34 protein-coding genes (1 of these 34 running past the window's edge) are annotated in these 57,671 nt (G+C 40.8%); 15 read left to right on the top strand and 19 right to left on the bottom strand.

The genetic code is table 11. The features are described 5' to 3' along the window. From IQ274_RS11630 to IQ274_RS11575, 12 genes are all read left to right on the top strand, one after another. Positions 1–4,465 carry the end of a non-ribosomal peptide synthetase gene (locus IQ274_RS11630; RefSeq protein WP_194142362.1) on the top strand. The gene continues 5,408 nt to the left of window position 1, outside the view, so only the last 4,465 of its 9,873 coding nucleotides appear in the window; its start codon lies beyond the left edge, outside the window; it ends in the stop codon at positions 4,463–4,465. Further along, positions 4,462–11,862 (top strand): non-ribosomal peptide synthetase, encoded by a 7,401-nt coding sequence (locus tag IQ274_RS11625; protein ID WP_194142361.1) that lies wholly within the window; start codon positions 4,462–4,464, stop codon positions 11,860–11,862. Before IQ274_RS11630 ends, IQ274_RS11625 begins: the two co-directional genes overlap by 4 nt. Positions 11,863–11,901: 39 nt before the next feature. After that, the gene (locus IQ274_RS11620) at positions 11,902–12,699 is read left to right on the top strand and encodes a hypothetical protein (protein ID WP_194142360.1); all 798 of its coding nucleotides are present in this window, start codon (positions 11,902–11,904) and stop codon (positions 12,697–12,699) included. Positions 12,700–12,746: 47 nt separating this feature from the next. Further along, positions 12,747–13,853: a zinc-binding dehydrogenase gene (locus tag IQ274_RS11615; protein ID WP_194142359.1), complete on the top strand. Its 1,107-nt coding sequence runs from the start codon at positions 12,747–12,749 to the stop codon at positions 13,851–13,853. A 39-nt stretch (positions 13,854–13,892) separates the two neighbouring features. Continuing rightward, positions 13,893–14,714, top strand: a complete 822-nt coding sequence (gene proC, locus IQ274_RS11610; protein ID WP_194142358.1) for a pyrroline-5-carboxylate reductase — start codon at positions 13,893–13,895, stop codon at positions 14,712–14,714. Between the two features lie 101 nt (positions 14,715–14,815). Further along, positions 14,816–16,807: an ABC transporter ATP-binding protein/permease gene (locus IQ274_RS11605; protein WP_194142357.1), complete on the top strand. Its 1,992-nt coding sequence runs from the start codon at positions 14,816–14,818 to the stop codon at positions 16,805–16,807. Between the two features lie 487 nt (positions 16,808–17,294). Further along, on the top strand, positions 17,295–17,429 hold the full coding sequence (locus IQ274_RS11600) for a microviridin/marinostatin family tricyclic proteinase inhibitor (protein ID WP_163927629.1): 135 nt from the start codon (positions 17,295–17,297) through the stop codon (positions 17,427–17,429). 292 nt (positions 17,430–17,721) lie between these two features. After that, entirely contained in the window at positions 17,722–18,711 is a 990-nt protein-coding gene (locus tag IQ274_RS11595) for an MvdC family ATP-grasp ribosomal peptide maturase (protein WP_163927630.1), read from the top strand. An 82-nt stretch (positions 18,712–18,793) separates the two neighbouring features. Continuing rightward, positions 18,794–19,771: an MvdD family ATP-grasp ribosomal peptide maturase gene (locus tag IQ274_RS11590; RefSeq protein ID WP_163927631.1), complete on the top strand. Its 978-nt coding sequence runs from the start codon at positions 18,794–18,796 to the stop codon at positions 19,769–19,771. 131 nt (positions 19,772–19,902) lie between these two features. Then, a complete protein-coding gene (locus tag IQ274_RS11585; RefSeq protein ID WP_194142356.1) occupies positions 19,903–21,999 on the top strand; it encodes a patatin-like phospholipase family protein in 2,097 nt (698 codons plus the stop codon). A gap of 128 nt (positions 22,000–22,127) precedes the next feature. Continuing rightward, on the top strand, positions 22,128–22,532 hold the full coding sequence (locus IQ274_RS11580; RefSeq protein WP_163927633.1) for a hypothetical protein: 405 nt from the start codon (positions 22,128–22,130) through the stop codon (positions 22,530–22,532). Between the two features lie 420 nt (positions 22,533–22,952). Continuing rightward, positions 22,953–24,980, top strand: a complete 2,028-nt coding sequence (locus IQ274_RS11575) for an ABC transporter ATP-binding protein/permease (protein ID WP_194142355.1) — start codon at positions 22,953–22,955, stop codon at positions 24,978–24,980. Positions 24,981–25,146: 166 nt separating this feature from the next. Here IQ274_RS11575 and IQ274_RS11570 read toward each other — a convergent pair whose 3' ends face one another. From IQ274_RS11570 to IQ274_RS11505, 14 genes are all read right to left on the bottom strand, one after another. Beyond that, positions 25,147–26,268: an ABC transporter permease gene (locus tag IQ274_RS11570; protein WP_163927635.1), complete on the bottom strand. Its 1,122-nt coding sequence runs from the start codon at positions 26,266–26,268 to the stop codon at positions 25,147–25,149. Positions 26,269–26,414: 146 nt separating this feature from the next. After that, on the bottom strand, positions 26,415–27,521 hold the full coding sequence (locus IQ274_RS11565) for an ABC transporter permease (protein WP_194142354.1): 1,107 nt from the start codon (positions 27,519–27,521) through the stop codon (positions 26,415–26,417). Between the two features lie 64 nt (positions 27,522–27,585). Next, entirely contained in the window at positions 27,586–29,553 is a 1,968-nt protein-coding gene (locus IQ274_RS11560) for an ATP-binding cassette domain-containing protein (protein ID WP_194142353.1), read from the bottom strand. 33 nt (positions 29,554–29,586) lie between these two features. After that, positions 29,587–30,960: an HlyD family secretion protein gene (locus IQ274_RS11555; RefSeq protein WP_194142352.1), complete on the bottom strand. Its 1,374-nt coding sequence runs from the start codon at positions 30,958–30,960 to the stop codon at positions 29,587–29,589. A gap of 259 nt (positions 30,961–31,219) precedes the next feature. After that, a complete protein-coding gene (locus tag IQ274_RS11550) occupies positions 31,220–31,630 on the bottom strand; it encodes a hypothetical protein (protein WP_194142351.1) in 411 nt (136 codons plus the stop codon). Between the two features lie 176 nt (positions 31,631–31,806). Continuing rightward, positions 31,807–32,796 carry a fatty acid desaturase family protein gene (locus IQ274_RS11545; RefSeq protein ID WP_194142350.1) on the bottom strand — a complete coding sequence of 330 codons (990 nt, stop codon included), beginning with the start codon at positions 32,794–32,796 and terminating at the stop codon, positions 31,807–31,809. Positions 32,797–32,886: 90 nt separating this feature from the next. Next, a complete protein-coding gene (gene fabD, locus IQ274_RS11540; protein ID WP_163927641.1) occupies positions 32,887–33,831 on the bottom strand; it encodes an ACP S-malonyltransferase in 945 nt (314 codons plus the stop codon). Then, entirely contained in the window at positions 33,828–34,862 is a 1,035-nt protein-coding gene (locus IQ274_RS11535; RefSeq protein WP_163927642.1) for a fatty acid desaturase family protein, read from the bottom strand. The genes fabD and IQ274_RS11535 overlap by 4 nt, the downstream gene beginning before the upstream one ends. A 12-nt stretch (positions 34,863–34,874) precedes the next feature. Next, entirely contained in the window at positions 34,875–40,073 is a 5,199-nt protein-coding gene (locus IQ274_RS11530; protein ID WP_194142349.1) for an SDR family NAD(P)-dependent oxidoreductase, read from the bottom strand. 242 nt (positions 40,074–40,315) lie between these two features. Next, the gene (locus tag IQ274_RS11525) at positions 40,316–45,970 is read right to left on the bottom strand and encodes a type I polyketide synthase (protein WP_194142348.1); all 5,655 of its coding nucleotides are present in this window, start codon (positions 45,968–45,970) and stop codon (positions 40,316–40,318) included. A 126-nt stretch (positions 45,971–46,096) separates the two neighbouring features. Beyond that, entirely contained in the window at positions 46,097–47,848 is a 1,752-nt protein-coding gene (locus IQ274_RS11520; RefSeq protein WP_194142347.1) for a fatty acyl-AMP ligase, read from the bottom strand. Positions 47,849–48,636: 788 nt separating this feature from the next. Further along, positions 48,637–48,801, bottom strand: coding sequence for a hypothetical protein (locus IQ274_RS11515; protein WP_194142346.1), 165 nt, complete (start codon positions 48,799–48,801; stop codon positions 48,637–48,639). A 300-nt stretch (positions 48,802–49,101) separates the two neighbouring features. Continuing rightward, positions 49,102–49,383, bottom strand: a complete 282-nt coding sequence (locus IQ274_RS11510; protein WP_163927647.1) for a pentapeptide repeat-containing protein — start codon at positions 49,381–49,383, stop codon at positions 49,102–49,104. A gap of 110 nt (positions 49,384–49,493) precedes the next feature. Next, the gene (locus IQ274_RS11505) at positions 49,494–49,721 is read right to left on the bottom strand and encodes a hypothetical protein (protein ID WP_194142345.1); all 228 of its coding nucleotides are present in this window, start codon (positions 49,719–49,721) and stop codon (positions 49,494–49,496) included. 61 nt (positions 49,722–49,782) lie between these two features. Here IQ274_RS11505 and IQ274_RS36465 point away from each other — a divergent pair, with 61 nt between their 5' ends. Then, entirely contained in the window at positions 49,783–49,938 is a 156-nt protein-coding gene (locus IQ274_RS36465) for a Uma2 family endonuclease (RefSeq protein WP_265578534.1), read from the top strand. A 245-nt stretch (positions 49,939–50,183) separates the two neighbouring features. Here the strand turns inward: IQ274_RS36465 and IQ274_RS11495 are convergent, their stop codons facing one another. From IQ274_RS11495 to IQ274_RS11485, 3 genes are all read right to left on the bottom strand, one after another. After that, entirely contained in the window at positions 50,184–50,897 is a 714-nt protein-coding gene (locus IQ274_RS11495; RefSeq protein ID WP_194142344.1) for a Crp/Fnr family transcriptional regulator, read from the bottom strand. Between the two features lie 378 nt (positions 50,898–51,275). After that, complete coding sequence (locus IQ274_RS11490) at positions 51,276–51,500, bottom strand: hypothetical protein (RefSeq protein ID WP_194142343.1); 225 nt, start codon at positions 51,498–51,500, stop codon at positions 51,276–51,278. A 160-nt stretch (positions 51,501–51,660) separates the two neighbouring features. Further along, on the bottom strand, positions 51,661–52,464 hold the full coding sequence (locus IQ274_RS11485; protein ID WP_322745225.1) for a chemotaxis protein CheB: 804 nt from the start codon (positions 52,462–52,464) through the stop codon (positions 51,661–51,663). A 399-nt stretch (positions 52,465–52,863) separates the two neighbouring features. On the opposite strand from IQ274_RS11485, the gene IQ274_RS11480 reads away from it, so the two are divergent. Together IQ274_RS11480 and IQ274_RS11475 are read left to right on the top strand one after the other, a co-directional pair. After that, positions 52,864–53,172, top strand: coding sequence for a hypothetical protein (locus IQ274_RS11480; protein ID WP_163927619.1), 309 nt, complete (start codon positions 52,864–52,866; stop codon positions 53,170–53,172). Positions 53,173–53,262: 90 nt separating this feature from the next. Beyond that, positions 53,263–53,568 carry a hypothetical protein gene (locus IQ274_RS11475; protein ID WP_194142429.1) on the top strand — a complete coding sequence of 102 codons (306 nt, stop codon included), beginning with the start codon at positions 53,263–53,265 and terminating at the stop codon, positions 53,566–53,568. Positions 53,569–53,830: 262 nt separating this feature from the next. Here IQ274_RS11475 and cysC read toward each other — a convergent pair whose 3' ends face one another. Both cysC and IQ274_RS11465 read right to left on the bottom strand, forming a co-directional pair. Beyond that, complete coding sequence (gene cysC / locus IQ274_RS11470) at positions 53,831–54,406, bottom strand: adenylyl-sulfate kinase (RefSeq protein WP_194142342.1); 576 nt, start codon at positions 54,404–54,406, stop codon at positions 53,831–53,833. Positions 54,407–54,632: 226 nt separating this feature from the next. Continuing rightward, the coding region (locus IQ274_RS11465; RefSeq protein WP_322745224.1) for a beta strand repeat-containing protein at positions 54,633–57,671 on the bottom strand (3,039 nt) is incomplete at its 5' end.

The raw sequence follows: 57,671 nt of genomic DNA, 5'->3' as shown, positions 1-57,671 counted from the left end.
AGTAGTAGTTAGGCGTGAAGTCGCCAGTGATGGCGCTAGGCTGTTACTAGAATTACAGCACTCAAGCACAACGGTGATGCAAGCGACTCCAGCGACTTGGCAAATGCTGGTAGCTTCCGGCTTATCTACTCAACGGTTGGGAATGAAACTCTTGTGTGGAGGAGAAGCCTTACCACCTCAATTAGCCCATCAATTACTAGAAACTGGTGCTCAGGTATGGAATCTCTATGGGCCGACAGAAACAACAATCTGGTCGAGTATTTGCCAACTTAGGAATGAGTCAACGCAACTAGAAACTAGAAGTGCGATCGCCTCTGGCGCTGCGCTCCGCGCAATCGCACCTATTGGTCGTCCCATAGCCAACACTCAATTTTACATTTTAGATTCACACTTACAACCAGTTCCTGTAGGCGTAGCCGGAGAATTGCATATCGGTGGTTTAGGTTTAGCAAAAGGCTACCTTAACCGCCCCCAATTGACACAAGAGAAATTTATCTCTAACCCCTTCAAAAGAAGCAGAGGAGCAGGGGAGCAGAGGAGCAGAGGGGAAACCTTTAATTCTGATCGCCTCTACAAAACAGGGGATTTAGCCCGCTATTTACCAGATGGCACAATTGAATACCTGGGACGAATTGACAATCAAGTAAAAATACGTGGTTTCCGCATTGAGTTGGGAGAAATAGAAGCAGTCCTGAGCCAACATGAGGATGTGCAAGTATCTTGTGTTATTGCTCGTCAAGATAATCCTGGTGATAAACGTTTAGTCGCCTACGTGGTAGTACATCAGGACTGTAAACCCGCAATCAGCGAACTACGGCAATTCCTCAAAACAAAGCTGCCAGAGTACATGGTGCCAAGTGCTTTTGTAATCTTAGAATCCTTACCCCTGACTCCTAACGGCAAAGTTGACCGCCGCGCTTTACCAAAACCAGACTTAGACACCACACTGCTAGAAAAATATGTCGCCCCGCGCACACCCATTGAGGAGATGCTGGCACTCCTTTGGGCACAAGTGCTGAAACTAGAGCTTGTAGGCATATATGATAACTTCTTTGAACTTGGAGGGCACTCACTACTAGCAACGCAACTGGTTTCACGTATCCGCACCTGGTTCAAAGTGGAACTACCATTGCGTGAATTGTTTACCTCAGCAACAGTTTTTGAATTGGCGCGTTCGATTGAGCAATTGCAGCAACAAGACCTAGAATTGGTTTCTCCACCCATCTTACCAAGGGCAGAGAATGCAGAATTACCACTTTCTTATGCTCAACAGCGTCTGTGGTTTTTAGACCAGTTCGAGCCGAACAATGCCATATACAACATTCCTATGGCTTTGCGTCTAGTCGGAACACTTAATCAAGTTGCCTTAGAACAAAGCTTGTATGAAATTATTAATCGCCATGAAGCTTTACGCACCAATTTTGTAACCGTTAATGGAAAACCTTCTCAAATTATTCAAACACAAACGAATTGGACAGTTTCAGTTGTTGGCTTGAAGCATTTATCAACAACTGAACAAGAAATCGCTATGCAGCAATTAGCGCGACAACAAGCTATTGAGCCTTTTGACTTGGCAAATCAAGAATTAGTTAGGACGACATTACTAGTGCTGTCCGAGACAGAACACATATTGTTAGTGTGTATGCACCATATTGTCTCTGATGGCTGGTCAATGGGTGTGTTTATTCAAGAACTAGCAGCACTGTACAACGCTTATTCTCAAGCTCAACCGTCACCTTTAGTACCACTGCCGATTCAGTATGCAGATTTTGCACTGTGGCAAAGACAATGGTTGCAAGGAGACGTACTGCAAAGCCAACTGAGTTACTGGCAACAGCAACTCAAAGATGCACCAGCCTTGTTGTGCCTACCCACAGACCGACCCAGAGGATCTGTGCAGACTTTCGCTGGTGGACATCAAGAGTTTGCACTCTCAGTTGAGTTAAGCAATAAGCTGACAAAACTGAGCCAGGAGCAAGGTTGTACTCTCTTTATGACGTTGTTGGCAGCGTTTGATACGCTACTTTACCGCTACACAGGTACGGAAGATATTTTGGTGGGTTCGCCAATTGCTAACCGCGATCGCAGTGAAATAGAAGGGTTAATTGGCTTTTTTGTCAACACCTTAGTTATGCGTACTAACTTGGCAGGTAATCCGAGCTTTAGTGAATTACTGGGTCGCGTTCGAGAAATGGCAATGGAGGCATACACTTATCAGAATTTGCCTTTTGAAATGCTGGTGGAAGCATTGCAACCACACAGAGACCTCAGTCATACACCATTGTTCCAAGTGATGTTTGCCCTCCAGAATGTGCCTTTGTCTGAAGTAGAGTTGCCTGGATTGAGTGTCACTCCATTGATGGCAGAAAGCATAACTGCCAAGTTTGATCTTACCTTACTAATGCAGAACACTGGTAATGGACTGGTGGGTGTATGGGAATATAACACTGACTTATTTGATGCCAGCACAATTGAGCGGATGAGTGGGCATTTTGTGACATTGCTCGAAGGAATTGTTGCTAACCCAGAACAGCAAATCTCACAATTGCCCCTGCTGACAGAAGTCGAACAGCATCAATTATTAGTGGAATGGAACGATACTCAGGCAGATTATCCCCTTGATAAGTGCATCCATCAGTTGTTTGAGGAGCAGGTTGATAGCACACCCGATGCAGTAGCAGTTATATTTGAAAATCAACAACTCACTTACCAGCAGTTGAATAGTCGCGCTAACCAGTTGGCGCACTACCTCAAGTCTTTGGGAGTATCCGCAGACGTGCTTGTGGGTATTTGTGTGGAACGCTCAATAGAAATGGTGGTGGGATTGTTAGGCATTCTTAAGGCGGGTGGGGCTTATGTGCCAATTGACCCGAACTACCCACAAGAGCGGATTCGTTTCATACTGCAAGATTGTGGGGCAAAGGTTTTGCTCACCCATAGTCAACTTAAATTGGGGGCTGGGGATTGGGGATCAGGGACTGGGAATAAAGAAACTTTTCCGCAATCCCCTTCGATACTGTATTTAGATCGCGATAACTTTGCCAACCAATCTACAGAGAACCCCAGTCGGCAAAGTCAACCTGATGATTTAGCTTATGTAATCTACACATCAGGCTCTACAGGGAAACCCAAAGGGGTACAACTACCGCACCGAGGTTTAAGTAATTATTTACATTGGGCTAAAGACTACTACGCAGTAGCACAAGGACAAGGTACACCTGTGCAGTCTTCTCTTAGCTTTGATGCAACCATTACATCACTCTACCTGCCGCTAATTTGTGGGCGTACCACCATCTTGGTAAGAGAAAAACAAGAATTGCAGCTTCTAGCAGACATTGTTAAACAAAACAATCATCTATCCCTGGTCAAAATCACACCTTCCCATCTGGAAATACTCAATCAGCAAATTGAGCCTGATACCATGCCGAATCGGGTCAATGCCTTTGTTTTAGGCGGTGAGGCATTACACGCTAACCAAATAATTCCCTGGTTGACTCATGCTCCTGATACCCGCTTGATTAACGAATATGGGCCGACAGAAGCGGTTGTCGGGTGTTGTGTCTACGAAGCAACTGGAAAAAGGGATCTGGCGAGTGATTTATTAATCGGACAGCCAATTGCCAATGTACGTATTTACATTTTAGACAACCAAAACCAACTCCTACCTGTCGGCATTCCTGGGGAACTTTGTATTGCAGGTGCTGGTTTAGCCCGTGGCTATCTCAACCGTCCCGAACTCACAGCTGAAAAATTCATCGAACTCGATTTATTTGGTAAAAAAGAACGAATCTACAAAACTGGCGATTTAGCCAGATGGTTGCCTGATGGTAATCTTGAATACCTGGGACGCATTGACAACCAAATAAAAATTCGCGGTTTCCGCATCGAGTTGGGAGAAATTGAGGCATTACTCAACCAACATGATGATGTGCAGGCATCTGTAGTCACTGCCCGTGAAGATACCCCAGGTGATAAACGCTTAGTTGCCTACGTGGTTCTGCATCAGCACTGTACACCTACAATCAATGAACTACGGCAATTTCTGAAAGCAAAGCTACCAGACTACATGGTGCCAAACGCTTTTGTGATGTTGGAATCAATGCCACTCACTCCCAACGGCAAAGTAGACCGTCGCGCCCTACCTGCACCAGATTTACATAGTGAAGGCACAGAAAAATATGTAGCCCCGCGCACTCCGATTGAAGAAATACTGGCACAAATTTGGTCACAAGTGCTGAAAGTAGAGCAAGTAGGCATACACGATAACTTCTTTGAACTTGGGGGACACTCGCTACTAGCAACACAAGTACTTTCACGCATCCGCGATCGCTTTAAAGTCCAACTCCCTTTACACGAATTGTTTAATGCCCCGACCATCGTTGAATTAGCGCCATTAATCGGCAAGTTACAGCAACAAAACTTAGACCTAACTGTTCCACGCATTCTACCAAGGAGCAAAAGATGATGACTGAAGAATTACCCCTATCTTATGCTCAACAGCGTTTGTGGTTTTTAGACCAGTTAGAGCCGAACAGTGCTATATACAACATCCCTTTAGCTTTGCGTCTAGTGGGAAATCTCAATCGGGCTGCCTTAGAACAAAGCTTTCAAGAAATTATCGATCGCCATGAAGCGTTACGCACTAATTTCATTACGGTTGATGGAAAACCTTCTCAAATCATTCAAACACAAATTAATTGGACAGTTTCAGTTGTTGAGTGCGAATATCTGCCACCAAGCGAACAAGAAATCGCTACACAGCAATTAGCGCAACAACAAGCGATTCAGCCTTTTGACTTGGCAGAGGGAGCATTAATCAGGGCGACATTAATTGTGCTGTCTAAGACAGAACACATATTGTTACTGTGTATGCACCATATTGTCTCTGATGCCTGGTCATTGGGTGTATTTGTCCAAGAACTAGCAGCACTATACAATGCTTATTCTCAAGGTGAGCCGTCACCTTTAACACCACTACCGATTCAGTACGTAGATTTTGGCATTTGGCAAAGAGAGTGGTTGCAAGGGGAGGTACTACAAAATCAAATCTCGTACTGGCAACAACAACTAAAAGATGCACCAGCCTTGTTGTCCCTACCTACAGACCGACCAAGACCTGCTGTACAGACTTTCGCTGGCGCAATTCAAGAGTTTGCCCTCTCAGTTGAGTTAAGTAATCAGCTGACACAACTGAGCCAGAAACAAGGGGTGACTTTGTTCATGACGTTATTGGCAGCCTTTGATACCCTACTTTACCGCTACACAGGACAATTAGACATTTTGGTAGGGTCTGCGATCGCAAACCGCGAACACAGTGAAATTGAAGGGTTAATTGGCTTTTTTGTCAATACTTTAGTATTGCGTACTGACTTATCAGGCAACCCCAGTTTTAGCGAATTACTTTCTCGCGTTCGGCAAGTAGCTTTAGGAGCATACTCTCATCAAGAGTTGCCATTTGAAATGCTAGTTGAGGCATTACAACCAGAACGGGATCTCAGCCATCCGCCACTATTCCAGGTGATGTTTGTCCTTCAGAATACGCCCATGTCTGGAGTAGAACTTGCTGGCTTAACTATCAGTTCATTGAGCGCCCACAGCACAATTGCTAAGTTTGATTTAACTTTATCAATGCACAACTCAGCTGCTGGACTAGTGGGGATATGGGAATATAACACTGACTTATTTGATGCCAGCACAATTGAGCGGATGAGTGGGCATTTTGTGACATTGCTCTCAGGTATTATTGCTAACCCAGAGGAACGGATTTCGCAATTGCCTTTGCTGTCACAGACAGAGCAACAGCAGTTATTAGTTGAATGGAACGATACTCAAGCAGATTATCCTGTTGATAAGTGTATTCATCAGTTGTTTGAGGAGCAGGTAGAGCTTACACCTGATGCTATAGCTGTAGTATTTGAAAATCAACAACTGACTTACCGCCAATTGAATTGTTGCGCTAATCATTTAGCTCATTACTTGCAGTCTTTGGGTATAAAACCAGATACGCTGGTGGGTATTTGTGTGGAACGCTCAATAGATATGGTCGTGGGACTGTTAGGGATTCTCAAGGCAGGCGGAGCATACCTACCACTTGATCCAGAGTATCCTACTGAGCGTTTGGCTTTCATGTTAGAAGATGCTCAAGTTTCTATACTGTTGACTCAACAGCGACTTATTGACAGACTTCCTGAGCATCAAGCAAAACTTATCTGTTTAGATGAAGCTTGGGAACAAATTCCCCAAAAGAATCAAGATAATCCAACAACTGAAGTCAAAGCTTTTCATCTAGCTAATCTGATTTACACTTCTGGTTCAACAGGTAAACCTAAAGGTGTCATGGTTGAGCATAAGGGATTATGTAACTTAGCTCAAGCTCAGATTCAAACTTTTGGCTTGACTTCGGATAGTCGCGTTCTCCAGTTTGCCTCCTTCAGTTTTGATGCTTCCATCTCAGAAATTTTGATGGCTTTGGGTTCAGGTGCAACGCTGTATCTGGGAACAAAAGACTCTCTACTACCAGGGAAGCCATTAATTGAGCAATTGAGCGATCGCAGCATTACCCATATCACCCTACCACCATCGGCGTTAGCAGTTATGCCTGGGTCGGAACTGTTGGCACTGCAAACAATAATTGTAGCGGGAGAAGCAAGTTCATCTGAATTAATCAGACAATGGTCTGCTGGCAGAAACTTCTTCAATGCCTACGGACCAACAGAAGCTAGTGTCTGTGCCACAATCGCAAAATGCACTGAAGATGACAATAAAATATCTATTGGTAAGGCGATCGCCAACCTCCAAGTTTATATTTTAGATGAATATCTGCAACCAGTACCGATTGGTGTACCAGGTGAATTGCATATTGGTGGTTTGGGGTTGGCACGAGGCTACCTTAATCGTCCAGAGTTGACAAAAGAAAAATTTATTCCCAACCCTTTTAAGGGAGCAGGAGAGCAGGGGGGCAGAGGAGCAGAAATTCTTCCTAATTCCCAATCCCCAGTCCCCAGTCCCCGACTTTATAAAACCGGAGATTTAGCACGCTATTTACCAGATGGAAACATTGAATACCTGGGACGCATCGACAATCAGGTAAAAATCCGCGGCTTCCGTATCGAGTTAGGAGAAATTGAAGAATTACTGAACCAACATAGCGATGTGCAGACAGCTTGTGTTATTGCTCGTCAAGATAATCCTGGTGATAAACGCTTAGTCGCCTACGTGGTAGGACATAAACAGCATCCACCTACAATCAGCCAGTTGCGATCGTTTCTTTCTAGTCAACTGCCACAATATATGATACCTCATGCTTTTGTGATGCTAGAGTCTTTACCTCTGACTCCCAACGGCAAGGTAGACCGTCGCGCATTGAGAGCGCCAGACTCTCGTGAGGGACTGGAAATAAGTTTTGTCGCCCCGCGCACTCCGATTGAAGAAATGCTGACGCAAATTTGGACACAAGCGCTGAAAGTAGACCAAGTAGGCATATATGATAACTTCTTTGAACTTGGGGGACACTCACTACTAGCAACGCAACTAGTTTCACGTATCCGCAACATTTTCAAAGTGGAACTACCATTGCGTGAGTTCTTTGCCAGAAAAACAGTTGCCGAATTGGCGCGTTCGATTGAGCAATTGCAGCAACAAGACTTAGAATTGGTTTCTCCACCCATCTTACCAAGGGTAAAGAATGCAGAATTACCACTGTCTTATGCTCAACAGCGTCTTTGGTTTTTAGACCAGTTCGAGCCGAACAGCGCCATATACAACATTCCTATGGCTTTGCATCTAGTCGGAACTCTTAATCAAGTTGCCTTAGAACAAAGCTTGTATGAAATCATTAATCGCCACGAAGCCTTACGCACCAACTTTGTGATAGTTGATGGCAAACCTTCTCAACTTATTCAAACACAAACGAATTGGACAGTTTCAGTTGTTGACTTGAAGCATTTATCAACAACTGAACAAGAAATTGCTACACAGCAATTAGCGCAACAACAAGCTAATCAACCGTTTGACTTAGCAAACCAAGCATTAGTTAGGGCAACATTAATTGTGCTGTCCGAGACAGAACACGTTTTGAGTGTATGTATGCACCATATTGTCTCTGATGCCTGGTCAATGGGTGTGTTTATCCAAGAACTAGCAGCACTATACAACGCTTACTCTCAAGGTGAGCCGTCGCCTTTAACACCACTGTCGATTCAGTACGCAGATTTTGCTATCTGGCAAAGAAATTGGTTGCAAGGCTTGGTACTGCAAACTCAACTAAGTTACTGGCAACAACAACTAAAAGCTGCACCAGCCTTGTTGTCCCTACCAACAGACCGACCCAGAGGATCTGTGCAGACTTTCGCTGGTGGACATCAAGAGTTTGCACTCTCAGTTGAGTTAAGCAATAAGCTGACAAAACTGAGCCAGGAGCAAGGTTGTACTCTCTTTATGACGTTGTTGGCAGCGTTTGACACCCTGCTTTACCGCTACACAGGTACGGAAGATATTTTGGTGGGTTCGCCAATTGCAAACCGTAATCGTAATGAAATTGAAGGGTTAATTGGCTTTTTTGTCAATACTTTAGTGTTACGTGCTGACTTATCAGGCGATCGCAGCTTTAACGAATTACTTGGTCGCGTTCGATTGATGGCAATGGATGCTTATGCTCATCAAGACTTACCTTTTGAAATGCTGGTAGAAGTATTGCAGCCAGATCGGGATCTCAGTCATACACCACTTTTCCAAGTCATGTTTACCCTCCAGAATGTGCCTATGTCTGAGATAGAGCTTGCTGATTTAACTATCAGTTCTTTGCCAGTAGAAAGCGCAACTGCCAAGTTTGATTTGTTTTTATCAATACAAAACACTGGTAATGGACTGGCGGGTGTATGGGAATATAACACTGACTTATTTGATGCCAGCACAATTGAACGGATGACTGGACATTTTGTGACATTGCTCTCTGGAATTGTTGCTAACCCAGAGGAGCGGATTTCACAATTGCCTCTGCTATCACAGACAGAGCAACAGCAGTTATTAGTTGAATGGAACAATACTCTGACGGATTATCCCCGTGATCAATCTATCCATCAGTTGTTTGAGGAACAAGTAGAGCGTACACCCAATGCAGTGGCGGTGGAGTTTGTAGACGAGCGCAGCGAGGCTTCTCGGAGAGTAAATCAACAACTCACTTACCAGCAGTTAAACTGCCGTGCTAACCAGTTGGCGCACTACCTGAAGTCTTTAGGAGTAACCGCAGATGTGCTAGTAGGCATTTGTGTAGAGCGATCGCTACAGATGGTAGTAGGACTACTTGGCATTCTCAAAGCTGGTGGAGCTTATGTGCCACTCGATCCAAACTACCCTCAAGAGCGTTTGGCTTTCATGTTAGAAGATGCTCAAGTTTCAGTGTTGCTAACCCAACATTCACTCCTCGACAGATTACCTCAGCATCAAGCAAGCCAAGTCTTTTTGGATACTGACTGGCAGATGATTTCTCAGTTGAGTCAGGACAATCTTATCTCTGGTGTACAAACTAATAACTTAGCTTATGTAATTTATACCTCTGGTTCTACAGGTAAGCCTAAAGGTGTAGCCTTGAATCAGCTTGCTCTTTGCAATCTGATTCTGTGGCAACTGCAAAATAATACAATTTCCACTGGAGCAAAAACGCTGCAATTTGCTCCTATTAGCTTTGATGTCTCCTTCCAAGAAATGTTTTCTACCTGGTTTTCGGGAGGCACATTGTTCTTAATTACGGAGGAATTGCGCCGAGATACCTCAGCTTTGTTAGGTTTTCTCCAAGAAAAAGCTGTTGAGAGACTGTTTGTTCCCTTTGTTGCCTTACAGCAACTAGCTGAAGTCGCTGTTGGTAGTGAATTAGTTAATAGTCATCTGCGGGAAATCATTACTGCTGGGGAACAGTTGCAGATGACTCCGGCGATTTCTCAATGGTTAAGCAAATTAAATGATTGTACTTTGCACAATCATTACGGGCCATCGGAGAGCCATGTAATCATCACTTTTACTCTGAATAACTCAGTAAAGGCTTGGCCGCTACTGCCTCCGATTGGTCGTCCCATTGCTAACACGCAAATTTACATCCTGGATAAGTACCTACAGCCTGTACCCGTGGGTGTAGCAGGAGAATTGCACATTGGTGGTGTCTCTTTGGCGCGAGGCTATCTCAACCGGCCAGAGTTAACACAAGAGAGATTTATCTCCAATCCCTTCAAAAGAAGCAGAGGAGCAGGGGAGCAGGGGAGCAGAGGGGAAACCTTTAATTCTGATCGCCTCTACAAAACAGGGGATTTAGCCCGCTATTTACCAGATGGCAACATCGAATACCTGGGGCGCATTGACAATCAGGTTAAGGTGCGAGGTTTCCGCATTGAATTAGGAGAAGTTGAAGCAGTACTGAGCCAGCATGGAGATGTGGAGGGATGTTGTATCATTGCCCGCGAAGATACTCCGGGTGATAAACGCCTAGTTGCCTACGTGGTAGCACATCAGAACTGTACACCCACAATCAATGAACTGCGGCAATTCCTGAAAGCAAAGCTACCAGACTACATGGTGCCAAGCGCTTTTGTAATGTTGGAATCAATGCCACTAACTCCTAGCGGCAAAGTAGACCGCCGTGCATTGCCTGCACCAGATTTACACAGCAGTAATTCAGACAAATATGTTGCTCCACGCAACCAAGTAGAACTGGAACTAACGCAAATCTGGTCAAGAATTTTGAAAGTTGACAAAGTGGGAGTAAAAGATAACTTTTTTGACCTCGGTGGTCACTCTCTTTTAACTCCTTACTTAATGGCTCAAATTAAACAGCAGTTTGGTAAAGATATTGCGATCGCCAGCCTTTACCAAAATCCGACTATTGAACAATTGGCAACTATTGTACCATTCGATTCAGATTCTAAGAGTGGATCTCCCTTGGTAATACTTCAGCCGCACGGTTCTAAGCCACCTTTGTTTTGTCTTCCAGGGGCTGCGGGCTATCCCTTTTACTTGTATGATTTAGCCCGTTGTCTGGGTTCAGACCAACCATTTTACAGTTTCCAAGCAATTGCTCCTGGTGAAGGAGAAGAACTAATTACCCAAGTTGAGGATGTAGCCGCCCGTTATATTCAAGAACTCTTAGTTGTTCAACCAAAGGGGCCGTATTTTTTAGCAGGGCATTCTTTTGGCGGTAAATTAGCCTTTGAAATGGCGCAGCAGTTACTTCGTAAAGGTCATAAGGTTGCTTTAGTTGCCATTCTTGATACTACAGCACCATTTCATCAGAAAAATCCATCAGCTTTTGATTTGGATAACACTAAATGGTTGGCTGAATTAGCAGACACAATCGAAGTTGTTTACGGCAAAAACATGGATTGTTCTGTCGAGACTCTTCAATCTATGGTTTGGGAAGATCAGTTGAAATACGTTCTAGAAAGGTTAAAAAATGCTGATATCTTACCTCCTGATGATGAAATTACGCAGCTTAATAATATGGTGCAACTGCTCAAAGCTAACGCTGTAGTTAATTATGTACCACAAGAGATTTATCCAACCAAAATTACTCTCTTACGCGCCAAGGAGAATGTCGTCAAGGTTGATGAATCTAATAGTGAAGTACTTTCTGAGATTTTGCAGGATTTGCACTGGGGCTGGAGCAAATTTTCTGCCGAACCAGTGAATGTCCATTTTGTCCCAGGTAATCATGTGACGATGATGAATCTGCCCAACGTTCAGGTATTAGCAGAACAGTTGAAAGCTTGCATTGAGCAAGCGCAAGAAGTTATAGGTGATGAATATAAACCTGATTTTGATAATCAGATTCGGCCTATCAAGTTCTTATCTAACCCGCATCCTGTAGATATTAAGTGAGTTCATTTGAGTTAAAATTTAAATGTAAGGAATTGTATTATGACTGCTACTTCTAACCAGATTAAATCCAAGGTTTGGGACAAAAAGAAAGAGTATCCCTTAACTACAGAGTCTTTAAGAATGCTGTTGGAAAACCGAATTCCTTTAATTCGGCTAAAAGAATTTGCTACACCCCAAGAGTGTGAGATGTTAGTCAATCAAGCTGAATTATTAAACTTTGATTGCTATCAAAATGTGAATCCCAAGATTGAGCGAATTGGTATCACAGTGTTTGAATATAATCGCATTAGTAAAGCAGCTTATTTTCAAGCAGTAGAACGCACAACTAAATTAAGAAACTGCATTATGGCAGCCTCTTTTAATCCATTAGAACGCTTAATGGTGAAAATTCGAGAGTGTACAGGTGCGACTGTACGAATTGCTTCGGAACCACTCTATGGTAGTTATTATGCAGGACTGATCAGAAAAATAGAGCAGGGTACTCAACTTCATATTGATTATGCTCCGTTAGAACAATCAAAATGGGAAATTGGTACAGTTATTTATCAACTTTCTTGGAATTTGTACTTGAAATTTTCTCCAAGCAATCATGGTCAAACACGCATTTACGATCGCCAGTGGCAACCAGGAGATGAGCAATATAAACTCGATTCCTACGGCTATGGTGATACAGTAATTGCAGATGCAGACGCGATCGCCTTCCAACCTTATGTAGGAGATGTGTTCATTTTCAATACACGCAACTATCACACTGTTGAACCAATGGATGGACAACGTGTGACTTTCACCTCTGCGATCGGATTACTACCTAACGGTGAAATTATTTTGTGGTCTTGAATGTGAGCAGCAGGAAGCAATTTGGTAAATATAGTGAGGAGTAATTCATGCCCTTAGCAGCTGTAATGACTGCACCTAATCAACCAGTTGAAGTCCAACAATTACCAGAGCCGATTCTGGAAAAGGGTGGAATCATTCTTGAAACCTTATATTCTGAGGTTTGTGGAACTGATGTACATTTACTACATGGGCGTTTAGAGGGAGTACCGTATCCCATCATCCCTGGACACTTCTCAGTTGGTCGTGTGGTGGAAACAGGTGGAGCAGTTAGTGATGTCAATGGTAAATTAATTCAGCCTGGAGCGATCGCTACTTTTTTAGATGTCCATGAAACCTGTTACAACTGCTGGTATTGTCTAGTAGCCAAAGCATCCACTCGCTGTCCCCAACGCAAAGTTTATGGTGTCACCTACTCAGCCAAAGATGGGTTGCTGGGTGGTTGGTCTGAATTAATTTACCTCAAACCAGGAGTTAAAGTTCTCACTTTACCCGAAGAAGTCTCACCAAAGCAATTCATTGCTGGCGGATGCGCTTTGCCAACTGCATTACACGCTATTGACCGAGCGCAGATTCAAATTGGTGATGTCGTCGTGGTGCAGGGTTGCGGGCCTGTGGGTTTGAGTGCGGCAATTCTAGCTTTGCTCTCAGGTGCAGGCAAAGTAATTGTAATTGATAAATTTGAGAGCCGATTAGTAGTTGCAAAATCCTTCGGTGTAGATGAAACCCTTGCAATTAGGGCTGATGATCCACGACAACATATTGAGCGAGTTTTGGAATTAACTAACGGACACGGTGCTGATGTCACTATTGAAGCCACAGGCATTCCTATTGCTGTCAAAGAGGGCTTAAATATGACCAGAAATGGAGGTCGCTATGTTATTGTCGGGCATTACACAAACACGGGTGAAATTCTCATCAATCCACACTTAGAGATTAATCTAAAACATATTGATATTCGCGGGACTTGGGGAATTGATTTCAGCCATTTTTATAGAATGATTGAATTACTAAAACGTCATAGTGATTCCAGTAAAAATATTGCTTGGTCAAGCATAATTAGTCGTTCATATACACTACAAGAAATTAATCAAGCGCTGGCAGATGTAGAGCAAGGCTCTGTATTAAAAGCTGTGATTCAACCTAATCTATCTTAATGCCAATATATCAAACGACTTAGATAATAGGGAGAAGATATGCTCGAAGATTTACAAATTGCCTTTATCGGTGGTGGCACGATGGGCGAAATGATAATTAGTAGATTGTTATCAACGAAAATTGTTCCAAAAGCCGATCTAATTATAGTCAGCGATCCAGTTTCTGCACGATGTCTTCATTTAGAAAGGGAATATGGAGTACGTACTACAACCTCCAATATAGAAGCGGTTCTTGGCGCATTTATTGTGATATTGGCGGTTAAGCCGCAGGTTTTGGCAGAGGTTCTAGGTATGCTTAAGGATAAAATTCCACCTAATGCTTTAGTAATTAGTATTGTGAGTGGAGCGAATATTTCATCTCTGTGCCAAGGGTTGAATCATCCTGCTGTTGTCCGTACAATGCCCAATATTGCAGTACAAGTTGGTCATGGGACTACAGTGTGGAGTGCATCATCAAGTGTGACAGAGATACAGCGATCGCATACCCAAATAATTTTACAAGCATTAGGTAAGGAATTTGCTACCCAAAATGAACATTACCTTGATATGGCAACGGCGTTGAGTAGCGCTGGGACTGGATTTGTGTTTCTGTACATCGAAGCGATGATTGATGCTGGTGTTCAGATGGGTTTAACTCGGACACAAGCTCAAGAACTAACATTGCATACGATTGCTGGTAGTGTAGAACTGATGTTTCAGACTCATGAACATCCAGCAGTTTTACGAAACAAGGTAACAAGTCCTGGGGGAGTGACTGCTGCTGGTCTTTACGAGTTAGAAAAAGGTGGTATGCGAACTGTTATTTCTAATGCAGTGCTTGCCGCTTTGAGCCGCACTCAACAATTAGGTAATATCAGTTAAAAATTAGCGCTGATTGGGGTTACTCATTCGGTACTTATGACTGATTATTCAACACTAAAAAGTATTAAAGTTGATAAAAGATTTTAATTTATTTCTCAAATATGCCAACCCAAGTTGTTCAAGCTCAACCCTCAAAGAATGTTTTTTCAGATTTTATCCAATTCTGGGAAAATGCCAAAGCGATCGCTGGGCCTTACTGGTATCCAACAAAGCCAGGACAAAGAGCATTCTCAGACGTAATTCGCGCATGGGGAATGCTTATTCTCCTAATATTACTAATCATCGCATTTGTAGGTGTAACTGCTTTTAATAGTTTTATTAATCGCTACATAGTTGATATCATACTTCAAGAAAAAGATTATTCTAAATTTATTAATATTATATACTTTTATGCTGCTGGACTTGTCTTGGTAACGCTTTTATTAGGATTTTCTAGATTTGTTAGAAAACAAATCGCTCTTGATTGGTACAAATGGCTTAATAATCAAATTTTAGATAAATATTTAAGCAATCGTGCTTATTATAAAATTAATTTTAAAACTGATATTGATAACCCAGATCAACGCTTATCCCAAGAAATTGAACCAATTACCAGTAACGCCCTCAATTTTTCAGCTACTTTCCTAGAAAAAGTACTGGAAATGATAACTTTTGCAATAATTATCTGGTCAATTTCCCAACAGATTGCTATTGCTCTGATTATTTATACGATTATGGGTAATTTTATAGCTGTCTACTTAAATCAAGAATTAAATAGTATTAATCAAGCGGAAATTGAATCTAAAGCTGACTACAATTACTGCCTAACTCATGTTCGCAATCACGCAGAATCGATAGCTTTTTTTAGAGGAGAAAAACAAGAATTAAATATAATTGAGCGTCGATTTAGTAAGTTGATAGCCAACATTAAACGCAAGATTGATTGGGAGAGAAATAGAGACATTTTTAACAGAGCATATCAGGTTGCTATCGAACTTTTTATGCTATTCATACTTGCGCCTTTATATATTAAAGGTGAAATTGATTTCGGACAAGTTGGACAAGCTAGTGTAGCTAGCTTTATGTTTGCTACTGCTTTGGGAGAACTAATAACTGCATTTGGCAGTTCTGGAAATTTTTCGAGTTACGTTGAGCGTTTAGCTGAGTTTTCAAGTGCGTTAGAAGATGTTACCAAACAACCGGAGAATGTAAGCACCCTTAAAATAGCAGAAGAAAACCATCTTGCTTTTGAGAATGTTACCTTACAAACGCCTAACTATGAACAGGTAATCGTTGAAGACTTGTCCTTGTCTGTTCAACCGGGAGAAGGTTTATTGATTGTTGGGCCAAGTGGTCGAGGTAAAAGTTCTTTATTGCGGGCGATCGCTGGTTTGTGGAATGCGGGAACTGGCCGTTTAGTGCGACCTCCGTTAGAAGAAGTTTTATTTTTACCCCAACGTCCTTACATAATTTTGGGAACTTTGCGCGAACAATTGCTCTATCCTAATACCAGTCGTCAAATGACTGATGCAGAACTCAAAGAAGTTTTGCAACAGGTCAACCTACAAAACTTACTGAGTCGAGTCGATGGCTTTGATACAGAAGTTCCTTGGGAGAATATATTATCGATAGGAGAACAACAACGCTTGGCTTTTGCACGACTATTAATTACTCATCCTAGCTTTACTATATTGGATGAAGCAACGAGTGCTTTAGATTTGCAAAATGAAGGAAGTTTATATCAAAAGTTACAATCGACGAAAACAACATTTATCAGTGTTGGGCATCGGGAAAGCCTGTTTGATTATCATCAATGGGTTTTGGAACTTTCACAAGATTCCAGTTGGCAACTTGTGACTGTGCAGGATTATCGAAATCAAAAAGCAATAAATATCCAAAGCGCGCCTAATAATGAGTCGCAAAATCAATCTCAAATATTGACAGAAACAATCACAAGTGAAAAGCTCACTCATAAGGAAATAAGTGAATTAACTAACTATTCCATTAGCACTATTAGAAGTAAGGCAAGCAAAGGAGATTCTATTACTACTAGAGATGGCTTGACGTACCGCTATGACAAGAACTCAAGTGTGTTGAAATGGCTGAGAGTTTAGCGGTTAGACAATTTGCTCAGTCTGTTGAATTATCACCTGTGAAAGAATAGTTTTCTATTTTGATTTGTAAAAATCGTCCTTGCTCAGAACCCCGACTTTTTAAAAATTGGGGTTTTTGTTGTTCACTAATGACTTATGACTGGTGTGTATAGGAATCTGGTTTATTATTAAATATAATTATGTATGAAAGAAGTTAACAGCAAAGGAAATAGCCAAGAGTAGGAGCGGGTTTAAAAATGCTATTAATTACTAATTATGATCTCGGCGAATCCATCCCTACTTGTTCAATAATCAAATAAAATTACTATGATATTGATTACTTAACTTGATAATTATTAAATAATTTTTTCTTAACTTTCGTAACTTTCTTAACTTTCCTAACTACCTTAGAGCAATTACTTCTTAACTGTCTTAACTGACCTTGAAATTATATTTAATTAATGATATATTTTTACTTGAAAAGGCAATTTACTTTAAGGGAAATTCTATGCCTACAAACACAGTCAAAACAGTGGATGTCGTAGCAATACCATTTTTTGCGCGTTTCTTGGAAGAGCAAGCTACTGAAGGAACAGAGGTTCCTTGGACTTACAAGTATCCTTCAGATTTGGAAGATAGATAATTTATTTACTCTTCTACATCTGAAAGTACCTTTTTGATCGGAAAGATGCCTTGTAACTGGCTTCATCATAGTTTAATGGAATAGCAGTTATCAAATAACTGAAAACTATTCTTAGAGATGCGATGGCGCAAAGCGCCCGCCGCAGGCGATCGCTCTTATGTTACCTTATCCATAACATGGAGGTAATTGCTTTTTTTAGCTCCTAAATTTTTAAAAACTTTTGGGTTATAGAAAGCATTTTTTTGCTATTCCTCAATAGCTACCTCCTAAAATTATCAAAACAATATATTTTATGCACCTGTCTCGTGATGTTGTTTTATTAATCACCCACAGTGGTGATTTCTTCACAATAGATAGAGTGGCAGAAGCCTTATCAAAAAAAGGGGTGCAACCATTTCGTCTAGATACTGATAAATTTCCTCTAGAAGTGCAATTAACCGCACATTTTGATAAGTCTAAAAGCCACCACACTATAGAATTTAACAACCACTCTATCAGCACAGAGCAGGTGCGGGCTGTATGGATGCGCCGTATTTGGGAACCAGAACTGAGTCAAGAATTAGCGCCAAAGTTCCGAGAAGCTTGCGTTAGAGAATCACAAGCAACTTTAGATGGTTTTTGGGACAGTCTCAAGGGAGCTTGTTGGGTAGATAATTTAGAGCAGATAAATTATGCAAGTAACAAGCTGCGTCAACTACGGATTGCGTCTGAAGTAGGTTTTGTTATTCCCCAGACTCTTGTTACCAACAAAGCCCAAGCAGCACGAGAGTTTTTCGGGCAAGTCAACGGCAAAATGGTAAGCAAGCTTTTAACTGCTCTTTCCCGCAGTATGGAAGCTAACTCTTCGTTTTTTCTGTACACCAGCATCGTCAAGGAAGAAGACTTACAAGATGCCGAGTCACTGCGCTATTGCCCAATGGTTTTTCAAGAGCAAATTCCAAAGCAACATGAATTACGGGTGGTGTATGTGAATGGGAATGTATTTGTGGGGGCGCTAAATGCAGATATGTATGCAGCAGCCAAAGTTGATTGGCGTAAACCTGGTGTTGAGGTTGGCGCATGGCAACACCACCAACTTCCTGATGAAGTAGTTAGTTGTCTCAAAGCCTTTATGGGAAAATTTGGGCTGTTGTTTGGAGCGTTAGATTTCATCGTCACACCATCAGGGGAATACGTCTTTTTGGAAATCAACCCTCTGGGGGAGTGGGGAATGCTAGAAAAGGATTTAAACTTACCCATTGCAAGTGCGATCGCAGATGCGCTACTTCAAACAAAGAATTGAACGATCAAAAATTTAATATTTGATATTAGCCTGCGGCAAGCCACCCAAAGGGTGTCTACATACTTCATAATTAATACTTTTTATGACCGTATTAATAGTCACGTTTAGTAAAGACAACGAAAGCATTCCTCTAGTCATCAACGAAATTGAGGCTAGAGGAGAAAAAGCATTTCGGTTTGACACAGACAGATATCCCACTGAAGTCAAGCTAGATATTTACTCCGGTGATACTGAACGGGTAATTATTACTGATGGCGAACAGAAGCTAGATTTGAGTGAGGTTTCCTCAGTTTGGTATCGGCGAATGCGCTACGGACAAAAAATCCCCGACTCAATGAATAAGCAATATAGAGATGCGTCAATTAATGAATGTCGCGCCACAGTCAGGGGAATGATTGCCAGCCTTCAGGGATTCCACTTCGATCAAATGTCCAATGTGGATCGGGCTAATAATAAGCAACTACAATTGCAAGTTGCACGAGAAATTGGTCTTGTAACTCCACGTACCCTGACTTCAAACAATCCAGAAGCAGTCAAGCAATTTGCTCAAGAGTGTAGCCAAGGTATAGTTACCAAGATGCTTTCTTCCTTTGCTATTTATGACGATCGCGGGCGAGAAAATGTTGTGTTTACCACTCCAGTTACAAATGACGATCTGGAGAATATGGAAGGACTGTGTTTTTGTCCAATGACCTTTCAAGAAAATGTGCCCAAGGCGCTGGAGTTGCGGACAACTATTGTTGGACACCGCGTATTTACTGCCGCAGTAGATTCTCAAAGCTTAGAAGGATCTACTTACGACTGGCGCAAAGAGGGGAGAGCTTTAGTTAAAAATTGGCAACCTTACGACTTGCCAGAAGATATTGAGAAAAAACTGCTCAAGCTGATGGCTTATTTTGGCTTAAACTATGGAGCAATTGATATTATTGTCACCCCCGATGGTCGCCATGTATTCCTCGAAGTTAACCCAGTCGGGGAATTTTTTTGGCTGGAGATATATTCACCACACTACCCCATTTCGCAGGCGATCGCAGAAGTATTACTGACTAATAAAAATTAGGGGATGAGCCTTGTATATTTGTATTGTCTTCTATTTTGAAAAGTGTTAGTGAGATTTCACTATTAAGTTTATTAATCTTAAATTCCTTATTTAAAATTACGAAATTATTGATATTTGGAGATTAGATCCTTGTGATAAACCTAGTAAATACACAAACAGTTTTGACATTTGATGGGGAAAAGGATTATATAGATTTTGGCAGAAACGATATTGGCGGTGTTTTCGCTCAAGGGAGTTCAGCTTTTACGGTTTCAGGATGGGTAAATCCACATGAACTAACAAATAAAGCCACTAGCTACGGGACGCGCAATGTATTTTTTGCCCGTTCTTCAGAGAGATACAGCGATAACTTTGAATTCGGCATCAGTGAAACAGGAAGCCTAGATGTCTACATTGATGAAAGTGTTAGCAAGGGTATCAAAACCTTTGGACAAGGAGAACTAACTATAGGGCAATGGCACTTCTTTGCTATTGTTTTTAATAGTGGTCAGCTAACCGTATATCTTGACGAGCATGAATACAAAGATTCTCTTAGAGGTTCATCTTTGAACAAAGCAACAAGTTCTATAACTTTGGGAGCAACGTTACACAAACAGGTCTATTTCAAAGGACAATTAGCAAATATTAGCGTTTGGAATTATCCCTGTACTCAAGTACAAATCCAGACTCATCGTTGTGGGCTAATAGTCGGAGATGAATCAGGATTGGTGGCTTACTGGAAATTAGACGAAGGACAAGGTACAACTGTAAAAAACCAAACTGGAAAGTCTTATCAAGGAAATTTTCGTGGTAATCCTATTTGGACTTTAGCAGAAATTCCATTCGCAACACAATCATCAAATCCAGTTCCATTTGCAGCAGAATCATCCAATCAAGAAGATATAAAAGAAGAGATCCAAACTGAGACAGCAGTTATTCCTGAAGAAAATATCTCACCACTAACCACAAGTTTATTAGCAGCAACGGTATCGTTAGTAAACGACGACCAAGACCAAGCAAAGGAAATTCAACAGACAGAAACAAACACCGAAGAATCCGAGATTATTCCAACCCCAATTGCTCTCAGTCCACATGACGAAGAAACCAAAACAGACCAAGCTGAAGATCCCGTCAATATCCAACAAGCACAAATATTAACTCAGGAGGAATCGCCAGAAACCATGAATACAAAAGCCCGTCCCAAATATAAAATACTTTCCATTGATGGAGGCGGTATTCGGGGCATTATTCCTGCATTACTCTTAGCAGAAATTGAACGGCGGACACAAAAGCCTATATTCAGTTTGTTTGATTTAATTACTGGCACTTCCAGTGGCGGAATTTTAGCACTTGGACTAACTAAACCCCGATTAAGTCCCGATACATCTGATAACTTGCCAGTAGCTGAATACACTGCTGAGGCTCTTCTACAGCTATTTATTGAGTATGGGGTAGAAATATTTTATGAGCCGTTGTTTGAAAGACTACTTGGCCCATTAGAGGATATATTTCTCCAGCCAAAATATCCTTCCGAAAGCAAAGAAGAAATTTTCAGGCAATATTTTGGTAACGCTCTTCTAGAAAATAATCTTAAAGAAGTTTTTGTAACGAGTTACGATATCGAGCAGCGAATTCCGATATTTTTTACAAACAAACTAGAAAAACAGCAAATAGAATCTAAGAATTTTCAGAAGTTATGTGGCAGTTTTTCGCTCCTAGATGCGGCATTGGCAACTAGTGCCACTCCGACTTATTTTGCTCCTCATCGGCTTGTAAACCCCCATAATAGCGGCATCGCCTATACTTTAATCGATGGTGGAGTATTTGCTAATAATCCAGCCCATTTAGCTATTTTAGAAGCACAAATTAGTAGTAAACGAAAAGCCCAAAAAGTCCTCAATACAGAAGATATTTTAGTAGTTTCTTTAGGTACAGGTTCTCTGACGAGTGTCTACCCTTATAAAGAAGTCAAAAATTGGGGACTCTTGCAATGGGGAAGACCGCTTTTAAATATTATGTTTGATGGTAGTAGTGAAGTGGTAGCTGGAGAATTAGAACAGTTGTTTGAACCTAGCGATAAAGAGGCTAAAAGTTTTTATTATCGCTTTCAAACCTTGTTAGATAGTGAATTAGAAGAAATAGATAATACCAAACTTCAAAATACTCGTCAGTTACAAGCTATAGCCCATCGACTAATATCTAACAAAAGTCAACAAATCGATGAACTGTGTAGTCTTTTGTTGGGCTAACTCACATTTCTTACATCTTGCACCAACTAACTGGTGCAAGATGCAAGATTTTTAATTTCTTCACAAAAGAAATTAATAATGACTTTCTTAGTCATGTTTTCACTTTATAAAAATTGTAGGTAAGTACAATGGATGAACTCGTCAAAAAAATTTCTGGTTTAGGCCTTCCTGGTATACTTTTCGTGATCGCAACGAGTGCATCAGGAGGTAATGTCGCCGCCGTTGTCGCTATGCTTTCATCGCTGGGCGGGCCTTTAGGCCTCTTAGGAGGTTTAGGCTTGCTTGGGCTGGTAGCCATTCTAGGGGAATATATAGCGGGATTTGGAATTGAAAACATTCTCAAGCTAATCTATACAGAACGTAGCAAAACTGAATCTATCAGATTTCTTCTCAAAGAAATTCAAGAATTGCCCATTTCAGATGAGTTAAAACTCAAACTGAAACATCATATTAGCCCAGTAGTCGTTACTGAGCCTGACCAAGACCCTTTTCCCAGAACAGTCGAAATTGTTGATGAGGAACCATTGACCTAGTAGTCTGCCAACCCAAAAATGCTAAGTGAGGACTGGGGAAAAGGGTAAGGGATTTAAACCCTTTACCCCTTCCCCTTTACCCCGCCAATTTCACTTGACGAACTACTAGTGCATTCGATTTTATCCCTCAAGCCCCACGCCAGTTGCTATCCTGCTTTAATGCTGACAGCGTAGCTTGGTTCCCCGTAGGGTACAAGTCGGGAAACCCACTCACAGCGCTGGCTCCCCTTAAAAGGGGGAAAATTTAATTAAATTCCTCCTTAAAAAGGGGAATTTATGGGGATCTACAAATCTCGAATACAACACTATAAAAGTTTTTAGGCATTCTCTAAAAGGAAAAATGGCCTTTGAGTCTAACTTGATTCTCAAAGGCCATTTGAAAATTCCTAGTGTAATTAGTAACGGCTACATTTTTAGAATATGCAAACTCCATCTGTGCGTGAGCAAAACACAACAAATCCTTTTTCAGCCTTGATTCAATTTTGGCAGGATGTGAAAGTAGTCGCTCAACCTTATTGGTATCCAACAAAAGCAGAAGGAAGAGCCTTTTCAGATGTAATTCGCTCATGGGGAATGCTCATTGTCTTAGTATTATTAATAGTTGTAATTGTCGGTGCAAATGCTGCAAATAGTTACTGGAATCGCTATGTAATTGATATCGTTATTGAACAGAGAGACCTTGATAAATATAATAGTACTTTATGGCTGTCTAGTCTCATTATTGTCGGGATGGTCTTGTTAGTAACTCTTTTGAGATATGTCAGAAGAAAAATAATTCTTGACTGGTATAAATGGCTAAATATTCATGTTTTAGAAAAATATTTAAGCAATCAAGCTTATTATAAAATCAATTTTAAATCTGATATAGATAATCCAGATCAACGCTTATCCCAAGAAATAGAACCCATTACTAGTATTGGCGTGAGATTCTCATCTTCTTTACTAGAAAAATCTTTAGAAATGGCCAGTGCTTTGATAATCCTCTGGATAGTTTCTTCACAAATTGCAATATATTTAGTTATTTATACAATTATAGGTAATCTAATAGCAGTTTACTTGAATCAAGCAATAAATAAAGTTAACCAAGAAGAACTTGCATTTAAAGCAGATTTTGCCTATTGCTTAACTCATGTTCGTAATCACGCTGAATCAATCGCTTTTTTTCAGGGAGAAGATGAAGAATTAAATATAATCCAGCGTCGATTTAATAATGTTTTAAAAACTGCCGAACGCAGGCTAAATTTAGAGAGGGGACAAGACGCTTTTGGCAGAGCATATCAGTCTGCTATTAGCGTATTCTCAATGTTTATTCTTACACCTTTATTTCTTCAGGATAAAATTGATTATGGGCAAATTAACCAAGCTAGTTTTGCTTGCTTTATGTTTTCTAATGCTCTGGGAGAACTAATATCTGAGTTTGGCATTTCAGGACGATTTTCTGGTTATATAAAGCGTTTAGCAGAGTTTTCAGATGCACTACAGGCTGCTAGTAAACAACCAGAAAACGCGAGTACTATTAAAATTATAGAAGAAGAACGTTTAGCTTTTGAGAATGTCACTTTACAAACGCCAAATTATGAACAGGTGATTGTTGAAAATTTGTCATTTGCTGTTGAGCCAGGCGAAGGGTTATTGATTGTTGGCCCTAGTGGTAGGGGTAAAAGTTCTTTATTGAGAGCGATCGCTGGTTTGTGGAATGCGGGAACTGGCCGTCTAGTTCGTCCTCCTCTAAAAGAAGTATTATTCTTACCGCAACGACCTTATATTATTTTAGGGACTTTGCGCGAACAATTGCTCTATCCTCACATAGACAGGAAAATGAGCGATCGCGAACTTGAACACATTTTGCAACAAGTTAACCTACAACACTTACTTACCCGCGTAGATGGCTTTGATGCTGAAGTTCCTTGGGAAAATATACTATCGTTAGGAGAACAACAACGCCTCGCTTTTGCACGGCTATTAATTATACATCCCAGTTTTACTATCTTAGATGAAGCAACGAGTGCTTTAGATTTAAACAATGAAGATAGTTTATATCAACAGTTACAATCAACGAAAACAACTTTTATCAGTGTTGGACATAGAGAAAGTTTGTTTAATTATCATCAATGGGTTTTGGAATTGTCACAAGATTCAACTTGGCAACTTCTTCGTGTACAAGATTATCGGTTGCAAAAAGGAAAACAAATTGGCATAAACGCTCCTGAAAAGCCCAAAACCACAATAGATGTTACACCCAATAATAAATCTAAAACCAAACCAGAAATATTGACAGATATAGGCAAAATTGTAGGGCTTTCTCATAAAGAAATGCAAGCATTATCAGACTCTAGTATTAATACCGTCAGAAGCAAGGCTAGCCAAGGCAAGTCTATTACTGCTAAAGATGGCTTTACCTACCGCTATGAGAAAGACCCGGAGGTGTTGAAATGGATAAGAACTTAACGATTTGAGGAGAAACATGAGTAATAGCAACCTTTCTGATATAGAAAGAGAAATTTTACTATTGGGTAAATGGCGTTTTAATACGTTTAATGAAACGATTGTATTTAGACCGCGAATTCTTTTGTCCGGATTTTTCACAAGTAATAAATCTGAAAGTTTAGCCCACTTAAAGCAACTGTCGGCGAAACTTGCTGATGCCAACAGTTAGAAAAACTAATACAAATCCTATTAAAGCTAAAATATTGAGCCCAATTACATCCAAACCAACCCCTTTTAATAAAATGCCACGCACAATAAATATATAATGCCGGAGGGGATTTAATAAAGATAGAAATTGAAACAAAGGGGGCATGGCTTCAATAGGTGCGATCGCTCCTGATGTTTGAATAAGTGGTATATTAATAAAAAAGGAAATTAGGACTACTTGTTGTTGTGAACGCGAGACAGTAGCTAGCAAAATTCCTAAACTAATTCCTACTAATACATACAAACCAGATGCCACCAAAAATAGCCAGAAATTGCCATTAAAGGGAATATTAAATACTATTCTGCCTAAAGTCAGAGCCAATAAAATATCTCCCATTAATAGGACACTTAATGGGAATATCTTGGCTAGTAATATCTCCCAATTCGCCGCCGGAGTCATGAGTAACTGTTCAAGAGTCCCGACATCTTTTTCCTTAACAACTGTAATTGCAGAAACAGATGTGGATATTAATGTCATCACTAAACCCATCACTCCTGGGATAAAAAACCAACTACTTGTAAGTCCTGGATTGTAAAGAAAGACAAATTGAGGTGTGACTGGGAGATTAGTTTGATAACTAACTCGTTGATGATTATATTTTTGGATAATTTGATTAATATAGCCGTTGGCAATACCAGCTGTGTTGGCGTTAACTCCATCAATAAATATTTGTATTGGTGCTGATTTTGTTGCTAAATTACGGTAGAAATCTGGCGGGATGATTAAACCTACATCTAGTTTTCCTTCTTCTACCTGATTGCTTAACTCTTTTTCACTAATTAATACAGATTCTAAATCAAAGGTATGATTTGCTGTGATAGCCTGCAATAGTTCCCAACTTTCGGTTACGTTAGCATAGTCAACAACACCTAATTTTAAGTGTTTAACATCCGGATTGAGAACAAATCCATATAGGATTAGCTGTAAAGTTGGTGGAATAATCAGCATAACCATTAAGGCACGATTGCGCCGAATTTGACTAATTTCTTTTTTGACTAATGTCCAAAATATGTTGTCAAATATTCTGAGGATAAATTTCATATTTTTGCAAGATAATTAACCGTTAATAGCTGAGTATGGTGTGTTACGATAATGTCAGGATTTAAGCGCTAGAGAGAGGAGAAATTAGCCTTAACGCACCGTATGATGGTGGTGCTTAAGCGTTGCTTGAATACACCATACATTTTCTACTGTGGTAGTTGCATTTTTTTCAACATATTGTGGCAGATTCTAAATATTATTAATCCAAATATAGCTAGCATTAATAAGTTAAACCAAGTTCCTCTCCAACCAATTCCTCGTACAAATGCATCACGGGTAATTTCCATGTAGTAGCGTGCAGGAATAATGTTAGGTACAAGTGATATGGGGAAAGGGATATTACTGAGAGGATACATAAAACCAGAGAGCATTAATGATGTAACAAAACCTATTAAAGAAACTCCTTGAACGGCTGAGTTTTGGTCACTGCTACGTATTCCCAAAAGTAGACCAAATAACACACTATCTATAAGAAATAGTAGAGTTCCTAGTGATAGATTAATGATGTCTCCAACTAGAGAAATTTGAAAGATTAGTGATGCTATCACTATGACTAATACTGCTTCCGTAATTGCAATTAGCAGGTAAGCTAATCCTTTGCCTAAGAGAAATTCAACTGCACTAATACTAGAAGCATAGGCTTGGATAATTGTACCTCTTTCTTTTTCACGTACCATTGCAATCGCGGTCAACAAAGACGGATAAATCCACAATACTACACCATATACTCCTGGCACAAAAAATAGTGATTCTAAACGACCGGGATTAAACCAGAGGCGGATTTGCGGTTTGATAGTATTGGTTAAAGTGACTAATCCTTGCTCTTGAATAAAAAAGTTATTCACATTTTGAATGCTATTTCTAATTACACGAGCATTATTAACATCTGTAGCATCAATTAATATCTGGACTGTGGTATTTTTATGAGCTTGAATATCGCGGGTAAATTTGGCGGGAATAATGACGGCAGCTTTGGCAATACCACGGTCAATAGCATTACTTATAGAGTCTGCTTGTGTCCATTGTGTCGGCACAAATTGGTTAGTAGCATATAAACGCTCAATGTAAATACTACTAAGATTTGTCCTGTCAAAATCTTGCACAATCAAGGGGATATTAGAGCTTTCTAAACGGAGTGCAAACCCATAAATTAGCAAAGTGATCATCGGTAATAAAAATGCTAACGCCAACGTCAAGCGATCGCGGCGAAACTGGGCTAATTCTTTTTGACACTGGGCAATAATTTTTTGCATATACCAAAATTCGGGACTGGGGATTGGGATTGGGAAGTTTTCTTCCTCTGTCCCTTACCTCCTACTAACTTCGCTGAACTATACCAATAAAGGCATCTTCTAAAGAGAAGGGAATCGGACGCAAGGACTGAACTATGAAATCCTGAGACTCCAGCAATTGCAGTAGTTGGGGAACTTCCTCATCAGGGCGATCAAGCACAATATGTAAACTATTGGCAAAAATCGCCACTCGCCAAGGCTCAAGATGCTGTTTGAGCAAGTCCGACGCGGCTTGGTTTTGTTGGACAGTGATTTCTATGAGTTGTCCGGGTTGGGAGGCTTTAATCTGACTGGGTGAACCTTCAGCAACGGTTTCTCCAGCTACCATGAAACTCATGCGGTTACATTGTTCTGCTTCTTCTAAATAATGAGTTGTAACTAAAATAGCTGTACCGTTACGGGCAAAGTCATTAATCAGCTTCCAAAATTGACGACGAGCCAAGGGATCAACCCCGGAAGTTGGCTCATCTAGAAATAAAATATTTGGTTCGTGCATTACAGAAGCACCAAAGGCTACCCTTTGCTTCCAGCCACCTGGTAGCTGTCCGGTGATCATATTTTCCTGTCCTTCTAACCCACAGGTAGCAATTACCCAATCAATTTTCTCACGTCTGAGTTTGGGAGGAATGCCGTAAACACCACTATAAAATTCTAGGTTTTCTAGAATTGTGAGGTCATCATAGAGGGTGAATTTCTGACTCATGTAACCGATACGTTGGCGGAGTTCCGCACTGCGTAAGTTACCTGTTTCACCACCAAGGGCAATTTTACCGCCGCTGGCTGCTAACAACCCACACAGCATTTTAATCGTGGTGGTTTTCCCCGCACCGTTAGCGCCTAAAAGTCCAAAGATTTCGCCATAACGTACTTCGACATTGACACTTTTGACTGCATGGAAATTTCCAAAGACACGGCTGAGATTATGAGCGAAGATGGCAAGGTTTGAAGATGAGGTAGAATATTTTGTCTTATCTCCCTTGTTTTCTTTGTCTTCCCTGCTCCCCTCCTCTCCTGCTCCCCTGCTTCCCATTCCCCTCAATCGAGAACGAGGAAAGGAATAATATGAGGGTGCTAAACCTTGTTGTCTAAGACGGGTAACAAACAGATTTTCTAGGGTGGGTGCAGCAGACTCAACGTTGACGGAGTTTTGTAGTAGTTCTTTAACTTGAGTTTCCCCCAAGGTTACATCTTCTACTAAAATATCCAAGCGATCGCCAAAGGTTTGCACATCGACAATATTACTAGTCTGACTGTGCAATAAAACTTGTTCAGCTAATTCTAAATTGGATGTGTGAACTTCTAAGCGATGTAGACCTAAACTGGAACGCAAGGCTTCAGGGCTGCCAATCTCTTGAATTTGACCACTGTACATTAAAGCTATGCGATGACAGCGTTCTGCTTCATCGAGATAGGGTGTAGCCACAACAATAGTCATACCTTCAGCAGATAGCGCCGCCAATGTATCCCAAAACTCGCGGCGGGAAACTGGATCAATCCCTGTTGTGGGTTCATCCAATAGTAAAATTCGGGGTTGGGAAACCAAAGCACAGCATAGTGCCAGCTTTTGTTTCATCCCACCGGAAAGTTGCCCCGCGAGGCGATCGCTAAATTTATCTAAATTCATCAACCGTAAGTATTTATTACGGCGTGCCTGCAACAATTCCTCTGATACTTGTCGTAATCCCGCAGCGTAGCGCAAATTTTCATCAATACTCAAGTCTAAATACAGAGAAAATTGCTGTGTCAAATAGCCCGTATTCAAACGAGTATCCCGTGCAGATTGACCAAATATTTGCACCTCTCCCGCCGAAGGTGCCATCACTCCACTCAAAACATGAAAAGTGCTAGTCTTACCCGCACCATCAGGGCCAATCAGCCCGAACATTTCCCCCTGATTAACAGTGAAATCAACACCCCGGACAGCCGCTAACTGACCATAATATTTATATAAACCGCGAACAGCGATCGCTTCAACCGATAAGTCAATAGCCATTAGTCATTACTGAATTTACCTTTCCCCAGTCCTTTATTTCCGCAATTTAATCTCCGCATCCCCAGGCATACCAATTTTGGGGCAGGGCAAATCTGAATCTGTGTATGGTTGTTCTGGTTGAAAACAACCGCTTGGGTTTTCGATGCTAATCCGCACTCCAACGACTTGCCTAACTCTATCTTTTTGAAAATAAATATTTTCTGGTGTAAATGAGGCTTGCGGATCGATAGAGATTACTTTCCCTTCTAGCGGTCTTTTGGGAGCAGAATCAAGAAAGATTTTAGTTTGCTGCCCTACTCGTACTTTACCAATATCACCTTCTGGCACAAAACCCCGTAAATATAAAGCTTTGGGATCAACTATTGTGAGAATTTTGGTTTGATTGTTGACTACTGCTCCCGGTTCAGCACTACGGGCGATGACTACGCCATCTAGAGGACTGATCAAATTTAAGTCTTTTTGAGAGTCTTTGATTTGGGTGTAAATTTGTTGTCTGGTGGCTAACGCGTCTCTAACTTTAGCCTGAGCCGATTTGACTTGTGCTTGTGCGGCTTTAATTTGGGCATAGCTTTGCTTTTTCCGGCTGTAGAGGGCGGCTAATTGGCTATTACGAATGCTGGGGTTCAAGCCTGTGGTTTTGGCTTGAGTGAAACTACCGAGGGTAGCGTTTAATTGTTCACGGGCAGCCTGAACTGTGGCCTGATAGGCGGCGAGGGTGGCTATGGCTGTATCTAAAGTAGTTTGGGCTTGATCGAATTGTTGTCTATTGATAGCACCATCATTAACTAATTGGGCATAGCGATCGCGGTTTACTTGTGCTAACCTCAATTCTGCCTCTGCTTGTGTTACCTGTGCTTGGGCTTGGGCTAGTTGGGATCTAGCAGCCGCCACATTCGATCTTGCTTGCTCAATCTTGCCTTGGGCATCACCAAAAGACTGCTGTAAATTTAATTGAGCTTCTCCAATCCGGTTTTTCATCTCTTCGACTTCACCTATTATCTGCTCTACATTCGAGCGTGCTTGCTCTACATCCGATTGGGCGGATGCAATCTTAGCCTCGGCTGAAAGTAATTGATCTTTTAAGAGTTGATCGTCACTGTCATCAAGTTTGATTAACTGTTGACCTTTTTTGACTGCTACTCCCTCTCGTACACTAATTGATTCAATTCTGCCCGAACGCTTTACCCCAATCTCAGTTTCGTAACCATCAATCCGCCCACTCAGCTTCAGTATATTTGCTGTTTGTTGGGGCTGATTATGCCAGATGATGTAAACAATACCACTTGCTAATATCAGCCCTAAGACCAATATGAGACGAATTGGTTTTTGCCGATGCTCCTGTTTAGAGAATGGCTCTTGAGCCCGATCCTCATTTTCTGTGAATTTCGTGGATATAGATTTAGTCATTATCTATTGAAATCAATAGTTTTATATATTTATAGCAATCCTGATTTTTCAAACTATATCCTACTTTAAATGCAATGCAATTATTATAAGTAGATATGCACAATCAAGCACAAGTAAGTAAAGAAAAATTAAGTTCATCAAACTTTATTTTCATTTAGTTTGAAAGAGGGAATAGCGTAGGGGAGTGACATTTTTATGTTGGGTTGTGAGATTTTTTCGTAAATAGCTGGCTTGAAAAAGAATGTAAGAGCAAGTGTTTTTAGCCTAAATTTGGTTCTACCATTAAAGAGTCGGTAGAATTAATTAGAGACATATTACCTAAACGAATAGCAGGTTTACCTTCTATCATCGTCAGATATAGATAACATCTGCTGGTATCTTCAGCATTCCAAGCATAAATCGGTACTCCTGAACAAGGTGCAGAATCTGTCATTTGTCCTAATAAATCTTGAAAAGTAAGAGTTTTGTGGAGTTTCCCTAATAGGGGTTGAGATAGTGCTGACACCAGAATAAATAGTGAACCAAGTTCCCCTAAACCTCTATCTTCCAGTGAAATAGTCTTGCCAAATCTCAGGGCATTGATTTCCCCTTCCGATATACTTAACCCGATGCGCTCAATACCTTTTCTAATCGTGGAATTATTCCCTACAATGGATATTCCCTCGGACATATCGCATCTCCTTCTGTATACTAGTCAAATAAATTAATAGAAATCATGCAAACATTAATGTAAATCTTTACTGTTAATTATTTTTGACAATATTTAGTTTCAGTTTTCATAAATTTAGTTAACTTTATGGATCTGTAGAGACGTTAAATTGCCACATCTCTACAGATGCTTATACATCAAACAGATTCAACAGCCTGTTCAAAAGGATCAAAGCTGCTATCTTGAGAGCTGGAATTATATTTTGCAGCCATGTTCATATAGGAACGTAAAAACGAAGGTTCAATAGAGGCTTGAGTTGCAGCATAAGTGCCATTATCTTGCAAAAGTTGGTGAACCTTATGCAATCTGTAACAAGGAACGCCTGGATATAGATGATGTTCCAGATGAAAATTAGTGCCAGCAAACAGGATTGTCATTAAGGGAGAAGTACGACTCCAGGCATTATGAAATGGGTTATCATCAAGACCACCATGATCAAGATAGGCTTGACATCCAGAGATTAGCATCAATGCAAGCATTGGTAGTCCGATAGAAAATAAACCAGCAATGGGATTGTATACAGCTATTCCTAAATAAATCCCAATCCATAACAAAGCAAATACAAAGTTCATCCAACAAAGAATACGCACAGTAGACATCTGAAATGGCATCATGTAAGGAAATGGCCAAGGACGACCTAAAGCAGTATTCAAAGTTATTTTAAAATGATGATAGTTAAGCAATAATCTGGCAAAAAATAATCTTTGCCACCATGTTGTTAAAGGTGTGAGTATTTCAATGTCAGGGTCAGAAGCTTGATTTGTAAATCGATGATGGCTCCAATGTCGCATCATTGCACCCATATCACAATATGTTAAGACTGAAGATGCAAAGAAAAGACCAATTAATGCACTAACAAATTTGTTAGGATGTAGCGCTAGATGAAAGCCATCATGACCAATAAAACCCATCATCTGAATACCATATCCAGTCATGATAGTTAGTGGAATAATTAAAGCTATTTTCAGTGGTAGAAAATCAATTGATGTGACGACCACATAACATAACCATGCTGGGACAAGATACCAAATCAGTCCGTAGAGAATAAACCCAGTAGTTCCTGATATTGTGGGTTTATACCAGTCGGCGGGAATTGCGGGTCTGCGAATTGTTTGTGTTGTTGTCATAAGTATCCTTATTTGTGTGTAAATGCTAGGGGTGTAAGGGGGAAACTTGATATGTTTTTAAGGTAAATATTTTCCTACACTCCCATATCCCTATATTCCTACTAGTCCTTGAAAAGCTTCTAGTGTTTCGTTCATTGAGGTGCTATTTTCCACGTTGAGGGTTTTAGCTTGGTTAAAATTCCGTTTCACTAGTCCTGAGATTGTCTTACCAGGACCGAACTCGATAAAGGTATCCACACCATGATTAACAAGGTGTTGAATAGAGGTCATCCACCGCACTGGTAGGGTGATTTGGTGGATGAGTAAGAAACGGATGTGTTCATCTGTGGTGATGGGTTGGGCGGTGACGTTAGAAATCACTGGGATGCGAGGGGTAGAAATGTTGATAGTTGCTAAGATTCCGGCTAAACGCTTGGCGGCTGACTCCATTAAAGGGGTGTGAAATGCACCGGAAACAGCTAATTGCACTACTTTTGCCGCGCCTGCTTGTTCAGCTAAGGTCATTGCTTGTTCTACTGCCCTAGCATCTCCACCGATGACGGTTTGATTAGGTGCATTGTAGTTAGTCGGTTGACATACTCCTATTGATTTCACCTGCTGACAGATAGCTTCTACTATGTCTGCATTCAGACCGATAATCGCCGCCATCTTGGTATCTCGGTTGATAGAAGCTTCTTGCATAAAGATGGCTCTTTGCTGTACTAAAAAGACTGTATCCTCAAATTCCATCACGCCGGCTGCTACTAGTGCGCTGTACTCTCCCAGACTTAAACCAGCAAGAAATTTTGGTTCAGGGAACTGGGTTTGAGCCGCCGCTAGACAAGCTAAGTTAGTGACAAAAATGGCAGGTTGAGCATTCTCTGTTTGCTCTAACAGTTCTGGGGAACTATCACGACACATTTGCAATAAATCAAAACCGAGTACATTCGAGGCGCGATTGTATAATACTTTGGCTTCGGAGTAGCGATCGGCAATTTCCACACCCATCCCAACATATTGTGCGCCCTGTCCAGGAAATACAAATGCAGTGTTCATGCTACTACCTCTTCCACTGGTACTTGATTGCAAGTTAAACCTTCTGTAAGTTGCGCTCCTTTGTGAATTTGATAGAGAGGAAAAGGAGCGCAATAATACTGCATTTTTTCTTCTTGAAAAATCTCGTGTAGTTTACGTAATCGATAAAATGGACATTCTGGATAAGCGTGATGTTCGACATGGTAAGTAATACCAGCCCAGAGTAAACCTAACCAAAAGTTATTAATAGTAATTGCATTTTTCTGCATATCTCTTTTTTGAGGATCATCACCTTCATAAAGAGTTAAGGGAGCGTGTTCATAACCCCGTGTGATAGGATTAATCACTAAGGCAACAAAGGCTAAAGGAATCCAGAAAATAAACAGTGCTTTTATTCCCATATCGGAATAGATTAAAACGGCATGAATTACTACCCAAAAAGCCAAATTAACTATTTGTTCAATAATCACCGTCCAACTGACTTGTTTGCCATAGCAAGTCAAAGATATCTTGGTATACCATTCATAATATCTCCAAATTCTCAACCAAATTTGGTTGAGTTTGCCAGAAAAATAATATTCATCTGGGTCTCTTTCTGGATCGGAAATAAAATTATGATGACGTTTATGGGTTTCTCTATTGGTTGTAAATGTCATCGTGAATGACAGTGCATAAAGACGACCAAATAATGTATTTAACCATTTGGCTTTAAAGGCACTACCGTGCATACAATCATGATGCAAAATAAATAAGACATAGAGTTGATTGCCTAGCCCAAGCGCTAACAGAAAATCAATCCAAGGATTATCTATGAATAAAATCAGGGAAATTAATCCGAAATACAATACTATATATGGTGAGCCATAAAGTAGATGTAGCCAGCCATTAGCAGCACACATTTTTCTAATTTCTGCCTCCCGTGCTGAGGGAGCGCGTAACCATTTTTGTCTTTTAGGTTTGGAAGTTAATTGTGATTCTATTGCAACACTCATGTCAATTTCCTTGGTATATTTTAATGTCAAGTTGTTGGGATTTATCAGGGCTTTAGCCATGACTACAAACTTTTAGGAATTAACTATCCGTAAAGATGCGGATATTCTTTTTTGATTCACCCATTCACCTTTTTGGATAAGATATTCCACCCAAAAGTTAATATCTTGAATCAGTGCTTGGCTCTTACCTTGGTCAAGAAACTTTTTCAGATAAATAGCAGTGTCAAAATTGTCGATGGTTTTGTAAAACTTGAATGCCTCAATAAATGGGTCATCACTAACATGAGAAATCAAACCAATTTCATAAGCTGTTTGGGCATTGATTAGCTCTCCAGTTAGTACCAATTTCTTAGTTTGTAGCAATCCTATTTGCTGCTTTAGGAAACTCATGCCGCCCATACCAGGAATTAAACCTGATTTGACTTCAGGTAAACCTAACTTGACGTTGGTATCAACAAACTGAAAATCACTACACAAGAGCATTTCTAAGCCACCACCTTGGGCTGCACCATTTATGACGGCGACAACTAGAGCATTTAAAGAGACAAATCCGTGAATTACTTGCTGAACTTTAGCAGCAAATTTTTTCAGTTTAGCGGGATTTTGCTGTTTTAAATATTCTAAAATGAGAGTGCGATCGCCACCAAGAGAGAAATACTTACCATGATGGGAAATATAAACTATTTTGGGCATCTTTAACGATGATTTCTCTTTAGATAAAGCCGCAATAATATCTAATAGTTCATCCAGTACTTCGATAGATAAAGCATTGCCATTAGCAGAATCTAAAAATAACCAAAGACAATTATTTTTATCAAAACAAGTATCAATATAAGCAAATTCTTGCCGAGTACAACCATAGGTGTTATGTAAATTTATTGGCTGTAAATGTTCCCGAATACTGGAATGAATTACATCTTTGTTATTATTGTTAACTATTTCATGTTCTCTAGTAATTGCTATTTTTATTTCTTGACTACTACATACTTTCAAGAATTGTCCGTCACTTCTAGCTACAAACACCTGCTGCACGAGAATATCTTCTTTATCGCTAGAGGTAGGAACTAGATATTGCAGATTAAAGAAACCTTCTTCTCTCATTAATCTCTGCCAAGTTTCTTCTTGTAAAAGAGGCGAGCCCGGATATCTCAAATCTCTATCTTGTGAATTCCACCAACCTCTTAGTAGTCCAAATGTTAAAGTTGAGAAATTCTGTGATTTGACACTCTCATTCAAGATTAAGCAACCTGTTGGCTTGAGTAATTGCTTAACGTTGCGTAGACTTTCACGAATATTAGGGGTGGCGTGCAGGATATTTGTAGCAATGACAAAATCAAATTGTTTTTGCCAACCTTGTTTTTCGGGATTTAGGGAAATATCTAAAACCGAGAAACGCATTCCAGGGTAAGTTTTAGCAAATTTTTCTCGGCCATGTTCTAAAAGTTTAAACCAAACATCGGTGTATACATACTCGACAGCGATATTATGAGCAATTAGTGAATTAATTACATAGCGAGTTGTCCCACCTGTTCCTGCACCTACTTCTAAAACTTTAATTTTTTCTGGAGATTTACCGTTGAACTTAGCTTTGATTTGATTAACAAGGGACGCAGCAACAAGTTCATTATAAATATCAGAAGCTAAGTTACCACTGTAGACTCCCTCAACTAAATCTAAACTAGAGTTAGGAAAGACAATATTATTAGCTGCAATCTTACCTAATAAAATATCTTCGTAATTCTTTAAGCAAGTGTGCAGTAGCTGATAGTATTGTTTGAGTTCTGGCTGAGTTTGTAGGATTTGATTAGCAGCATTTTCAAATTCAGTCAGTGTATGATATTCGCCTTGGTATTGTATTTCTGCTGTTGCAGAGAAGTAGTGATTTTGTTGTGATAAATAACCAGCTTGCACAAGAAATTGGAAAATCTCTGCAAATACATGATGGTGTTCATCAATAATTTTGGCTGATTTGATGGCTTCTGTAATCCTGTAGGATGCTGCTTGGTGGTTAAATAAACCCAGATTTTGCAAAATTCCTACTAACCTGCTAGCCGCAGCAGCCATTAATTGATCTAAGCCTTGCTTAAACTTGAGTAATGGTGGATGATTAGCTGTGAAGAAATCCGCATGATCTATAGTTAGTGGTGCAAGATTTGATAGTATTTCTGTAATTGGTCTTTGCTCAAGCATTAAGTGAGGATCTAAGCCAATTTGTAACAGTATATTTCTTTTAGCTTTCACGACTACAGCTTGAGGAATTTGCATCGCTAGAATTGTTTCTAATGCCTCCATTCCCTCTGCAATATTGATTGAGTCCATCCCTTGATGTAGCATTAAATCTCGATACTTATCATTAGCTACAGCACCTACTTCACCCCAAAATCCCCAGTTAATTACACATACCGGATAATTTCGTGTTTGTTGCATATATTTAGCATAGCTATCAAGAAAAGTGCTAGCGGCGGCATAATTACTTTGACCAATATTGCCGACAAAAGACTGTAGAGAAGAGAAGAAAATGATCAAATCAAGTTCTTCGTTAAGAGTGGCTTGATTAAGTGCGATCGCACCTGCTACTTTTGGTTGTAGTACAGCCGTAAAATCTGTCTCTGACATCTTCACCAACAGGCTATCATCTAGTACCATTGCTGAGTGAATGATGCCGTCTATTTTGCCAAATTTATCTTTGGTTTGAGTAATAGCATTAGTTAGTTCATTGACATCATCACAATGAGCTTGTAGATAAATTACATTTTCACCATATTTTCCTAGATGGGAGATTTTAGCTAATAAATTATCATCTGCTGGCGAACGACCTAATAAAGCAATATTAGCTGAATATTGAGCGTGCAGATAATCACTTAAAACAAGACCTAATCCACCTGTACCACCAATAATTAAATAAGTACCATTGGGTTTAAATTTTGATAATCTTTCTCTGAAGACTGGAGCTAAATTATAGAGGCGTTGGCAATATATTTGTTGTTGACGGACTGCAAAAGCATTGCCAGATATACATTCATTCTTAAAGGTATTTTCTAGCCAGACAGTATTCTCTTTTCTTAAGGCATCTTCAATTTCAGACACTGCTAAATCCAAGAAAGTAATAGTGCAGTGTTTATACTCTCTAGAAAAAGATTTCCACAATCCCCAAAGACCACTATCATCAGGCTGAACTTCTTCATCGTAGAAAACTTGTACAGCATTCAATGTGATAATTTTAAACTCAATTGAATGTTGAGTTAATCCAGTTCTGATGATAGATTTGATAAAGTGAAAAGCATAGTTATGGCTCAATAATTGCTCAGATTTTTGGGGTGCAGCCAAGAAATATACTTGAGAGATATCTGTTAATTGTTTTAAAAGCTTATCCCAGTCTTGTGGTTGATCATGTCTAATTTGAGCAGTGCAATTTTGCCAATTTTGATAGAAATTACCAACTGTAATGATGTAGCTATTGTTTGAACCATGCCAATTCAGTAACAACTGCAACATTTGTAAATTTTCACCCCATGTCACAATCAGAGTTTTAGCTGGTTTAGTTTGGTCAAACTTTAAATAATTGAATGATTGTTGGTTGGATATAGAAATACTTGTCGGTTGCCATTTAGGAATGAAAATCAGTTCACTTTCTTTTGTAGTGAAAGATAAATCATCAAGTTTTACTGTTTTACTGTGTCCATTTTCTTTAACTTTGTTGGAAGGTAAATTAGCATGCTTTAAATTTGTAGATACAATGTTATATTCAGTATTTAATTGAGTACGAAGATATTTCTGTACTGCTTCAGAATGTTCACACCATAGAAATTCTGCCAATTTAGAAACAGTAGGCTGCTCAAACAGTATCGTAGGGTAAAGACGAATATTCAACAGCTTTTCTAAATCATGGGAGATATCTAATAAAGCCGTTGATTCTAACCCTAATTCAAAGAATGAAACCTCTGGTAAATCATCTGTAAAATCTTGCTTAGTATATTTACAAACTAGTTTCTTGATAGAATGTACCAGATATTCCACACTCGGTTCTGGAGTAGTGACAATTTCTTGAGGCGTATCATCAACAGTATTTAATTGAATATGAAGATATTTCTGTACTGCTTCAGAATGTTCACACCATAGAAATTCTGCCAATTTAGAAACAGTAGGCTGCTCAAACAGCATAGTTGGATAAAGGCGAATATTTAACAGCTTTTCTAGCTCGTGAGAAATATCTAATAAAGCAGTTGATTCTAATCCTAATTCAAAAAATGATACTTCTAATAAATCATCTGTAAAATTTTGTTTGGTGTATTTGCAAACTATTTTTTTTATGGACTCAACTACATGTTTTACTCTTGGTTCTGGAGTTGTTAAAACTTGATATGCTTTTTGTTGTTGATGAGTAAAAATAGTATTTTCTGTTTTTTGTTCTAAGTTTGCCAGTCTTCTAATAAGTTCAATATTATGAACTCTTTTAATGCCAAAGTTACGGAATGTTGCTAGTTGATTACCATACTCGTCGCAAATTGCAAAACTTCTGTAACCAATTTCTTTGGTTAATTCAAGTTGCTCAGGGTGATCGACATATACATAACAATTACTGCGTCCTGTTAAAGGTCTACCAGAAAATGATTCAATATAAAAAGGAACATAAAGTTGGGCTGTCGCTTGATAAGGAATTGAATAGAAAAGCGGTACAATAGTCGAACAATCGAGAAACACAGGATGGAACAAGAAATCATCACTGTGCTGCAAGGCGATAGAACCCAAAGAAACTTCAGCCAAGCAACCATAAAGACTACCATAAACTTTGCCGCTAGGTTTCATGAAATTATCGTGGTCAATGCCAACTTCGCGGGTGATGGCATAACAGGCATCTAAATCGACAACTTGAGTTGCTTTATGCTTGAGAATTGATATATCTATAAGATTTTTAATTTGTAATTCTTTGGTCAGTAATTGGCAGGTTAAATGTTTAGTAATAGAGGAGTCTTTTACTTCACCATTTTTCCATTTAGTGCTGGTGGCTTCAATTCCCCAATCAGTTCCATTGGGTGAAATGTGAATTTCCACTTTTCGGTCAAAATCGGCAGTTGTCACAATTGGTTCTAGGAACATCATGTTCCGCAATTCTAGATTTTCAATATCAAAAGACCTGGCTTTTAAAGTTTTAAAAATCATGTCTATAAATGTGACACCAGGCATGATATGAATACCATCAACTCTGTGTTCACGAACGAAATAATCATTATCTGTAATTGTAAATTTGCCAATTATTTGTGCAGTTTGCATAAATGATAAGGGGTGTAGGGGAAAGATATTTTTATTTTTTATTTGCTCTTTAATATTCAGTCTTAAAAGAATAACTTATGCATATCTGGCTAAACTCAGTATTTCTACGTAAGTCATACTAATTTGAAAAAATATTGCGAGAGTAGAGGGGGAGTGTAATCCGCCATCCTTTGAGGGTTGGTGGTGTGTTAGGACGATAGTGCCACACCTTACAAATTGGAGATTTTTTTAATTGGAAGTACCTAAACGATCACCTTTTTAGCTACATTGATTACTATGTCTTCCAATATCAGCAAAGGCTGGTGAGTCTCTTCCAATTCCAAGGTCAACAGGGAACGCCGAGGGGGTTGTGCTAACTGTTCAGTATTTTCCACATTCATGGTGTAAGAAGTTGCCGATTGAGCGGCTGGCAACCAAGCTCGAATTTTGCTGCTACTAAAATTAAAATCCTTGCTGAGTAATTTTGCTCCTGGTTTCACTGCTAATTTTGGTGGTTCAGAAAGAATGGTGTGTACATTAGTTCCACCAAAACCAAAGGAACTGATACCAGCAAATTTAGGATTAGCTTGATTCCAGAGTTGGGTTGTTTGGGCTGGATAGAAAGGTGAATGGGCAAAGTCAAAGCGGGGATTCACCTGTTCACAGTTGAGTGATGCGGGGATGACTTGATTGTGCAGTGACAATGCTACTTTGATGAAGCTAGCCACCCCAGCCGCGCTTAATAAATGCCCGATATTAGTCTTCACGCTACCCACAGCACAGTGATTTTCTGTCCCCACCCCGGTAAATACCTGGGACAAGGCTCGCAACTCAATCGGGTCGCCAATCATCGTTGCAGTTCCGTGGGTTTCGATGTAACTAATTTGTTCTGCTGAAAGATTGGCTTTTGCCAGTGCTGTTTCAATAACTTCCACTTGACCTTCTACACTGGGGGTAGTGATGCCCATTGTATGACCATCGTTGTTAGCGGCTGTAGCGGCAATTACTGCATAGATGGGGTCGCCATCAGCTAAAGCTTGTTTTAAAGGTTTGAGCAAGACACAACCCGCACCCTCACCAGGGACAAATCCATTGGCGCGTTCGTCAAAGGTAAAACATTTACCATCGGGAGATAAAGCCTGTGCTGCACTGAGGAAGAGATATGGTTTTTCATCTAAGAGAACTTCTACGCCACCAGCTAAAGCCATTTCTGATTCACCCTGTAGTAAACTTTGACAGGCGAGATGGATAGCCATGAGAGAAGATGAGCAGGCGGTATCAATTACCAGACTTGGCCCTTTGAGATTGAGATAATGGGAGACATGGGAAGCGATAAAGTTTTGTCCTACACCAACAACGCTGGATTTTTTGGGGACTTGAATGCGATCGCCATATCCTGCTACCCTAGCACCAACAAATACTCCGACCTTGCGTTTGTTGACATCTTTGATATTGTGACCAGAATCTACCACCGCTTCCACGCAGCTTTGACAAAATAGGCGCACTAAGGGGTCAACATCACTTGCTTCATTTTGAGATACACCAAACATGGCGGGGTCGATGTATTCTAAATCGTCAATAAAACCGCCCCATTTACTAATTGATTTACCTGATGTCAATTCTCTGGTGTAATGTTGTTCGATATCCCAACGTGAGTTGGGTACTTCTCGGATGCTGTCAACGCCCGCTACTAGGTTGTTCCAAAAAATTTCTTTGTTGGCTGCACCTGGGAATTTGCAGGCAATACCAATGACGGCGATTTCGATTTGAGATGGATTTTGCTCACGCAGAGGCGCAGAGGCACGGAGAGGGGTTAGAGGTGCAGGTGGAGTTTCTACTATTTGGGGTTGTGTTACTGGTATTTTTTGCTGTAATTGGTTGTGGTGATGGCTGATGAGATGTTCTGCTAGGCGTGATATGGAATCGTACTGTAATAACAGTGATGGGTCTAATCTCATTCCCAGCCATTGGTCGATTTTGTTGACGATACCAGCTAAGAAGATAGAATCAACACCTAAAGCCTCAAAGGAGGTTTCATACTTGATTTGGTCTAAGGCAATGTGGAGTTCACGGGATAGGATTTGGCTTAATGATTCTAAAACGTAAGTCTTCAAGTGATTGCTATCAGTGGGAAAGTTTTGTTTTGGTAATGATACTGGTTGGATTTTCGGCGTAGTCTGTTCCTTTGCAACTAGGGGCAATTCTGATATATTTAATTGTTCTTGACTAGCCAGACACGCTACAGTGTGGATTTGCGGGGGTAAAGCCAAGATAGTATCTAAGGACTGCAAACCTACGGCTGTTGACAAAGGTACAAGTCCTATTTTGGTCATTGGCTGACTAGTTAGCTGTCCCATTCCGACTTCTTTCCAGTTTGACCACTGAATAGCGCGGTAGTAGGTATTACCTTGAGCTACTTGGTAAGCAGCGAAGTAATTCATATAGGCGTTAGCTGTTGCGTAATCACTAATACCTACAGCTAGCTTAGGTACAACACTCGACAGGGATGAGAACAAGACGAATGCTTCTAAATTGTCATGCTCAAAGATGCGGTGTAAAACTTCCAGGGCAGTAGTTTTGGGAGACAATACAGAAACAATGCTGTCTAAGGTTTTATGCAGGAAAGCTGGTGATTCTGAGGAAACACAGCCTGCACAGTGGAATACTTGAGTAATTCGTCCATATTGACGGCGAATATTTTGGAAATAGACTTCTAGGGCAGCATAATCTGTTAATTCGCCAGTATAGAGTTCTACGGTTACGCCTTGTTTTTCTAGGTTGAGAATGTTGGTAATTTTGCTAGCAATTGCGGGGTTTGCATTCGGTACTGCGATGACTTCTTCCCATTCTGTTCTGGGGGGTAATGTAGTTTTACCCATTAAAACTAGGGTTTTATAACCTTGACGCGCCAAATGTTGAGCAACTTCATTACCTATACCACCTGTACCGCCAGTAATCACAACCATTCCCTGTGGTAATTTCTGCGACTGGCTGGGTTTATAGTTTAGAGGTGCGAGGGTAGAGACAAAGCGATCGCCATCTCGGTGACAAATTTCGGTAAACTGATCGTAGTCCTGATACTCTTGGGCAATAATTTGACTTAAAGCTGCTAAATCTGAGTTGTTGGGGTCTAAATCAATGGTCTTGGCATAACAAGAGTTATATTCTGCGCCCAACATCTTAAATAACCCCGTCAGTTCCGCACCACGCAGGTTAGCTGATGTCCCGTTAATGTTTTGTAACCCTTGGGTGACTTGTAGTAAACGCAGTGGTTTGCGGGTGTTTAATAAAGATTGCAGTAAGGCAATGTTGCCTAAAATAGACTGACTATTGGCGGTTAAATCAAGAATGCCTGTGATATCTGAGGATGATATCTCATTGTTAAATCTAGCTCTGTGGTCGGTATTATCAAAGCAGAATTGATAATACTGGGGTGTGATTTGTGTGTAGGTATGACTTTTCACGTCATCTGGAACATTGTTCTCTTGACCTAACCCCGTAACCCCCTTCCCTTGTAGGGAAGGGGGAAAATTCAAAGCCTCTCCCCTAAAAGGAGAGGAGTTTTCTAAATTCTCCACCACTATAAAAGCCGCATGATGATGCTGTGCTTGCAGAGTATCAATCAGAGGTTTGGTATCATCACTAGCTAAAACAATGATTGTACCTTGTAAAACAACCTGGGCATCCTTGGGTAATGCTTGACGCTGCCATTGTGGTACAAGCAGGCTGATGTGTTCTTTTGCAGGTACTTTGATAGTCGTAGCTGGTGCGGTGTTTGTTTCAGGAAGCCAATACTTATCAAGGCTAAATGGGTATCCAGGTAAGGGAACAATGGCAGGGGAATAATCTCTAGGCAATACCTTAGCCCAATCGATATTTAATCCTCCCACCCACAACTTAGCCAACTTAGAATATGCTGGTTTTTGAGCTAGCGATCGCAAATGCTCTTCTAGTTCTTGCAGACTCTCAAATAGCTCTTCATAGGCTTGGCGATGACTAGAATCACCCACAAAAGTCTTAATGTCTTCTAGCTTCCCATTGATAAAGTTTTGCAGAGAATCACCCAATTCCTCAAGTGTGTTTGCCACAATAGTCAGACGATACTCCATAGCTTCCCTGCCTTTTTGTAAGGTGTAAGCTATATCTGCTAAGGAGAAGCTATTTTGTTGTGACAAAAATACAGCTATGCTTTGAGCGTAGACAATTAGTCTTTCTTTTGATTTGGCAGACAATACAACTAACTGCGGCTTAGACGAATTTGATGTAGAGATGTGTCGAGGACGCGCTAAATATTCTTCTAAAACTACATGAGCATTCATACCGCCAAAACCAAAGGAACTCACCCCGGCTCGACGTGGCTGTTCTTTGCCTGTAGCGGTTGTTTGGCGCTCCCAATTAACTTGTTTTGCGGCAATCTGCAACGGAGAATTATCCAGACGGATATACTTATTCAGATTGGTAAAGTTTGCATTGGCAGGAATTACACCTTTTTGCAACGCTAAGATAGTTTTTAATATTCCTGCCACCCCGGCTGCGGCTTCTAAATGTCCGATGTTACTCTTGACAGAACCTATATAACAATCTTGGGTAGTCTCAACAGTGGCAAAAACCTTCTTCAGTCCGTTAATTTCTATCGGGTCGCCCAAGGTTGTACCAGTACCGTGTGCTTCAATATAACCAAGGGTAGCAGGGCTAACTTGGGCATCGGCATAAGCTGCTAAAATCGTCTCTGCTTGAGCTTCAGGAGCCGGTGCAGTCAAGGAATTGGTATGGCCGCCGTGTCCCACTGCCGCACCTTTGATAACAGCATAGATATAATCACCATCGCGTTCAGCTTTCGCCAACGGTTTTAATAACAGTACCCCTGCACCTTCACCTCTGACATAACCATTGGCGCGTTCATCAAAAGGGCTGCATTCACCTGTTTTACTTAACATCCCCGCCTTAGAAAAGACTATATAGGATGTCAAAGAAGTGATAACATTAACACCACCTGCGATCGCTAAATCACATTTTTCTGACCGTAATAATTCCACAGCCCGATTTATCGCTACCAATGAACTTGAGCAAGCTGTATCAATTGCTTCACTAGGCCCCTTCAAGTTCAACAGGTGAGAAATTCTATTAGCCAGTACAGCATGACTCACACCCGTACCCAGGTGGGGTTCTACGGAGTTTTCCTGCTGACACAACATCTCATAATAATCAAAGCTAGAAGCACCAACAAATACTGCCGTCTTAGAACCCGATAACTCCGAAGCGCGATATCCAGCATTCTCAAGAGCGTGCCACACACATTGGATAAATATGCGTTGCTGCGGGTCCATTAATTGGGCTTCCCGTGGAGAAATGCCAAAGAAACAAGCATCAAAACACTTGACATCTGCTATAAATCCACCTTTGAGGAAAGGAGAAAGTTCTGGAGATTGTAAGAGATTTGTTTGCTCTGTCTTTTGGGGTAAACGTTGAGCCGGAAAATCAGTAATGTTAACTTTATCTGCTGTCAATAACTGCCAAAATTCTTCTAAGGTTTTAGCTTGCGGTAATGATACACCAATACCGATAATTGCAATATCTTGAGGGGAAGATTCATATTCCAAAACATTGGCTAAAGTTAATGTCTCCTCTGCAATTACAGCAACAGCACTTTCCTCTTTAGTGCTAGTTTCTAAACTTGGCTCTAGATTCTGCTGAATCAACTCTGCCAAAGTAGTAATTGTATGACATTCATACAGCATATCAGGAGTTACAGGAATTTTAAATTCACCTTCCAGAAAAGTAGTTAATTCCACATAATTTAAAGAATCAAATCCCAATTCACTAGGTGAAAAAGATAAATAGACTTCTTCAGGAGGTATTTCTAGAATTGCTGCAATTTTATTTTGTAACCGAGCCTCAATTTGAGAGATATTATTCATTGTAGATATTGCTGTCAATAATAAATTTTAGAAATCATCTGTAAGTTAGGTAGAATGCAGTGAAACCCAACACTAACGACAAGGTATTTGTTAGGTTTCCTTGTATCAACCCAACCTACTTTCTAGCTACTTAACTGCAACTACTTGTCTAGCAACAGCCTCGCGGAAACCATTTTGTGAATATAGAGTTGTACAATGTCTTCTGCGTTTCTTCCCACTGGAAGTTTTTGGCAGAGTTCCAGGCATAATTAACACCAAATCATGCAACCTCAACCCGTGAACATCAGAGATATTTTTTCTCACGATTGCTAATAGTTGGCTATAGTCAACCTTGTTGAGCATATCTTTTTTGATTTCACAGACCACAACCAACTTTGCATTTGCATCCCCATTGACATCAACTGTAAACGCTGCTGTTCCCCCTGGACGGATTGCAATATTACTTTTCTCAACAGTGTTTTCTATATCATCAGGATAATGATTCAATCCCCGAATAATAATCAAATCCTTCAATCGACCTGTAATAAACAATTCCCTTTCTACAAAAAAGCCAAAGTCTCCAGTCCGCAGATAAGGACCTTCTCCTGTGGTGAGATAAGCTTGAAAAGTTTCTTGAGTTTGTTGGTTTACGTTCCAATATCCGGCTGCAACTGAACCCCCAGCAATCCAAATTTCGCCAATCTCCTCAAGACTACAAAGCGTATGAGTTTCTGGGTTCACGATGCGAACATCATGCTCACCATGAACATTCCCACACCCAATTAAAACCTTTTTGGTGTCGTTATCTACAACCTTGATGCGATGATTTTCTAGTTCTTGCTCATCTACTGGAAGCAACACAGGTTTGTCTTGGGGATTTCCACCAGAAACAAACAGAGTAGTTTCAGCCATACCATAACAAGGATAAAAAACTTCCGCTTTGAAGCCATATTTTTTAAATCTATTAATAAAGCTTTCAATTACATTAGCTTTTACAGGTTCAGCACCATTAAATGCAATTTTCCAACTAGATAAATCGATATCTTTAATTTCTTCATCGGTGATTTTATTCACACACAATTCATAAGCAAAGTTGGGACCACCGCTAGTAGTAGCCCGATATTCTGAGATGGTTTTCAACCAAATTGCAGGCGACTGTAAAAAACTGACGGGAGGGAAGAGTACAGATTTAATTCCTAGATATAGGGGTTGGAGAACATTACCAATTAAACCCATATCATGATATAGCGGCAGCCAGCCAACAAATATGGTTTCTTGGGAATGTTGAAATCCTTGTTTAATGGCTTGCTGATTATGAATGAGATTACTGTGCGTCACCATCACACCTTTTGGTTGTCCTGTAGAGCCGGAGGTGTATTGTAAAAACGCAATATCAGTGCCTTGAATAGCTGGCATTTTCCAGTCACGACTAGCTGCTTCTAGTTGGGAGTTTGTAGCTATCCACCGTGCATTATTGATATAGGGAATTTCGCTGTAGATCTTCTGAAAATCAACAATAGAGTCATCAGTTGTTAGTACAAATTTAATTTGTGCATTTTCTACAATTCCACTGAGGCGAGAAATTTCTCTTTGATTACGTACAGGATGCACAGGTACTGGAATTACCTTGGCATATAAACAGCTAAAAAAGGCAACGATAAAATCAATTCCCGGACGATATAACAATAGCGCCCTTTCTCCATCAGGATTGTATTTTTGCAATTCTGCAGCTATGGCTGCTGCTTTTGTGTGCAACTGTCCAAAAGTTACTTCCAGCTTTGATTCTGGTGAATTAATAAAGACGAATGCTGTATCATTTGTTTGTAAAGATGCTCTGACATTTAAAATTTCTACATAGTTTGAAAATTTGGTAGCTGCATTGATAATTCTTTCAGTCATAACTTGAAATGCCTCATTTAGTTTGTAGAATGATTAATTGCTTTTTGCCATTGGGCATACAAATCTGTGAACTAAGAATTAGTTTCTTAGCCCAGTCACTATGAAGAATTGATTAAAACCTAAGAACTGTTGTAACCAATATGGCTATCCCAGTAATCAAGTACTAATTATTAGTCATTTATTTCAGAGACAATTATGCATAAAACTATAATCTCTTTGGTACAGTAAACGAGTACGGTACAGCAAGGGTTTAAGATTCTGAAATTTCAGAACTTAGATTGGTACAGTTCTTATTCATGGTGATCAATTCTTTAACGTAACTTTCTGCATCACTGCTTATTTCACCCCCTCACTAGGAGTAAGTTCAGTGAGAAAATTGATATCCTTCAGGTTGTTCTGTTTATCTTTCATCTTTTCGTTTTTTCATTGTCTTACTAGTAGATGCAGTTTGCAAAATAATCAGCTTATCGTAGCACTGACAAGCTAGTGAAGATGCTTACATTTATTTCTTCAACTTGAGTTGAAACTTTTAGGGGATAGATAATAAGTGTTTGTGCCTTTATAAATCTGAATCATCAACAAAATTGAGCGAATCGACCGTAATTAGGGACAAACATCGCTAAAAGTCTATGTTACGCGATCACCCTAGAAACAGCAACATCGACTGAAAACCTTATTCTTTGATCAACTTCCAAGACTTTTTAGCCTACTGACTTTTGTAAGAACCACTTGACATCACAAGACAATTGCTAAGGCTGAAAGATTTATACAGCAATCTTTTCAGCCAGCTATATCTGGGGTGATATTTCATCATATAGAGATACAACTTGGTATTGAGCCGAGATATGAATGCGATCGCTAATTAACTGCATCTGCTGACATTTCGACTCCAGGTAATTCAGTGGCTTCAGGTGGCCAATATTGACGGTGTACTCCCCATACCAAAAAAACAAAAGATTAGTTAGTAGTATTTATGTAACATAATATAACTACATGATACCTTTATGCGAATTGAATCATACGAAGATAGCCAACTTCATACCATCAAAAGTCTTTCACTTCGGATATGGAGTCTGGTCTTTGATTCGATTCAAAAAGCAATGGATATTGACGTGTACCGTTCATTCTACCCTGATGGTTGGCGTGTAAGCCACCTTAATGCTGTCGAGTCCGCCTGTACTACAGCAGACATGAAGGTGTGGGTTGTCATCGACTCTAATTCAACCGTGGGCTTTGTAGCCGTGAAACTCCATTCAGAGAGTAGTATGGGAGAAATCTACATGATCACCGTAACCATAATTAGTTATATATGAAAAAACCCCTAATAGTCCCACAAACAAGAATAAGGCAATCGGTAAGTAAATACTCCAACGCTTTTCCAGCCCAGCTTTGGCATGACTAAAGTTTGCGCCTATTAGGTTTGCACCAGTAAAATCTGTACTTCGGATATCTGCGCCGCTAAAGTTTGCCCCTGCAAGGTCTTGACCCTTGAACAAACGACCTCTGAGATTCTGGTGAGAGAAGTCTTGGGGCATGGCTAGGATTATAAAAGCGAGGGGTTATGTTACATACAGCTTCAGTATGAGCTTTTACGGACTGTAACACAAGATTTCTGGACTAGTGCGCTTGTGCTTACTGTGATCACCTACAAGCAGAATATTGAGTCGGCTTTTGCTGTTCTTGTGCGATCTCGCCTCCGGCGGGCGCTCGCGCCATCGCAAGTTTGGCTAAATGCAGAGATTGGGTGTACAGTCAGGTGATTTTGGGACAAAGTTTGGCTAAAACGATGAGTTCTTAAAATTCCTTTCCCAAAGGCAATAAAACACATCAGCAAGTAACCGATTACGTACTTCGTACCCCCACCACCGTTCATTGGCAATTCTTCTTGACTTTGCAGATAATAGTTTTAGAGCTAATTATTTGAAAGGTTGATTGTGGTCTTTGCTCAAACCAGTCCCTGTGATGTAATAACAACTCGCCTGACGTTAGACGAGTATCGGGCTATGGAAGAAACCAACCCCGAACGCCATGAATACCGTAACGGAGAGATTATTACTATGTCGGGAGGGTCGGAATCTCACAGTGCGTAGACGCGAAGCAGCTTGTCGTGAGACATCGCAGCAACTTCTTAATAAACTTTGGGTTTTTGCTTAGAGACACCAATTTTCGTTTGTATAACAGCGACTTGAGAGTTTGGATACCTGAATAACTGGACTCTCTTTTACAAAACGCTCAAACACCTGCCCTAGCAACATTTTTCTCCACCCAACAAATTTGCACTTCTTTTTACCAAACTACAAATTAGTTCATCACACAACACCTTAACAGGGGTACTCTATACACTTAGCAATCGCTTGTACTCGTTTTTAGTAATGCCATAGCATTGACAAGATGTATTTTCCAAATCTGACCGATTCAGGATGTTAATATTTCCACGCCTGTAGCTAATTATTCCTGCTCGACTGAGCGTGCCTGCTACCTCCGTAACACCAGTGCGGCGACAACCCAACATTGTGGCAATTAATTCCTGAGTCAGCATGAATTTATCTGATTGCATACGATCAGATACCAAGAGCAGCCAACGGGCAAGTCGCTTTTCTATAGTGTGGAGGCTGTTGCAAGCAAGTGTTTGTGTAACCTGGGTGAACAGCGTTTGTGTATAACGCAATAACAAACTTTGAAGCTTTCCGCCCCGGTTGAACTCGGCAACTAGATCCTCACTCTTCATCCTCATACCACTGCCTGCAATCTGTACAAGCGCGGTTGTGGTTGTAGTGTTGCTGCCCAAAATTACCGAAATACCTACCATGCCCTCATTGCTCACTATACCAGCTTCGACGATCGAGCCATCTGACTTACACACCAAAGAAACCATTGATTGATGTGGAAAATAGACGTATGTAATTGGTTTGTCTGTTTCGTAGAGGACTTGCTTCACTTCAAGATTTACTTGCTCTAGGTGGGGAACTAGACGTTGATACTCTGGTTCAGAAAGAGCTAAGAGTAGCTGATTTGTTGTTGGTCGATCAGGTTGGTTAGATACAGGCATTGGAACCTTCTAGTCGACAATCATGCTTGGAAAAGCAACTGATGGCAGCTTGAGAGTCGTCTTAAACTAGTCCCAATATGTCAAAAGGTAAATATCTTTTAGCGTTGCAAGCTTTACAACTTACAAAGAGAGCGTCTGCTTAGACAGATGCGATAAGTTTTTGCTTTATGTACATTTCTATATTAAGCACATCCCACATTAGAAGTCGAGTCTGTTTCGCACCCCGGAGCTTATAAGTTAAGCGGCATTTCTCAAAGCTTTTCAATAAAGTTTGTACACCTAGTAGTCTGTCAACCCAAAAATGCGCTTGTGAGGACTGAGGAAAGGGGAAAAAGAACTGGGTTTGGGATTTAAACCCTTTCCCCCTGCCTCTTCCAGTCAATCAACATTTGTGTTTGTATTGTCTTTCAAAAGCACTTCCCGAATAATGGCGGAGCGCTCAAGAGCAGACTGCGCCTCTTCCTTCAATCTTTGTGCCGCCAAGGTTTGCTTACGAGCCTGCATCCTTGCAGCCATACGATGTGATAAAGAAGCTTTCTCTTCCAATGCCCTCAAAGCGATCCATAGTGCATCCTCTATGGCATCAGACTGAGTGGCTAGCAAAGTTTCTGCTGAATAAGCATGACCAGTTTTAATTAAAAATTAAAAATTAAAGATTAAAAATTGGAAGAAATAATAATTTTTAATTAATTAATTTTGGTTATAAGCCCCGTTGGGCGGGAATTAAAAATGCAAAATTAAGATTTGCTTCTTCAATTTTTAATTAATAATTTTTAATTTTTAATTGGAGCGAAGCGACTTGACCCGTGCGGCACCGGAAGCGCAACAAATTTCTCTCTTCGACTTCCCAGAGGATACCGCCACACTCAGGACAGCCAAAGGTTGATGGTTTACCAGGTCGAGTGCTTTCGTTTTCTATCGCTTCTAAATTCAATTGCGCTATTTCAGTTTCAAACTCCATCTTGCTAGGTATGGGGTTTTCTGGTTCTATTTCCATTGCTATATTAACTAAAGCTACCAAAATAGAAGGAATATCTGAAAGTGGCACGATATGGTCAATATCCTCTACATTTTCGATCGCATTACGTGGCATAGCAGCATACAAAGCATTATCAGGATTTTGGACAATTGCCACGCCGCGCCGCATTTTTACAGCCATTAGCCCCGCCGTGCCGTCGTCAAGCACACCTGTTAGTAGCACAGCAATCACTCGTTGCCCATAGGCTCGTGCTGCACTGCGAAACAATGGATCGATTGCGGGACGACAACGGTTTTCTTTTGGCCCCCGCGTCAAACGCAAATATCCTCGTTCTACCAGTAAGTGGTAGTCAGGGGGAGCCACATAAATCCAACCATGAACAATAGCTTCGCCGTCCTGAGCGTGAGACACTGGCAAGTTACTAGCGCGACTTAATATTTTTGGCAGAACACTTGTGCCATGACTGGATACATGAAGAACTATAATCACAGCAGCATTGAGATCGGGCGGCAAATTCTTGACTAGATAAGTCAGCGCCTCAACTCCACCGGCTGATGTTCCAATGACAATAATATTATGTTCAAGCATTAATGTAAGGATTTCATTAGCATAGCAGTATGGGCAACAAAAGCACATTTACTGCTAGTACCGAAAATAACGCAGCCAAAGAATTTGCTCACCTAGCTTTGAGAGGATTTATATTTCATTTGAGGAATAAGACTTTAGAGGAATAGCACAAAATGCAATTTGCGTCTCTAAAAAGGTTTTAAAATCACGCACAATTATTTTCTGCGATTGAAAAAATATAAACCTTGGAAAGCCATTTCCACAAAAATATGATCCAAGATTTGGAACACGCCGTAGAACAATGTCCTTCGCAACAGTGGGGAAATACCAGTAACTTTTTATACAAGCGAATACAAGTACTAAGCCCCGCATCACAGTGGGGAGAATTTCCGTGCGTCAATATAAACAGGAGATTATAGAATGACTGCAACTATTACTCGTTCTAAGCTCAAAAAGTCTGCTGCTAGCAAGAAGGAATCCCCGTATAAAAGGCTTCATCTGATTATTCCCATAGAAGATATGTTGTGGGCTCCGTTGTTGGCTGAAAACCAAGATTGTGGTGTTGAGCAAAAAGACTGTTATGAAGGCACTGATTCCGCCGCGTCCGTTGCCCAAAATGAATTTTCTTCCAAGGAAGCGATCGCTAATCAAATTCAGGAGCAGGTAGAACAGGGTCAATACTTTTCGGTTAAACCCAATAATCTCTCTTTTGCTCTGGGGAAAGGTTAAAGGGTAATAGGGAAAGGGAAATTCAAACCTTTTCCCTTTCCCCTTTCCCCCTTAACCGAAAAGTATTGAGAACAGGGTAATCCCACTTCGTTGTTAGTTGAAAATTCAGTTTCGGGTGTAGAAGTCAAAGCGGCTCATGAGGGTCAAAGTTCCGCCGCGCCCGTTACTGAAAAATGGTCGCATGAGGCAATTGTTGCAAGGGCAAATGCGCGGCCGGAGCGTATGCAGAAACTCAAGGTTGCGGCGAATTCGGGCGAGAATCCGGGCTTCGAGTACTTGCTTTCGTGCTGGAATGATGATCCGACTTTGCAGATTGTGAGCAAAAAGCTTTTGGCGAAGTTTCCGCAGTGGGGGTTAGTTGCGGTGGAAGGGGTGCTTGTGAAGTGGCAAGAGTAGCAAAGATTCTGTACCCGTCCACAACTTGAAAATGCTCGAGTCGTGCGATCGCACAATGGTGCCATGTTATTTCAATCTTCTCTAAATCTCAACATTGACCAAAAGTCCGTCACTTTTAAGTAGCTGACCAGTTTTAATTAAAAATTAAAAATTAAAGATTAAAAATTGAAAGAAATAATAATTTTTAATTAATTTTGGGTACAAGCCCCCACCCTGCGGAAATTAAAAATGTAAAATTAAGATTTGTTTCTTCAATTTTTAATTAATAATTTTTAATTTTTAATTGGAGCGAAGCGACTTGACCGCTCAGGATAATCAAACCTTGAGTTTCTAAATAGTGAAGCACTTGGTTAACACATTGTTCAACAGTAAATCGATCGGTTTGACAGATAATCTCTGGATTTATTGGTTCTTCGTAGGGGTCGGAGATCCCAGTAAAATGTTGAATTTGTCCGGCTCTAGCTAATGCATAAAGTCCTTTAACATCACGGGATTCACAAACGGCTATAGGAGCATGAACGTAAATTTCGATAAAGTTGGTAGAAGTCTTTTTGAGTTCCTCTCGAACTTGACGATAGGGACTGATGGCGGCAACGATCGCTACTATCCCATTGCGACTGAGTAAGTTGGCCACAAAACCAATGCGCCGGACATTGATATCTCTGTCTTGTCTACTAAATCCAAGTCCCTGAGATAAATGGGTGCGAACGACATCACCATCAAGTAATTCTACTTGGTAATTGCGCGATCGCAATTCTTGGGCAACAGATAAGGCGATCGTTGTTTTACCTGCCCCACTTAACCCTGTCAGCCAAAGAATTAGACCTTGATGATGCATAATTTGCTTTGTTTATAAGAGCGAAAAGTGCGATGTCTACGACGGGCTACGCCTACGCACTTGATATCATTCGTAAATTGCTATGACTTTTTAAGGTTATGACGCTTGTACAAAAGATGCAAGCCAATGCATCAAAGGTGCAAGTCGATGCATCAAAGAGCAACTTTGATGCATCAACATTGCTTGTTTGATGCAACTAAAGTCAGCGTTGCATGAATCGAGATAATTAAAGCGTTACGAAATCAGCAGCAGTCAGCGTCGTCGTATTAATACCAGTCAGCGTCGCCAAAATTTCATTCGTGGAAGTCACTTTAATATTGCTAGCTGAGAAACTCAGTTGCCCAAAGCTTAAACCACCATACAGTCCAATCAAATCATTACCGTCAGAGAAATCAGTAATGGTATCAGTCCCTTCTCCAGCAGCAAAGGCAAATGTATCATTACCATTGTTACCAGTAAGGGTATCGCTGCTAAGACCACCATAGAGGAGATCGTTGCCATTACCACCGTAAAGGCGATCGCTACCGCCACCACCGTAAAGGGTATCATCGCCATTACCACCGTTGAGGGTATCGTTACCCGCGCCGCCATCCATCAGCCCATCGCCATACAAGACATCGTTACCATTCTCACCAAACAGGCTATCGTCACCTGCGCCGCCAAAGATGGTATCGTTGCCATTACCACCGTTGATGATGTCGTTACCAATGCTGCCAATCAGACTATCTGCGAAATTAGTGCCATTATTGATAAGACCGACAGCTACAGTAACAGTAGCAGTATCAGTGAGGCTACCATCGCTGAGGGTGTAATTAAAGCTGCGATAACCAAACAACTGAAGATTTGGAGTAAAGGAAACGAAATCATCTGCTGTGTTGCTGGCTGTGCCGTTATTGTTCAGGACGGCAGTACCGTTGGTGGCACCGTTAACACCAGTGATACTGAGTCCGGTGCTATCAACATCGCTATCATTTGCTAGTAGGCTACTAACTGCGATGTTGACAGTAGTACCAAAGAATGTGGAAGCACTGTCATCAACAGCAACAGGGGCATCGTTAACGGGGGTGACAGAGAAACTGCGGGTTTGTCCAGTTAAGGTTGCTGTGCCATCAGTCACATCGTAAGTCAGATTAACTGCACCATTAAAGTTGGCAGTTGGGGTGAAGGTATAAGTCCCATTATTGTTATTTACCAATGCACCATTAGTCGCAGTTAAGTTGGCAACTGAAAGGGTATCACTAGTATCTACATCCGTAAAACCTGCCAATAAGTCAGCCGCAGTAATATTAATGGCTGTATCTTCTGGTGTGTTGCTTAACGTCGCAGTGGGTGAACCTGTTGGGGCATCATTAACACCGTTGATGGTCAGGTTAACTATGGCTGTGCTAGTGCCACCATTACCATTATCGCTGACTGTGTAAGTGAAACTATCGCCCTGAGTAGCACCCACACCCAAGGACTCAAATTGACCGTTGGGGTTGTAGTCCAAAGTACCATCGGTTTTGAGAGACACGGTAGCACCGGAAGCTAGGGTAATTGGTGTACTTACTGTGACGCTGTTGCCATTAACTTTAATCACACTCAGGCTGTCGCCATTAGCATCGGTGTCATTTACCAAGACGTTGATGTTGACGAGGGTATTTTCATTACTTGTGGCAGTATCGTTGGCGGCAACAGGGGGGATGAAAGGTGATTCATAAGCGCCAATATCCACACTACCGCCAATGGTGCGAGTGATACCCCGTTGGTCTGTGGTGACACCCACAGGGATGAGGGTATTGTCTCCCGCGTTGATGGCAGCCGAACCGGAAACTATAGCGTGAGTGAAAGTGGCACCGCCGTTGTCGGCGAGAGAGGCGATGACTTGGTTAATATTGGTAATGCCAGCCGAGGCAAAGGTGATATCGCTACCAGTGCCGATGCTGCCAGATGCGCCAGTCAAGCTACCGATGAGGTTGTTGCCATTGCCTGTGACTGCACCCGAAATATCAGGGGCTTCGTTACCAGAATCGAAGTTGCCGGCGATGATGGTGTTTTGGGCGGTGACGGTGCCTGCTAGTCTGGATATACCGCCGCCATTACCACTGCCATTGTTGTCGGAGTCAGCAGTGTTATTGGTAATAGTGCTGTTGTTCAGGTTCAGCGTACCTATGTTTAAGATACCGCCGCCGTTTTCTGCCGCCTTATTACCAGAGATCGTGCTGTTGGTCAGGTTTGCTATACCAAAGGTTACTAGACCACCGCTATTTCCTGCTGACGTATTGCCAGATACGGTGCTGTTGATTAGATTGAGTGTGCCGAATAACTGGCCGATGCCAGCAGCGCCCCCCCCACTAGTCGTAGTATTGTTAGAGACAGTGCTTCCCGTTACGCTGAGGAGAGTACCTTGGTTAGAAATGCCACCGTATCTTACCCCAGTATTGCCAGAGACAGTGCTGTTAGTTAAGCTCAAAGTCCCAAAGTTGATGATGCCGCCTATATCTCCAGTATTGTTAGAGACAGTGCTTCCCGTTAGGCTGAGAGTACCTTCGTTATAAATGCCGCCGAACCTTCCAATATTGCTAGAGATGGTGTCGTTGGATAGCATCAGGTTTTCTACGTTAAAGATACCACCACTAGCACTATTATCTTTTCCAGCCGTAATCGTTAGTCCATTAATTGCTACATCAATTTGATTGCTACTATTGCCATCATCCACTTTAAAAACAGCAGAGGCATTATTACCGCTGATACTGAGGTTACTTGCCCCTAGTCCATTAATAGTCAAGGCATCAGTAATAACTAATTGCCCAGAAGTCAGGGTAATGGTATCGGGTGTAGCATCGGTGAAGACGCTGCCCTCAAAAGTAATCGTATCCGCGCCTGCCAGGGCATTGGCATCGAGAATCGCTTGTCGTAATGAACCTTCTCCCGAATCGTTGGTGTTGGTCACTACCGTACTGAAACCGATGCCGTAGGTATCATCGTTATTGGTGGTAGTTCCAGCATCGTTAGCCGCACTGTTGCCACTGAAGGAAAGATTATCTATAGGAGTAACGGTAGCTAGGACGGTGGGCATTCCTTGGTTATTGCCGTTGGTATTGGTAGTAGATTGCATGATGAAAATTGCCCCACCCAAGCCTTGTCCTGAATTAACCCCCATGCCACCTGTAGCCGTGTTGTCGGTAAAGGTGGTATTGCTGAGGGTTAAAGAGCCACTGCGGACGAAGATGCCGCCCCCCAATCCAGCACCGCCGCCGCCGCTCAATCTAGGACCGCTGCCGCC

Origin of the sequence: Nostoc sp. LEGE 12447, assembly GCF_015206985.1 — a bacterium.
In the GTDB taxonomy this organism is placed as follows: domain Bacteria; phylum Cyanobacteriota; class Cyanobacteriia; order Cyanobacteriales; family Nostocaceae; genus Nostoc.
Note: the sequence above shows the minus strand (reverse complement) of the source record. Positions and strands in the feature narration are given on the sequence as shown.

What these genes read in the sequence shown, in the direction of transcription:
- IQ274_RS11625 (WP_194142361.1), top strand. Translation starts at nt 4,462, where the DNA reads ATGATGACTGAAGAATTACCCCTATCTTATGCTCAACAGCGTTTGTGG.
- IQ274_RS11620 (WP_194142360.1), top strand. Translation starts at nt 11,902, where the DNA reads ATGACTGCTACTTCTAACCAGATTAAATCCAAGGTTTGGGACAAAAAG.
- IQ274_RS11615 (WP_194142359.1), top strand. Translation starts at nt 12,747, where the DNA reads ATGCCCTTAGCAGCTGTAATGACTGCACCTAATCAACCAGTTGAAGTC.
- proC (WP_194142358.1), top strand. Translation starts at nt 13,893, where the DNA reads ATGCTCGAAGATTTACAAATTGCCTTTATCGGTGGTGGCACGATGGGC.
- IQ274_RS11605 (WP_194142357.1), top strand. Translation starts at nt 14,816, where the DNA reads ATGCCAACCCAAGTTGTTCAAGCTCAACCCTCAAAGAATGTTTTTTCA.
- IQ274_RS11600 (WP_163927629.1), top strand. Translation starts at nt 17,295, where the DNA reads ATGCCTACAAACACAGTCAAAACAGTGGATGTCGTAGCAATACCATTT.
- IQ274_RS11595 (WP_163927630.1), top strand. Translation starts at nt 17,722, where the DNA reads ATGCACCTGTCTCGTGATGTTGTTTTATTAATCACCCACAGTGGTGAT.
- IQ274_RS11590 (WP_163927631.1), top strand. Translation starts at nt 18,794, where the DNA reads ATGACCGTATTAATAGTCACGTTTAGTAAAGACAACGAAAGCATTCCT.
- IQ274_RS11580 (WP_163927633.1), top strand. Translation starts at nt 22,128, where the DNA reads ATGGATGAACTCGTCAAAAAAATTTCTGGTTTAGGCCTTCCTGGTATA.
- IQ274_RS11575 (WP_194142355.1), top strand. Translation starts at nt 22,953, where the DNA reads ATGCAAACTCCATCTGTGCGTGAGCAAAACACAACAAATCCTTTTTCA.
- IQ274_RS11570 (WP_163927635.1), bottom strand. Translation starts at nt 26,268, where the DNA reads ATGAAATTTATCCTCAGAATATTTGACAACATATTTTGGACATTAGTC.
- IQ274_RS11565 (WP_194142354.1), bottom strand. Translation starts at nt 27,521, where the DNA reads ATGCAAAAAATTATTGCCCAGTGTCAAAAAGAATTAGCCCAGTTTCGC.
- IQ274_RS11560 (WP_194142353.1), bottom strand. Translation starts at nt 29,553, where the DNA reads ATGGCTATTGACTTATCGGTTGAAGCGATCGCTGTTCGCGGTTTATAT.
- IQ274_RS11555 (WP_194142352.1), bottom strand. Translation starts at nt 30,960, where the DNA reads ATGACTAAATCTATATCCACGAAATTCACAGAAAATGAGGATCGGGCT.
- IQ274_RS11550 (WP_194142351.1), bottom strand. Translation starts at nt 31,630, where the DNA reads ATGTCCGAGGGAATATCCATTGTAGGGAATAATTCCACGATTAGAAAA.
- IQ274_RS11545 (WP_194142350.1), bottom strand. Translation starts at nt 32,796, where the DNA reads ATGACAACAACACAAACAATTCGCAGACCCGCAATTCCCGCCGACTGG.
- fabD (WP_163927641.1), bottom strand. Translation starts at nt 33,831, where the DNA reads ATGAACACTGCATTTGTATTTCCTGGACAGGGCGCACAATATGTTGGG.
- IQ274_RS11535 (WP_163927642.1), bottom strand. Translation starts at nt 34,862, where the DNA reads ATGGCTAAAGCCCTGATAAATCCCAACAACTTGACATTAAAATATACC.
- IQ274_RS11530 (WP_194142349.1), bottom strand. Translation starts at nt 40,073, where the DNA reads ATGCAAACTGCACAAATAATTGGCAAATTTACAATTACAGATAATGAT.
- IQ274_RS11525 (WP_194142348.1), bottom strand. Translation starts at nt 45,970, where the DNA reads ATGAATAATATCTCTCAAATTGAGGCTCGGTTACAAAATAAAATTGCA.
- IQ274_RS11520 (WP_194142347.1), bottom strand. Translation starts at nt 47,848, where the DNA reads ATGACTGAAAGAATTATCAATGCAGCTACCAAATTTTCAAACTATGTA.
- IQ274_RS11510 (WP_163927647.1), bottom strand. Translation starts at nt 49,383, where the DNA reads ATGCCCCAAGACTTCTCTCACCAGAATCTCAGAGGTCGTTTGTTCAAG.
- IQ274_RS11505 (WP_194142345.1), bottom strand. Translation starts at nt 49,721, where the DNA reads ATGAACGGTGGTGGGGGTACGAAGTACGTAATCGGTTACTTGCTGATG.
- IQ274_RS11495 (WP_194142344.1), bottom strand. Translation starts at nt 50,897, where the DNA reads ATGCCTGTATCTAACCAACCTGATCGACCAACAACAAATCAGCTACTC.
- IQ274_RS11485 (WP_322745225.1), bottom strand. Translation starts at nt 52,464, where the DNA reads ATGCTTGAACATAATATTATTGTCATTGGAACATCAGCCGGTGGAGTT.
- IQ274_RS11480 (WP_163927619.1), top strand. Translation starts at nt 52,864, where the DNA reads ATGACTGCAACTATTACTCGTTCTAAGCTCAAAAAGTCTGCTGCTAGC.
- cysC (WP_194142342.1), bottom strand. Translation starts at nt 54,406, where the DNA reads ATGCATCATCAAGGTCTAATTCTTTGGCTGACAGGGTTAAGTGGGGCA.